Raw genomic sequence first — 56,093 nt, 5'->3', positions numbered from 1 at the left:
CCGTTGGCGTGGCGCCCGACGGACGCCGATCCCCCGGCATTCAACATCCCCACATCCCACCTCCTGGCCACGGTCACGTACAGGTCAACCGGCGTCGGAAGAACAGGAGCGCACAGACCGCACCGACACGGTCTGCCGCCGCACCGCCGAACCGGCCCGTGACCAGGAGAGTGCCATGACCGGCGTTTCCACCCTCGACAGCCCCCCACAGCCCGTGGCCCCCACCCGCTACACCGTCTCCCTCGCCCGTGACGAGGCCGACGTGCGGGCGGCCCAGCGGCTGCGGCACGACGTCTTCGCGGGAGAGATGGGAGCCCTCCTGTCCACCCCGCAGCCGGGTCTCGACATCGACCCCTTCGACGCGTACTGCGACCACCTGCTGGTCCGTGACACGGTGAGCGGCCAGGTCGTCGGCACCTACCGGCTGCTGCCGCCGGAGCGGGCCGCCATCGCCGGACGGCTGTACTCGGAGGGCGAGTTCGACCTCGGCCCGCTGGCGGCAATCCGCTCCGGACTGGTCGAGGTGGGCCGTTCCTGCGTGCACCCCGACCACCGCGACGGCGCGGTCATCGGCCTCATCTGGGCCGGGATAGCGCGGTACATGGTCGACGGCGGCCACGAGTGGCTCGCGGGCTGCTGCTCGATTCCGCTGGCCGACGGCGGCGCGCTCGCGGCCGGGACCTGGGACCGCGTCCGGGCGAAACACCTGGCGCCCGAGGAGTTCCGCGTACGTCCGCTGCTGCCCTGGAACGCGGAGGGCGTCGCCCGGCCCACGCGCACGGAGCTGCCCCCACTGCTGCGCGGCTACCTCCGCCTCGGCGCCTGGGTGTGCGGCCAGCCGGCCCACGACTCCGACTTCGGTGTCGCCGACCTGTACGTGCTGCTGTCGATGCGTCGGGTCAACCCGCGCTATCTGCGGCACTTCCTCTCGCTCGTTCCGGCCTGATGAGCACCCCTCGCACCGGAGCGCCGCGCCTGTCCGTCATGCGTCGCCCCCGCTTCGGCGGGGAGGCGCTTCCCGGTCCGCGCGAGGCGGTACTCGCGGACCCCGCGGCACCGCCTCCCGTCACGGCTCGCCCCGCACCGCCGACCAGCGCGTGGCTGCCCACCGCGCCCTGCTCTCCGCTCAGCTGCGTCGATTCCACGGCGTCCTGGGCCGCCGTGCCGCGCGCCGTGGCGCGGCTCGTCGCGGTCCTGGCACTGGTCCTCGTCGGCGTGGCGCTGACCCCGCTCGTGGGACGGCTGCGGGCGACGGCGCGTGACCGGTGGATCCGTCGCTGGTGCCGGTCCGTGGTCCGTGCCACCGGCGTGCGGGTGGGGTTCACCGGGGCCGCCGCGCCCACCGGGGGACTGCTGATCGTCGCCAACCACATCTCGTGGCTGGACATCCCCCTGCTCGCCACCGTCCGCCCGGCGCGCATGCTCGCCAAGACCGAGGTCCGCGGCTGGCCCGTGGCAGGCGCACTGGCCGCCCGCGGCGGCACCCTGTTCATCGAACGCGACCGGCTTCGCGCCCTGCCCGGCACGGTGGAGCGGATCGCGGACGCCCTGCGCGGCGGAGCGGCCGTCGTCGCCTTTCCCGAGGGCAGCACCTGGTGCGGCCGGGCCCAGGGACACTTCCGGCGGGCCGTCTTCCAGGCGGCGCTCGACGCCCACGTGCCCGTCCAGCCGGTGCGCATCCACTACCGCCTCGCCGACGGCACGGCGAGCACCGCGCCCGCGTTCGTCGGGAGCGACTCGCTGCTCGCCTCCGTATGGCGGGTCGTCTCGGCCGGCGCGCTCGTCGCGGAGGTGGAGGTGCTGCCCGTGCTCGCACCCGGCGATCACATCGACCGGCGCGGTCTCGCCCATGCCGCACAGGGCGGGCGGCACGCGCCGGGCGACCCGCACGTCATGTCCGCCTAGGCCTGTCTTTCGGGTGACGCCGGTCCAAGCCCACGGCACGCCCCACGTGCCGCTGCCAGGCCCCGCGGCCCAGGCGTGATCCGAAAGACAGGCCCTAAGGGGCGGGAGCGAGCGCGCGGGCGAGATACGGAGCCGTCGTGCTGCCCTGCGCCCGCGCCACCTCGCAGGGAGGCCCCGCCGCGACGATCCGCCCGCCCGCGTCGCCCCCGCCCGGGCCCAGGTCGATCACCCAGTCGGCGCCCGCGACGACCGTCATGTCGTGCTCGACGACCACGACGGTGTGGCCCGCGTCGACCAGACCGTGCAGCTGGCGCATCAGCACCTCGACGTCGGCCGGGTGCAGCCCTGCCGTCGGCTCGTCGAGCAGATAGAAGGTGTGACCGCGGCGCACCCTCTGCAACTCACTGGCCAGCTTGATGCGTTGGGCCTCGCCACCGGACAACTCCGTGGCCGGCTGACCGAGTCGCAGATAGCCGAGGCCCACGTCGAGGAGGGTGCTGAGGCTGCGCGCGACGGCCGGGGTGTCCGTCCGGGCGAAGAAGCGCGCCGCCCCCTCCACCGTGAGGTCCAGAACCTGCGCGATGTTGCGTCCCCGGTACGTCACTTCGAGTGTCTCGGGGTTGTAGCGCGCCCCTGCGCAGTCGGGGCACGGCGCGTAGGTGCTGGGCAGGAACAGCAGCTCCACGCTGACGAATCCCTCGCCCTGACAGGTCTCGCAGCGACCGCCGGCGACGTTGAAGGAGAACCGCCCGACGCCGTAGCCCCGCCGCCGTGCCTCGTCCGTCGCGGCGAAGACCCTGCGCACGACGTCGAAGAGCCCGGTGTATGTCGCCAGGTTCGAGCGCGGGGTACGGCCGATGGGCTTCTGGTCGACGGAGACCAGCCGTCCGACACCCGCCAGGTCCTCCGTCACCTCGCCGATCAGCGTGGACTTGCCGGAGCCGGAGACCCCGGTCACCGCGGTGAACACACCGAGGGGGAACTCGGCGGTGACCCCGCGCAGGTTGTGCCGGGTGGCCGGCCCGATCTTCAACTTGCCGTGCGGCGACCGGACTTCGCGTACCGGAGCGGGGGAGCGGTCGAAGAGGAAGCGCGCCGTGGCCGACTCCTCGACCGCGGCGAGCTCCGCCACCGGACCGCTGTGCAGCACCCGCCCGCCGTGCTCCCCGGCGAGCGGCCCGACGTCGACGAGCCAGTCGGCGCCGCGCACGACATCGAGATGGTGCTCCACGACGAACACCGAGTTCCCCGCCGACTTCAACCGCTCCAGGACCGTGAGCAGGGCCTCGGTGTCCGCCGGGTGCAGTCCGGCGGACGGCTCGTCCAGGACGTACACGACACCGAAGAGACCGGAGCGCAACTGCGTTGCCAGACGCAGTCGTTGGAGTTCGCCCGCGGAGAGGGTGGGAGTCGCCCGGTCCAGGCCGAGATAGCCGAGGCCGAGCTCGACGACGGGCGCGATACGGGATCTGAGATCCTTTGTGAGGATCCTGGCGGCCTCGGTGGTTCCGTGCGGCATTCGGGCCAGCTCCGCCAGGGGCAACGCGGCCAGCTCGGCGATGTTCCGTCCCGCGAACGTCACCGCCAGCGCCTCGGGCCGCAGCCGGCTGCCGCCGCACACCGGACACGGAGCGCTGGTGAGGAATCGCTCGGCCTTGGCCCTGAGCGTCGCGCTCTTCGTGTCGGAGAAGGTCTTCATGACATAGCGCTGTGCGCTCATGTACGTACCCTGGTAAGGGCGTTGGATCCGCTCGGCGTCCCGCACCGGATGGACGGTGACCACCGGCTGCTCGTCCGTGAAGAGGATCCACGCCCGCTCCTCGGCGGGCAGCTCGCGCCAGGGCCGGTCCACGTCGTACCCGAGCGTGTCGAGGATGTCCCGCAGGTTCTTGCCCTGCCAGGCGCCCGGCCACGCGGCGATCGCCCCCTCACGGATCGACAGTGACGGATCCGGGACCAGCGACTCCTCGGTCGTGCGGTGCACTTGACCGAGCCCATGACACTCGGGGCAGGCTCCGGCCGCCGTATTGGGCGAGAACGCGTCGGAGTCCAGCCGCTCGGCGCCCTCCGGATAGTCGCCCGCCCGCGAGAACAGCATGCGCAGCGAGTTGGAGAGATTGGTGACCGTACCCACGGACGAGCGCGAGGTGGGTGCCGAGCGGCGCTGCTGAAGCGAGACCGCGGGCGGCAGCCCGGTGATCTCCCCGACCTTCGGAGCCCCTACCTGGTGGATCAGCCGCCGCGCGTACGGGGCGACCGACTCGAAGTAGCGCCGCTGGGCCTCCGCGTAGATGGTCCCGAAGGCCAGCGACGACTTTCCGGAGCCCGAGACACCGGTGAAGACCGCGAGGACGTCACGCGGGATGTCGACGTCCACACCCTGGAGGTTGTGCTCACGGGCGCCCCGGACGCGGACGTACGAGTCGTGGGGGCTGGGCATCGGCGGGACTCCTGTGGGGGCCGGGGGCCTGGACATCGGTGGGCTCGGGGCAAACCCCACGATTCTAGGTCGTGGTCAGTCCCGCGACCCGGGCGAGTCCCCGGAAGGAGTCCAGGAGGGCGTCCCGGTCGTACGTACTGGTCGTGACCAGCACCTCCTGGGCGCCGGTCTCCTTGATCAGTGTCTCCAGCTCATGGGCGACCTGATCCTCGGTGCCCACGATGTGGCCGGTCAGGCCGGCCTCGTAGAAGCCGCGCTCCTTGGCGGTCATGGTGAGAGCCTCGACGCGCTCGGCGGGCGGCAGCGGCGGGAACGTGCCGTGCGTGCGGGAGTACGCCATCGACCAGGCCTCCGGGAGTAGCAGACGGCGGGCCTCCTGCGGGCTTGCGGCGACCGCGACGGTGCCGGAGACCACGACGTACGGCTCCCGAGCCCAGACGGACGGGCGGAACGTCGCGCGGTAGTGGTCGATGCCGCGCCGCATCTTCTCCCGGTTCCTGAGGTCCCCGATGACCATCGGCAGGCCCGCTCGTGCCGCGATCGTGGCGCCCTCGCCCAGGGCGAGCACGAAGGGCGGCACGGTCAGACCTTCCGTGGGGCGCGCGTGCACGCCGGTCGGGGAGGTGCCGCGGAACCAGCCGAGGAGTTCGTCGAGCTGGGCGGCGAAGTCCTCGGCGTCGTCCTTGTCCCGCCCGAGCGCACTGCGCACACCGTCCGTGAACCCGACGGAACGGCCCAGGCCCATGTCGATCCGCCCCGGGAACAGGGACTCCAGCACCCCGAACTGCTCGGCCACGACGAGGGGTTGGTGGTTCGGCAGCATGACACCGCCGGTGCCGACCCGGATCGTCCGCGTGGCGGCGGCGACCGCGGCGGCCAGCACGGTGGGCGCGGACCCGGCGACGCCGGGCACCCCGTGGTGCTCCGAGACCCAGATCCGGTGGTAGCCGAGCTTCTCCAGATCCTGGGCCAGCCGCACGGTGTCGCGCAGGGCCTCGGTCATCCGGTGCCCCTCGCGGGTGCGCGAGCGGTCGAGTACGGAGAACCGCGTCGCTTCCGCCCGGGAACCCTGCGCCTGGTGGGGGTCGCGACTCTGCTGGTTCGACATGGCTGCTCCGGAACAACTGGCTGGTCTCTGACGTCTCAGGCGTCAACGTCTGAATCCCTCCGCGGCTTCCATGATCCGAGCGGGGTTCCGGGACGGGCAAGCCGGTGCTGTCGAAGGAGATGGCTCCCGGCGTCGTAGCCGTTCGGTGTGCAGGGCGCAGCTGTGCGTGACACGGCGCGCTCTCCCCGCCGGCCGCAGAACAGGGTCGCCGGCCCGCTTCCGCCCGCTACGATCCCGTCGCAGGCTCGCGGCCACGAGGGACTGAGCCCCCGAATCCGTGGTGCAGTCCGCTGCACCAAGGGACTGCCCGTTCGGCGGTCAGCCGGTGTGACCGGCCTCTCCCCCGGGGCAGCCGCCCCGGGGCCTCGGGTTCCGCGGGCGTACGCCGCTGAGGTCGCGCCCCGCTGTGTCCGGGCACACGATGCCAGGAGGACCGCCGCACACTTCTCTGGAGCCCTCATGGTCTGGATCCCGCAGATCGCCGACCTCGTCGACCGACTCGGCGCAGCCGACCTCGCCGCAGGCCTGCGCGACCCGATCGCGGCCACCGTCCCTGTCGCACTCGACGACCCGGAAGCGGGCCGTATCAGTGGCGTGGTCGTGCTCGACGCCTGGCTCGCCGAGCAGGAGAAATGGCGCGCGGAGCAGCGGGTGGACATCGAGCCGGTCGCCATCACGGTCACCGAGAATCGGGCCGTGGGCGAATGGGTGGCGCACCTGAACGGTTCGGACGGCAAGCGCGTCGCCCTTCCCGTCGGCGTCGCCGTGGAACCGGCATCCGCGCTGCCCGTACGGATCTACCACTCCCGGTGGCCGCTGCTCGGCCATCACGTCGTGCGCTCCCCGCTGCTGCCGTACGACCCGGACGCGCATGCGGCGGACGTGGTGGGCGCCTACAAGGCGGCCCTCGGCGAGGGCGACGTGGCCGGCGTCGTCGCCGCCTTCGCGGCCGACGGCTATTTCCGTGAGCCGTCCGGCGACTCCTACCGACACGTCGGCACCTCGGTGCTGTCCGACTTCTACAAGGGCTTCTTCTCCGCGGGTGGCGGCATCCCGCTCAAGCTGTGCACGGTCACGGACGACGGCACCCGGAGCGCGTTCGAGTACATCTGCGACCGCTGGGGCGACGCCGACCTGCCGCCGCAGGCGGGGCTGGCCGTCTACACGCGGAGCGGCGACGGCCTGATCACGGCCGTGCACGTGTACGACGACGTGGAAGGCCCCGTGGAGTAGGGCTTCGCGCCGCCCGTGGCGGGCAAGGATCAACTCGTCGGAGTGCCCGACCCCACCGCCAGCGAGAGCAGGAGAGAGCATGCAGTACGTGAAGCTCGGTTCGACGGGCCTGGATGTCTCCCGGATCTGCCTGGGCTGCATGAGTTTCGGCCTTCCCGACCGAGGCGTCCACGAGTGGACCCTCGACGAAGAGGCGTCGCGGCCGTTGATCCGCCAGGCGCTGGAGGCCGGGATCAACTTTTTCGACACGGCGAACGTGTACTCCGACGGCACCAGCGAGGAGATCGTGGGCCGGGTGCTCGCCGGCCATGCGCGCCGCGACGAGATCGTCATCGCCACCAAGCTGAACGGCGCGATGCACGACGGCCCCAACGGGCGTGGCCTGTCCCGCAAGGCGGTCATGACGGAGATCGACAACAGCCTGCGCCGACTGGGCACCGACTACGTCGACCTCTACCAGATCCACCGCTTCGACCCCGCGACTCCCGTCGAGGAGACGATGGAGGCCCTGCACGATGTGGTGAAGGCGGGCAAGGTCCGTTACATCGGGGCGAGTTCGATGTACGCCTGGCAGTTCTCCAAGGCGCAGTACACGGCCCGGCTGAACGGCTGGACACGGTTCGTCTCGATGCAGAACCACTACAACCTCCTCTACCGCGAGGAGGAGCGCGAGATGCTGCCGCTCTGCGCGGACCAGGGTGTCGGTGTACTGCCCTGGAGCCCGCTCGCCCGCGGCCGCCTCACCCGTGACTGGGACACGGTCACGGCGCGCAGCGCGACGGACGAGTTCGGCAAGAACCTCTACCAGGAGGGCGACCGCGAGATCGTCGACGCCGTCGCCCGCATCGCCGCCCAGCGCCAGGTGACCCGCGCGCAGGTCGCCCTCGCGTGGCTGCTGCACCAGAGCACCGTGAGCGCGCCCATCGTCGGCGCCACCAAGCCGCACCACGTCGAGGACGCGGTCGCCTCCCTCGAACTGGAGCTGACGGACAAGGAGATCGAGGAGCTGGAGCAGCCGTACACGCCTCGGGCGATCAGCGGTCACTGATCCGCCGGAGGCCCCGTCGGCCATTTCGGCGGCCCGCGTGACTTCCTCATTGGTGACGTGGTGGCGGTGGTCAACTCCCACGACGAAACCGTGTCGCCGGACAACGGCCTCAACGGCTGGAACATGAGCTGGGAGGAATGGCGGGCGGGCAGCGCGCTCGGCTGATCGGACGAGAGCGCTCCCAATGTGGTGAGTTCGGTAGCGGTTCGCGGGGGCGACGGGATTCCTAATTTCATTCGTGTGCCCCTGGTTGACGTTCTGTCAATATCAGGGCTCGCGGACCGAAAAGGAAAAGGGCGAGATCGCTTGTTCCGGCTCCGTGCCCTGTGCAAAGGTGTGGCTTGTCGGCGTGCAGACAAACGTTCAACTTCCTACTGTGCGCATACGGTGCGCCCGTTCGTACCTTGCTTCAAAAGAGCTGCCAGAGGTGGTCGTTCGCGGTGCAACCCCCCATGGGTAGTCCCTCCGCTTCGCCGGGCGGGCTACATACCCATTGGTATGGACTAATTCCTGTGTTGCCTTTGGGAGGAAAGCGGACGTGAATGACGCAGACCTGTCTCATTCCCCGACCCCCGCTCACTTGTTCGAGGTCTCGGATGAGCGGCTCGCGGCAGACCTGAAGAGGAGCCCGCGGAACACGCCCGCGCACTATCCCGTCGGAGAACTCCTGGACCGTCACTGGGAAGCGGTCTTCTCTTACGCGCGCCTGTGCACCCACGGTGTGGGTCCCGCCGGAATGCTCACCACGGCCTCATTCACCCGACTGTTCGGGGAATCGCTGCGGCAGAGCGGGCCGACGTCGGCCTGGCGGCCGCACCTGCTGGTCACCGTCCGCCGGATAGCCGCAGAGTGGCTCATGGACCAGCGGCGCGAGCTGCTCCACCCCGGACTGCTCGCCGACTCGGACCGCGAGGACCGGGCCGCGGCGCGACTTCTTCCGCCGGAGGGCAGACGCCTGCTGTCCCGGGCGTTCCAGCGGCTCCCCGAATCCGCCCGCTGCCTGCTGTGGCACACGGAGGCGGAGGCTGAACAACTGGAGGTGCCCGCCGCCCTGTTGGGTCTCGCCGTCGAGGACGCCGCGGCAGAACTGGGACGGGCCCGCGAACGCCTGCGCGAGGGCTGCCTGGACATCCATCGTGAACTGGCCCCCGAGCAGGAGTGCCGCCGCTACCACCGCATGCTGGATGTGTCACTGCGGCGGGGCGGTGCCGACCTCGACCCCGATCTGCGGGGTCATATGGCCAGATGCGCACACTGCCGCCGTACCGCCGACCAGTTGAACCAGTTCAACGGCCAACTCGCCCTCCCGCTGGCCGAAGCCGTGCTCGGCTGGAATGCCCGCGCCTATCTCGAGTCCCGCCCGGGACGCGCCACCGCCATCGTGGAGGTGACGCAATCGTCCGAGTCCACCGGGGGCGCGACAGCCCAACCGGCCGACCCGCACGGAGAGTTCCCCCTTCCCGCGAATCCCCCTCGCCCTCCAAGAGCCCACAGCGCGCCACGCGGTCAGTCGCCCGAATTCCGCCCGCCGACACACAGGGCGAAGTCGCACAAGGCCCCCCGGCGCGCCCCGCACCGCCGCAATGTCACCCTCGGCGTGCTGATCGTGAGCACGCTCATCCTGGTCCCGCTGGTCCTGTGGGCGGCCGGTTCGAACTCCGACGGGGAGGGCGGCACGGCCGACGGCACCGGCTCCTCGCAAGCGCCGAGTTCCGGCTCGGGAACGGTCCCCGGCGCGAATCCGTCCTGGATCGGGTCCGGCGGCCCGTCGAACAGCACCGTGCGGGGCAGGCTGCGCAACGCCGCGACCGGGCTGTGCATCGGCATCGTCGGCAAGAAGCCGGCGAAGGGCGCGGAGACCGAACTCACCTCGTGCACCTCGAAGTCGGCCCAGCAGTGGTCGTACGAAGCGGACGGGCTGCTGCGCGACGTGGCCGACCCCGACCTCTGCCTCGACTCCCACCTGGGCTACTCGGTCCAACTGGCTCCCTGCTCGGGCGAGTCGCAGCCGGGCACCAAGAACGTGCGCTACGACTTCACCCTCCAGGGCGCACTGGTGCCGCGCTGGAACCAGGACCTGGCTCTCGCACCCGCCGCCGCCCAGCACGGGGCGGCACTCGTCCTCAAACCGCGCAAGGACGAGACGGTCCAGCGCTGGACCCTCGACACCTCCTCGCCCTCGCTCCAGATGGAGGTGGTCAATTGGGACTCCACCCGTGCATCGACGGCCCCCGCGACTCCGGCCCCTCCAAAGGCTTCCAGGGCACTGTCGTCGCCCACCACCCACAAGCCTTCGGCGACGCCGCAGGCACCGGGGCCGACTCCGTCGTCCACTTCTCCCACGTACGACTACTGCTACTACCCGTATTACTACTGCCCGGGATACGGGCAGTACGGCTCCGGCTATGGCTACGGGGATGGGTACGGCGGTTACGGCCCCGGATACGGGGGAGGGCAAGGCGGCCGCCGGTGAGTCGTCAGGACCGGGCGGTGCCCGACGGCGAAGGAGCCGCGCCCAGGAATTCCGCCCAGCCGCCGAGGGGCGTCTGTCCGGGGGTGAGTGTGCGCAGCTTCCGCAGGACCGCCGGGTCCTGGGCCTCCAGCCACTCCACGAGCTGCCGGAAAGAGACCATGCGTACGTCGTCGTAGGCGGCGATCCGTTCGACGGCCTCCTCGACGGCGTCCATGTAGATACCGCCGTTCCACCGCTCGAAGTGGTTGCCGACGAAGAAGGGCGCGCGATTGCTCTCATAGGCGCGGCGGAAACCGGCGAGATAGGTGTCGCGGGCCTGGGCGCGCCAGGTGTCGAACTGGGCGCGGTCGCCGAGCGGGTTCGCGTTCGACTGGTTGGCCATCATGTTGTAGTCCATCGACAGGACCTGGAAGGAGTGGCCGGAGAAGGGAATCGACTGGAGCGGGAAATCCCAGATGCGGCCGCCCTGCACCTTTCCGGGCCACATCTGGAGGCCGCCGGGAGAGCTGGCGTCGTATTTCCAGCCGAGCTCGGCGGCAGTGGGCAGCAGGGCGGCCTGGCCCTCCAGGCACGGGGTGCGGCCGCCGATCAGCTCCTTGCGGTAGTCGAACGGGAGCGGATCGAGGTCGGTGAAGCCGGTGTTGGTCTTCCACTCGGTGACGAAGCGCATCGCCTGGTCGATCTCGCTGCGCCACTCGGCGGCCGACCAGCGGCGGACCCCGTTCGCGCCGCAGAAGTGGCCGTTGAAGTGGGTGCCTATCTCGTGACCCTCCAGCCAGGCCGCGCGCACCTGCTGAAGGGTGGCGTGGATGTGCCGGTCGGCGAGGTAGCCGATCGCGGACGCGCCGACGGGGTGCTGCGGCGGGCTGTAGAGGTGCTTCTTCGACTCGGGCAAGGTGTAAATGCCGCTCAGGAAGAACGTCATCGAGGCGCCGTGGTCGGCGGCCACCTTGCGGAAGCGGGAGAACAGCTGGTTGCTCAGTTCACCCGCGCCGTCCCAGGAGAAGACCACGAACTGCGGCGGGCGCTCGCCCGGCTTCAGCCGCTCCGCCTTCGGCTGCCTGGGCTGGGCTCCGGTGTCGGCGGTGGATCCGTCGCCGATCAGCTTGGTGGGCCGGGCCTGCGCCGTGGGCTTCCCGTCCGCACTGTCGCCCCCAACGGACCAGCCCTGGGCGGAGCAGGCGGAGAGCGCGCCCAGGGCGCCCGCCGACGCGGTCGCCGTCAGCAGCCGCCTGCGTGAGATGCCGCTCATGATCGTTCCCCAGTTCTTCGGTTCCTCGGCACGGCTGCGGCCGGGCGGCCGGAGCTCGCGTCCCCGTCGACGCGCCGCCCGAGGGGGCACGTCGACCGGTTGGATGGGCGGGAGTTCCGGAAAAGATCGCGGGAATCGGGACGTGTTGCTGTTCCGTGACAAACCGCAGCCGACCTGCGCGGCCGTCGCCGCGCAGGCGCAAAAGAGCCCCGCCGACCTGCGGGACAGGTGGCGGGGCGGGGGTGCGGGGAGCGCGATGAGGTCAGGTGCCGGTGCCCGCACGGACGACCGTCAAGGACACCGACGAGGCGTTGCCGGACACCGGCACCTTGCCCTGGGTCCACTTCACCTTGAGCGAGTCCTTCTCGTCGGGCGGTGTCACGAGGAGCGAGGCGGGCGTCGCCGTACGGGCCCCGCTGATCTCCGGGTTGGAGAACGTGAGCCCTGCCCACGCGCTCTGCCCGGGCGCCAGCGTGACCGTGGTCGGCGTGCCCGAGGAGCGCTGCGGATCGGGCCCCAGCTGCTTGCCGGACGCGTCGATGAAAGCCGCGCCCGGGTAGCCGCGCAGGGTGCAGGTGCGTCCGGAGCTGTTGGTCAGGACGACCGGGAAGTTCTCCTGCCCCGCGCCCGGGTCGTTGTTGCCGACCGACGCGCGCAGTTCGGAGGTGTGGCAGCGGGTGCCGGTCGAGCCGCTCCCGGACGACGCGGAAGCCGAACCCGAGGTCGTGGCGGATCCGGTCGTGGCGGGACTGCCGGTCGTGTCGGCCGTGGGGCTCGCACCCGCGTCCGTGGTCCGCTCACCGGAGGCCGGCTCCGCGGTGCCGGGCAGCTTCTGCGGCGTACTGTGCGGGGTGTCGGTACCGCAGGCGGTGAGCAGGCCGAGCAGCGCGACGCCCGCGAGCAGCGCCGCCCGCCGGGCGAAAGTCGAAGTGCGGGATGCGGGAACCGCGTCGAGCCGGTCCGTGTCCGCCGCGCCGCGCCGGAAGGTCGCCATGTCACCACTCCTTGAGAATCACCGCACGTGTCCTGACACGTGCGCACGGCGCGTTGTGCCCCGTCATCACTCTCCGATGCACCGGGACGGAGAAAAGTTCACGCAATCGGCGGGCGAGTTCCGTCAGGCTCCCACTCGCACCGAACCGAGAACGCGGTCGGTCGCGTCACTGCCGCCGTCCTGGCGGATCTGTACGTACACCTGAGGCTGCCCCGCGCCGCCCGCCGGAGTGAGCCCCGCCTCCGTGAGGGTGCCGTCGCTGCCCGGGCAGCCGTTCCAGGTGCGTATCAGACCGTGCCAGTGCGCGCCGTCGTAGCTGCGGCTGCCGTCGTAATGGCATCCGGTGTGCGCGATCGCGCGGACCGAGGCCGTGATGTCGCCTTGCTCGCTCAGGCCGATGAAGGCTCCGTTGACGCGCGAGCCGAGGTCCTGCCACTTCGCGAGGTCGTCCGCTATCGCCAGACCGGGTTCCTTCGTCTCCTTCAGGCCCAGGGTGTGCGGATTCCATCCGGAGTCGCGGAGCTGGTGGCCCCACGCGGCGGGTACTTCGGCGGCGACCCGGCCGGTGCTGTCCTCGACCCGGACGGTCTTCGCGGCGGGCCCGCGCGTCACGATCGCGGCGGTGATGCCCACCGCGCCTGCCACGACGGCGGCGGCCAGCACCGTGATCAACGCGCGCCGTCGGTGCCGGCGGGGTCGAGGGGGCCGAGGGGCCGCGCCGGGTTCGACCAGTCGCTCCAACTCCGCGGCGAAACCGGCCGCCGTGGGCCAGCGCCGCTCCCGGTCGGGTTCCATGGCACGCAGCAACGCCCGCTGGACGTCGGGGGACAGGTCCGTACGGAGCCGGTCGGGCCGTACGACCTTGCCGGGCGGGCCGGGGACCGAGCCGGTGACCAGGTGGTAGCCGAGGGCGCCCAGGCTGTACACGTCGGCCCGCGCGTCGATCCCGGACCCGGGCTCGGCCTGCTCGGGAGGCGTGTAGCCCGCGGAACCCGCCGCCATGGTGAGCCCGGACGCCTGGGCCAGGCTCTTGGCCAGGCCGAGGTCCGCGAGGAGCACCCGGTCGCCTCCGCCGGGCGAGGTGCGCAGCAGCACGTTGGACGGCTTGATGTCCCGGTGCACGATGCCGGCCTCGTGCAGCGCGGCAGCTCCCCGGGCCGCGAGGGCCGTCAGCCGAAGGGCCTCGGCCACGGGCAGCGGTCCGGCCTCGACCCGGTCGGCGAGGGTGCCCCCGTCTGCGTACTCCATGACGAAGTACGGTCTGCCGTCCGGCAGTTCACCGATGTCGTACACCTGGACGACCCGGTTGGAGTCGGCGCGGCGCAGCAGCCGTGCCTCGGAGAGGAAGCGCTCCCGGATGTCCAGGTGGTCGACCCAGTTCTCCGACAGCACTTTCACCGCGACGGCCGCCTCGAGCACGTCGTCGTGGGCGAGCCAGACCACGCCGAAGCCGCCGGCGCCCAGGCGCCGGTCCAGACGGTAGCGGCCGATCCGCTCCAGGGGCTCCCTCAGCATGGACAACCCGTCGAAGAGCCCGTGAGCCGGTGGTTTCGACTACGGCCGAGGTGGCGTGGCGTCGCCGCATCGCTGGTGATGCCCGATGAAGGCTGAGAGGCCCCATAGGAAACGTCCTCGTGCGGCTGACGTCGAGACATGGGTGCGGAGTGGCTGTGCCCCGTTGGTCGCGTCCGTGGCGGCGTACGCCTCCTGTGTTCACCAGCGGGCATGTGCTCTCCAGGGCGGTGCGGATGCCACGAGCGCCACGCTGTGGCTGTCCGTAGACGGGCTGCTTCTCCTGGCAACGGTCGGGTTGTTGAAGCGTACCCGCCACGTCAGCGGCCGAGCACGCTGGTCGGCGTGGATGGCGTTCTTCCTCGGACACGGTGAAACGGAGCGAAACTGCGCACCGCGCGATCCGAGCCCGCGAAATGCGGGCCGCCCCGGCCTCACGCATGCCCACAGCGTGCCGCGACCCGTTCGGTCGGGGCCGGTCACCGCGCGGTCCAGGCCGGGCTCGGCGACTCCGGAGACAGAGGCAGGCGCAGGGAGGAGGAGCGTCACTGGGAGACGATCCACAAGGACACCGCACCGGGCGCCACTGAATCTCGTCGACTATGACCGGACCCGTTCCGATTCAGCGATGGGGGAACTGCTCGCCGGGCGAGTCGCAGGTCGGGACGGTCCAGGCCGAGGGACCGACCAGCCCCGCTCACGACTGCTCTCGGTCCGGGCGCCTTACTCGCGATGCACTACGACCTTGAGGGCGCCGGTGTCGGTGCCGTGGGCGAAGACCTCGTAGGCATCTCCCATCCGGTCGAGGCTGAAGGTGTGGGTGACGAGCTGGGAGATGGGCAGGCGCCCCGATGTCACCAGGTCGAGCAGCCAAGGCGTGGAGGAGGCGTCGACCTGACCCGTGCTGATCGTGACGTTCTTGCGCCAGAGAGCCTCAAGATGCAGCGTGGCCGGTTTGCCGTGCATGCCGATGTTGGCGATGTGCCCTCCTGAGCGCACCGCGCGTGTGCACAGGACGAAGCTGTCCGGATCGCCGGCGGCCTCGATGACCACGTCGGCTCCGGGGCCCTCGGACAAGTCGGCGATCAGCCGTCCGGGCAGTTCGGCGGCATCGGCACCCAGGCGGACGGCGGCTTCCAGCCGAGAAGGGGACAGATCCACCGCGATGATCCTGCGAGGCGAGTAGATCCGCGCGGTGACGACCGCGGCGAGCCCCACGGGACCCGCACCCACCACGACGACGGTGTCTCCTGGGCCCACGTGTCCGTTGCGCACCCCGACCTCGTAGGCGGTGGGGACAACCTCCGCGAGCAGTACCGCGTCATCGAGGGCCAGGCCCGCGGGCCGCCGGTAGGTGGAGTGATCGGCGAAGGGCACACGTACGAACTCGGCTTGTGCGCCGTTGATCAGATTCCCGAGGATCCATCCACCGCCCTCGCTGCACTGTCCGCACCTACCGGCCCGGCAGAACTGACAGTGGCCGCAGGCCGAGACGGACGACACGATCACCTGATCCCCGGGGCGCACGGCCTGGACCCCGCGGCCGACTTCCATCACCTCGCCGACGGCCTCATGGCCCAGAACCGTCCCGGGCTTTACCTCGGGGAGGTCTCCACGCAGGATGTGCAGGTCACTGCCGCAGACGGTGGTCGCGTCGACACGCACGAGCGCGTCGGTCGCCTCCTCGATCGCAGGATCCCGGACCGTGTCCCAGGAGGTCTGTTCGGGGCCGTGGTAGACGAGTGCTCGCATGGTACTTACTCCCTCGCTACCCCTCTCCACCGTCGCCCTCAAGGGAGTTGAGGGCAACCGGGACTGCCCTGCCGTCGACGGCATCGCCGTTCTTCCCGGTCCGGCTCCATGTATCAGTCCGGCTCCATGTAGGGGCGGCGGAAGACCGGGGCCTGGCCGGTGCCGTACGGGCGTACGGCCGCCAGGGCCTGGACGACCGCGGCCTCCAGGGGGCCGCTGGTGTCGACGGTGACGGCCTCTGCCCATGGCGGCTCCGCGGCTGCCATGGCGGTGGCCACGTCGACGTGGGCGTCGGATGCGCCGGGACCGCGGGTGTTCAGGCGGGCTGCCGATACGTCGTCCGGCACCTGGCAGTGCAGGGCCACCAGGTCGGCGCTTGTGCGCTCGGCCGTGCGCTGGGCGGCTTCGCGTTGCCCGGCATGGGACCAGGTGGCGTCCAGGACTACGGACTCGCCGGCGGACAGCAGGGCGGATGCGCGCTCGAGAAGGGCCGCGTAGGTCTTGGCGGTCCACTCCGGCGTGTACAGCCCTTCTCCGTAGCCGGCGGCTGCGGACTCCTCCGCCGGGATGCCCGCCAGCTCCTTGCGGAGGCGGTCGCTGCTGAGCAGCGTGACGCCCAGGCGATCGGCGAGCGCACCCGAGAGTGTGGACTTCCCGCTGCCGGGCAGTCCGCCGACGAGCGTGAGGCCGACGGCGGAGGTGCGCAGGTGGCGCAGCGCCGTCATCACCAGCCGGCGTGCGGCCACCTGCGCGCCGGGCGCGCCCTGACGTGCCTGGATCAGAGAGACCTTGGCGCGTACGAAGGCACGGTAGGCGACATAGTGGTGCCACAAGGAAGGCGGTGCGGGGTCTCCGGAGTATTCGCTGTACTGGGCGAGGAAGAACGCCGCGGCCTCCGGCGCACCGAGCTGTTCCAGGTCCATGGCCAGGAAGGCGGCGTCGTCGAGGCCGTCGACGTAGCGTAGGTGGTCGTCGAACTCCAGGCAGTCCAGGACGCGTGGGCCGTCGTCGAGGCAGAAGATGTCCTCGGTGAGCAGGTCGCCGTGACCGTCCACGACCCTCCCCTGCTCGATGCGCGTATCGAAGAGCTGCTCGCGGCCGGCGAGATAGCGGTGTACGAGCAGCTCGACCTCCTCCACGCCGTCGGGCACCGGGCTGTCGCCGGCCAGCGCGCGGACGTGTGTGAAGCTGGCTTCCCAGCGCGACGACAGGGCGTTGCGAGTACCCTGTTCGGCCACCTCTGGGCTGCGCGGCGCGTCCGCATGACGCATGGCGAGCAGCCGGGCCACGGCGCGCAGGACATCGTCGACGGTGGCCCCTCCTCGTACGAGTTGGGAGAGACGGCGCTCTGTCGGCATGCGCCGCATCACCACGACGGGCTCCGGCACGTCCGTATCCGGGCTGCGGATTTCCCCCACGCCCAGATAGACATCGGGGGCGAAGCGACGGTTGAGCGCGACCTCCCGCTCGCACGCGGCCCGTCGAGCCGCAACGGTGGTGTAGTCCAGGAATCCCATATCGAGCGGCTTCTTGACCTTGTAGGCGCGGTCGCCCACGAAGAGAACGACCGCGGTGTGGGTCTCGCGCACCTCCGCGCGGGGGAGCGGCGGAGCGTCGAGGCCGGTGCTGGTGCGGAGCACGGACGCGTCGGCCTGACGCACCGCCTCCACCGGCTCCCTGCTGTGGTTCGGCTCAGTCATGAGGAACGACGGCGACGGGGCAGCGCGCGTGGTGGACGGCGGCTTGGGCTACCGGGCCCAGGCGTGGTGCCAAGGGCGGATGGTGTTTGCGTCGGCCGACCACCAGCAGCCCGGCGCTCTCGGCATCCCGCACGGCGGCTTTGGCGGGGCTTTCGAGCCGGACCACGTCGACCACCTGCACACCGGGGAACTTCTCACGCCACGGGCGGAGCACCTGGTTCAGCTCCTTCTGAGCGTCCTGTGCGATTTCCTCGGTCACATCGTGGTCGATGCCCCAGGGAACGTATGCGTGGACCGGCAGGCTCCGGCCGTGGACAGCCCGAAGGGGCACGTTCCGCGCCGCGGCGGTGACGAAACCGAATTCGAGCAGGTCCTCGCACGGGCCGTGCAGTTTCAGCGCCACGATTACGGCGCCCGCCGTACCCGGAGTGGGCTGCAGCCCTTCTTTATGAGTTTCGGCGCGTACCAGGACGACCGGGTGCTCGGCCCGTGCCACCACGGGCATGCTGATGTCGCCCAGGAAGTAGCTCTCGACGGGCCCCAGCCCTCGCGAACCGAGCACGACCATCTCGGACTCCGAGGCCGCTTGCAGCAGCGCGTCCAGGGCGTCGTCCGCGACCAGGTTGCCGACGATGGAAAGTCCCGGGTGACGTGCCTGGAGCTCTGCCCGCGCATTGTGGACGATCCGCTTGGCCCAGTAGTTCTGATCCACCTCCGAGGGAACGTGGGTAGGTTCCGGCGCCAGCAGGGGCCACGCGTGCAGCAGGCGCAGCGTGAGCTTGCGCCGCTCGGCTTCCTCGGCGGCCCAATGGGCGGCGGCAAGGCTCTCGGGTGAGCCGTCGAGGCCCACGGTGATGGCTGGCTCCATGGCGACTGCCTCCGTCTCGTACGAAGCTGGAACGACGGTGAACGAGTCCTCTCGTCCAGACTGCGCCGGTATGCCGAGGGCGGCCTCTTCTCATTCGAGGAGTACCCCAAAGTCTCCCGCGACGCATGCGGACCCCTGCGTGGCAGGGCTCGGCAACGTGTGGAGTCCGGCACGAAGAGGAGGCGAGAGCAGTGGCGATTCCCCTGGTGGTCGGTATCGACGGGTCCGAGGCGAGCCTGGAGGCGGTGGACTGGGCCGCCGAGGAGGCGGTCCGACATGGCGTGCCGCTCCACCTCGTGCACGCGGTGGTGCCGGACCACGAGGCGTCCGACCTGATCGCCGCTGCCTCGGAGCGGGCCAGGAAGAGCGCTCCCACGGTGCGGTTGTCGAGTGAGGTGCTGCGTGAGGACGCGGCGTCCGAGCTGGTCAGCAAGGGGCGCAATGCTTTCGCGCTGGTACTCGGGTCCAGAGGGCTCGGGGATCTCGCCGGGCTGCTGTTGGGTTCGGTCGGTCTGGCCGTGGCGGCGCGCGCCGATTGCCCGTTCGTCGTGGTGCGCGGCGGGTCGGAGTACCGGAACGCTCGGTTCGGGAACGTCGTCGTCGGCGTCGAGGACGGGGAAGGAAACGGCACGGCAGTGCAGTTCGCCTTTCGAGAGGCGCATGTGCGGCGCTGTCGGCTGGTGGCGGTGCACGCCTGGAATGTCCCGTTCGGTGCTCCCTCCGAGCCTCCGCCCCCGTCCGAGTACGCCATGGAGGCCCTCCGGCGCTCGCCGACGCAGGTGCTCGACGGCGCGCTGCGAGGCCCCACGGAGCGGTACCCGAACGTTTCGGTGAGCCGACAGGTGATCGAGGGGCCGATTCGGCAGGCACTTCTGGAAGCCGCGGCAGGCGCCGACCTGCTCGTGGTCGGAGCCCGCCGACGACGCGGGCACGTACGTCTCCAGCTGGGCCTCGTCAACCACGCGGTGTTGCATCACGCGCCGTGTCCGGCCGCGGTCGTTCCGCAGATATGACTGTCACCGATGGGGAGGGCGGAGCCCATGGGGGCCAAGTGGTCGCATCAATGGGACGTTCGGCCCTTTACCGGGATCGGTCGGCCGCTTGATCGTGGTAGGGGAACCGACCAGCGCTAGCTGGAGGCCAGGTCATGAGTGCACAAGGCTCGCAGAACCCTTCCAGTGCCCGCCCGCCGCACTGGGAGCTCCCGTCCAAGGGCGCGAACCCGCTCAGGCGTACGTCCGACAGGATCGAGTGCTGGTTTTTCCGTTTCCTGATGCTGGTACTCGCCCTCGGACTGCCGGTGGCCTCGCTGAGCGCAGGGCTGACGGTCTACGAGTCCTTGATGCGCACCGTGCAGGCGCAGTCGGCGGAGCGGCACGAGGTCACCGTCCGGCTGACTTCGGACGCCGAAGGAGCAGGCAAGGGTGCGGACGGCGCCATGCAATCGGCGCACGTTCGATGGACCGACAGGGACGGCAGAGAAAGGACCGGAACGGCACTCGTGAAGTCGGGCGCGGGCAAGGGCGCGACCGCGCGGATCTGGGTGGACAGGCAGGGAACCATCACCGATCCACCGATGAGCGCGAACAACGCGACGGCTACCGGCTGGATGGTGGGCGGCATGACGTCGATCGCGGTGGCCGGCGGGGTCTTCGCGGTGAGGGTGGGCATGCGCCAGGTGCTGGACCGCAGAAGGTACGCGCAGTGGGACGCCGAGTGGGACCTGGTGGAGCCCCGTTGGTCGGCGCGCTTCCGCCGGTGACAGGCCGTGGGCCGCTCCGGCGCAGAGGAGGTGAGGGTGATGTCCGATGCGACGACCACCGACCTGTACGAGGTGACGATGGCGATGTCGTATCTGCGAGAGGGGATGACCGGCCCGGCGACGTTCAGCCTCTTCGTCCGCAACCTGCCGTCCGACCGGGGCTTTCTGGTGGCCGCAGGATTGGAGTCGGCCCTGGATTTCCTCTCCGGTCTTCGTGTCGGCTCCGAGGACATCGATGCCTTCGCTGCGGCGCTGCACCGGCCGTCCTGCGATCTGGAGCCGCTGCTGGGTCTCGAGTTCACCGGCCAGGTGCGGGCGGTGCCGGAAGGGCGGATCGTGCTCGCGGGAGAGCCCCTGCTGGAGGTGACCGCTCCGCTTCCGCAGGCGCAGTTGGCCGAGACGTATGTGCTCAATCAGCTCAGCCATCAGACGGCGATCGCTTCCAAGGCCGCGCGATGCGTGCTCGCCGCCGCCGGACATCCGATCGTGGACTTCTCCCTGCGGCGCACCCACGGCCCGCAGGCCGGCTACCAGGCCGCCCGGCTGAGCGCGATGGTGGGCTTCGCCGGGACCAGCAACGTGGCCGCGGCCACCGCCGAAGGCGTGCCCGCGGTCGGCACCATGGCCCACTCGTTCGTGGAGGCATTCGCGACGGAAGACGAGGCCTTCCGCGCCTTCGCCCGGGCCCACCCCGGCCCGGTGACGCTGCTGGTGGACACCTACGACACCGGGACCGGCGTCCACATCGCGGCGCGCGTACTGCGGGACCTCGACCGCGGGCCCGGCTCGGCGATCCGGCTGGACAGCGGCGACCTCGGAGCCCTGGCGGTACGGGCGCGAGCCATCCTCGACGCCGCCGGCCTGCCGGACGTACGGATCGTCGCCAGCGGTGGTCTCGACGAGTACTCCGTGGACGAACTGATCCGCTCCGGCGCGCCGATCGACACCTACGCCGTCGGCACCCGCGTGGGCGTCTCGGCGGATGCCCCGTATCTGGATTCCGCCTACAAGTTGGTGGAGTACGACGGTCGCCCGGTGATGAAACTCTCCTCGGCGAAAGTGACGGCACCTGGGCGGAAACAGGTGTTCCGTCGTGCTGGATACGCCGACGTGATCGGCCTTGTCGACGAGCAACCGACGGACGATGCCCAGCCGTTGCTGGAGACCGTGATGCGGGAAGGACGGCGTACGGGCAAGCGCCCCGCTCTGGACGCGTGCCGGGAGAGATGCGCCGCTGATCTGGCGCAGCTGCCACCGGTGGCCCGGCGGATCCGAGCTCCCGTCGCGCCGCGGGTGACGGTCTCTGAGCGGCTGAGCACGCTCGCCGACCAGGTCCGTCGCCGAATCGAGGAGGGGGCACCGGCCTTTGGCGCGCGGTCCCGGAGCCTGGAACGAAGCACATCCGGATCGCATCGTTCCGTATCAAGGTGAGGAGGAAAGCGATGTCGCACACCGTGGAGTGGAAGGTCCGTCTCCACCTCTTCGAGGACGAGGGAACGACGAAGGCGCGGGTGGTGCTGGGCACCGGAGCCACGGCGCTCATCGGACGTGGGGTCGCGCACTGCAACCCGGCGGACATGTACGTTCCGGAGCTCGGTGACGAACTGGCGGCCGGCCGGGCGATGCGCGACCTCGCCCAGCAACTGGTGAATGCCGCCGAGCGCGACATCGAAGGCCTGGGCGCGCCCGGGACCGGGTCGTGCACCCGGCAGGTCGCCGGGTGGCCCATGTGAGCAGCAGCTCCGCCCCCTGCACCGGCCCCGGTTATGGACGCGACGTCTCACGCTCCGGTGGTGGGACTCCGGGCGTCGTAGGGAATCAGGCTCTTGAAATCGACGGATCCGCCGAGGGTGACCTGTCCCTCGCGCACCTCGACCGTCACATCCGAGGGAAGCAGACCCATGGTCTGCTCCAGCACATCCCGGGTGATCTCGTCGCGGATGGCGTCGTCACGGCGCAGGAAGATCCGCAGCAGGTCGCTGCGGCTGACGATGCCCTGCAGCCTGTCCGTCTCGTCCACGACGGGCAGCCGCTTGACGCTGTGGACCTCCATGAGGCGAGCCGCCTCGACGACACTCCACTCCGGACGCGCACACCGCCGGGGCCGACATCAGTTCCTCTGCCCTCGTCCCTTCGGCCTTGGCCCGCTCCCACGCCTCCAGATCCGGAATCGCTGTCAGACCGGACGGGTCGGCCTGGTCCGCGGACTTGCGCAGCAGGTCGGCCTCGGACACGACACCCATCGGGCGGTCCAGTTCATCCACCACGGGTACCGCGGTGACATCCTTCTCGGAGAGCAGTTTGACGATTTCCTTGAACGGCAGATCCCGTCGCGCCCGCACAACCACTTTGGTCATGAGTTCTGCGACCGTTCGGTGGCGCATGTCGCGTCTCCCTTCCGCGGCACGTTTCATGCCGCGTCGCATGCGGCGGCATCCCGTGCGTGGCACGTTGGGTACAGCATCATTTTGAGGAGGCGGTGGCGATCATGCGAGCTCAACTCGGCGATCACATCGTCATTGAGAGCCCGGCGACCGGCGCCACCAGGCGCGACGGCGAGATCGTCGGACTTCACCATGCGGACGGCACACCTCCCTACGACGTGCGCTGGTCGGATACTGACGACGTGACGCTGGTGTTCCCCGGGCGCGACGCCCATGTCCGTCACGTTGAGCACGGGCCTGGGAGCGATGGGACCCACGCACCTTCCCAGCCGGGCCTGGGTGAGGCAGGTGCCGCGTCCGACAGGACTGCGCCGCTTGGGCCACCCAACCCTGGCGACATCGGTCGGCGCGTGGCCGCCGAGCGCGAGCGGCAGGGGATGAGCCGGACGGAAGCAGCCCGACGCGCCAGAATGGCGCCGGGCACCCGCGTCAAGCTCACCAGCATGGCGAGCCCCGCCGTCGAACGACCGGAGGTCGCCCAGGCCGATCCGGACATCGACGGGCGCCCTGCCCGTGTGCATGTCGCCGGAACCGTCACCGAAGCCGTGGACCTGCTCGCGGAGCAACTGGGGCGGCTGGCGCAAGTTCGTCTCCCTCACCCGCGAGTCACCCGATGAGGCCTCCTTCGAGCCGGAGACGATGGACTACGGCTTCCATCTGTTCACCGACATCGGCACCGGCGAGAACAGCGTGCTGTACCGGGCCGGCCCGACCGGTTACCGCCTCGCCCAGGTGCACCCCCGCCCCCATCTGGTCGGCCCCGTGGCCGTGCCGCCGGCCGTCAGCGACCTCCCCGCCCCCCGGATGAGCGTGGCCGAGGCGGAGTGGCGGCTCTGCACCTGACCGGATTCCCGTTCATGTTCTTCGCCGACGACACCACCGGTCGGGGCGACACCCTGTACCGCCGCTACGACGGCCACTACGTCCCGACCGGTCTCACCGAGTGGCGGCCCCGCCGATCACCGCCTCGTGAGGAGACTCGACATGACTCAGCACCACTCTCCTGAACCTGATGACGTGCCCGGGCCGGACGACCGGCTTGGTCGGCTGGAAGCACAGGTGGCCACCCTGGCCGAGGCCGTCCGGGCACTCGCCCGAGGCCTGGAGGACATCCCGTCACAGGAGACTCTGCCGACGGAGGAAGCAGCCCGTGGAGCGCGACTGGCCCACGAAATCCTGCTCTCCCAGGGTCTGTAGGCGCATCGTGGTACACGAAACAAGGAGGTGGCCGCCATGGCTGAGACCAGGGAAGGACGTAGGCCGATCGTGGTCGGTGTCGACCCCGATCCCCACGAACGCATGGCGCTCGCCTGGGCCGCCGACGAGGCGGCCCGGCGCCGCCTGCCCTTGCTGCTGGTCCACGCGCAGGGCGTGCCGACCCCCGGGTACCGGCCGACGGGCGGGCGGCCGTCCTGGGAGGAGTGGAACGACACGCTGCACGTGGCGGGGGACAGCGCGCTGAAGGAGGCGGTCGCTTTCGTCGAGTCCCGGCATTCGAAGGTGCGGGTCTCCGGGGTGCTGGTGGAGGGTGACCCGGTGTGGGCGCTGCGTGAGCAGGCTCAGGACGCCACCGTGGTCGTGCTCGGCTCGCGCCATCTGAGTGCTGTCCAGGAACGGTTCACCTCCGCCGCCGTCGCCTTGCCGCTCATCGCCCACGCCCCCTGTCCGGTGGTGGTCGTGCCGGAGCCGGAGCACATCACCCAGCAGCCGGCGTACTTCGTGGTCGGTGTGGATGGCAGCCCGCATTCCGCGGCCGCCGTCGACTTCGCCTTCGAGGAGGCCGCCCTGCGCGGCGCCCTCCTGCGTGCCCTGTACGTGTGGCACCCCCCGCGGCACGGAGTCGTGGACGAAGACGCGGCCCTGCAGGAGTCCCGTCGGCTGCTGTCGGAGACGGTCGCCGGGCGTACCGCAGCCCATCCGGGGGTGGAACTTCACCACGAGGTGGTATGCGGACACCCGGTCCGGGTCCTGGCCGACGCGTCCGAACACGCCCTCGGTCTGATCGTGGGCACACGCGGGCACGGCGGCTTCACCGGTATGCTCCTGGGCTCCGTCAGCCAGGGCGTACTGCACCACGCCCGATGCCCTGTCATCACCGTCCCGCACACGCCCGAGTAGCCGTCGTTTCACCCGGAAGGCGGCTCCTCGTTCTGGAGCGCGGGACGGCGGCCGATCCCGTACGCGCCGAATGCGTCGGCCCGCAGGGCGCCCGGCCGGTGCGGCCCGGGCGCGGCACCGGCCCGAGTGCGTAGGAGTTGATGCCGCCAGCTCCCGCCCCGCCGGCCTCGCCCGACAACGGATCAGCGTGCTGTTAGCGATGCTCCGCGACGGCACCTTCTACGCACCCCGAACCCCACGCCCCACTTGACGAAAGACATAGAGGCACCCCCCCGCGACATGGCAGCCCGCTCACACGGGCAGCCGCCCCGTGCACCAGCGGCGTGGACGACACCGGTGATCGCCGGGTAGTGCCGTGCGTAGGCCAAGTCGCGGTCGAGGCTTCACAAGCAGGCCACGAACCGCTCGGTGTGCGCGGTCACCGGCTCAGTCAAATCCCCGCCCCGGGCGGGTGGGTGGAGCGAATGCGACACTGAGGGGGGAGGCGGGGGCACCGCTGCTGTGGACGTTGCCGTGAGGGACATCGAACACCACGCCGCCGCCGACGAGGCTCGCCACGCCACGCCGGGCCGTCCCTGGACACTTCGGGAGGAGCCGCGCCATGACGCGCTGGGACGCTATCTCGGCGCCGTCGCCGCCGCGACGGCCGGCAGGGCCGCCGAGCAGCCTCCCGCCCCGGAAAAACCCGAGCCGTCCGTTTCCCCGGTCGGCCGACCCCCGGCCCGCGAACCGGGCGGGCTGTGCGTGCGCGACGTCATGCGGGTACCCGCCGTCTCCGTCCCCGGCGACATGCCGTTCCTGGACGTTGCGCACACGCTCTCCCGCGAGCAGGTGAACGCGGTACCGGTGGTCGACGCCGAGGACCACGTGATGGGCGTGGTCTCGGAGTCCGATCTGCTCGCCAAGGCCGCCGTGATGGCGGAACCCCATTGGCACGGTCCGATCGGCAGACTCCGGCAGCACAGCCTCTACGAGAAGAGCCGCGGTGACACGGCGGCCACCCTCATGACCTTCCCGCCGGTCACCGTACGCCCGGCGCAGCCGGTCGCGGACGCCGCCTGGACGGCGGCGCACGCGCGACTGAAGCGGCTCCCCGTCACGGATTACCAAGGCCGGCTGGTTGGTGTGGTGAGCCGGGCCGAGCTGCTGCAGGCCCTGATTCGCAACGACGCGGACATCCGTGCGGAGGCCGAGTCGCTGCTCCAGCGGCGGCTGCCGGCTCCCGCCGCTGCCGAGGTGACGGTCGAGAACGGCGTGGTCACCGTGACGGGGAAACTGGACCGGGCGCTCGTCCCGCCACTCCTCGAATCGCTCCGGGACATCGCGGACGTGGTTGATGTCGTCGACCGCATCGATGCCCCCTGATCCCTTCGGCTCCTCTCAGGAGGCGTGTGGGACGAGGAAGTGGGCATAGCCGGACAGAGGGGGACGTCCCACGCCGCCCGCCGCCGCACCGTGACTTGAGTCGCGGCGTGGCGGGTCGGCCGACGGGACTGGTGCTTCCGCGCCTTGCCCCGGCCGGCGGGACGGATGCTTCCCCGGGAGTACGGGGACGGGCTTCACCCACGTGGACCATCTATGAAGAGGCTCGTGGATACGTTGCTGACGCCGCCCGTATCTCGCCGAGAACCCTCTTCGCGGGCGGGATGCGATAGCCCGGGAGCGGGTCGATTCGGAGCTCTGCGGCGCTGTCTTCGGCATATGCTCCGAGAGCGAGGCCAACTCGGTTGGCTCGAGCGGGCGCCGCTGCCCAGGCGTTTCGCGGAACAAGGCCGTGGGGCGATGGCGAGCCCGGCGCCGACGGGGAGACATGCATGGAGTGGTTGGTCTCGCTGGCAGGTGTCGGCCTGGTCATGGCCGCCCTGCGGGACTTGTTCCACACGCTCTGGCACCCCACCCGCCACGGCGGTCTGAGTCGCCTCGTCATGTCTGCGCTGTGGAGACTGGCCCGGCATCTTCGTGTGCGCGGGCGTGTGGTCGGACTCGTCGGGCCGCTCGCCATGGTCACGGTGGTCGGCATGTGGGCCGTCACGATCATCCTGGGCTGGGCCATCGTCTACTGGCCCCACATGCCAGGGGCGTTCACCTTCGCGCCTGGTTCCAAGGCGGCGCAGCAGCCGGCGCTGCTCGACTCCGTCTACCTGTCACTTGTCATGGTCGCCACCCTCGGGCTGGGGGACATCACGCCCGCCGCAGGCTGGCTTCGTCTGGTCTCGCCGCTGGAGGCCCTGGTCGGCTTCGCCCTGCTGACAGCCTCGGTCGCCTGGGTGCTGCAGATTTACCCGGCGCTGAGTCGCAGGAGGGTCCTGGCGATCCGGTTGGCGCTCCTCCAACGCTCGGACCCGTCCGTCCACCAGCTCGACTGCCCGGTGGGCGCCACACTGCTGGAGAATCTGGCCACCGAGGTGGCACGTGTCCGGATCGACTTCACACAGTACGCCGAGGCCTACTACTTCCATGACGGTGAGGACCACTCGTCCTTGGCGGCCACGATCGGCTACGCGGCTGACCTCGCGCATCGTGGACGGGCGGCCCGGCGGTCGGATGCGCGTCTGACCGGCGAACTGCTCGCCGGTGCGCTGGAAGACCTTGCCACCATCCTTGACCAGCGCTTTCTCCACACCGGCGGAACACCGACGGAAGTCTTCGCCGCCTACGCCGCCGACCACGGCCGAAGCCTCACGCAGTACTGACCACGCCACCCCGGTGGACGCATGTCATTCCGTCGGTCACTGGTGGTGGGCCCGCGCAGTGCGTCGGGCCAGGCGTCGCCCAGCGTCCGTGCGGTCGTCGAAGCGCATGCGCCACCTCCTCGTGCGCGCACCTGCATCAGGGCGGCGGCAATCCGCCCTCACCTCAATTGGAACGCGCTTCCGCCCAGTTCGGCAGGGGCAATCGCCCCGAGTGGGGGACTGCCGGGCCCTGCCGCACGACTGGGACGGTGGGAGACTCCTTGCCGGTATTCGTCCTGCGGCGGCTCCCGCTCCTCGGCCACGACCAAGGGGGGCACCACGTCGCGAAGCGTTTGCCTTCCTCACCGCTCACGTGCGGCATCGTCGAAGACGGCGAAGTATCCCGGCCCCCTGCGGAAGCCGGAACCGCGGCAGACGGCTCCACACGCACGCGTCGGACGAAGGTCGATCCCGGGACCCGCGGCGGGCATCCCGGTGAAGGTGTGGACGGACCGCAAGGGCGTTCTGGTCTTCAAGTCCTCCACCGCGACGGAGGTGAGGCCGCAGGCGGCTCTGGGTGGCGTGCTGGTCGGGCTGAGTGCCGCAGCCGCAGTGCTGCTCGGCGGAGGGGTGGGACGCGGGTGTCTGGAACGTCAGCGCATGGCGGAGTCGGACGCGGAGTGGCTGCGGGTCGGCCCTCAGTGGCGGAAGCGGATGATCGGCTGACAGGGCAGGGCCGACAGGGTCCCGTACGGGGTCGGTCGGCCCATGCATGTCCCCGTTCCGCGCGTGACGATGGAAGTGGACAACAGCGGAGAGGAGGGCACATGAGCGGCAAGATCGAGCGGCTGCCTGGCTGGCAGGCGCTACCGGACATGTTCGGCTGGGTCGAGTCCGGGCTCCCCGGGGTGCACATGGTTCCGGGGTTGCACGGCATCCGGATCGAAGAGCACCTGGCGGTCGGGGCGTACGTGCTGCGGGCCGAGCTCCCGGGCATCGACCCCACCAAGGATGTCGAGATCACCGTGACGGAGGGCGTTCTGACCCTGCGGGCCGAGCGCAGTGAGGAGACGACGGAGAAGGACCGCAGCGAATTCCGCTACGGCACGTTCGCCCGTTCCGTCCGGCTGCCGGCCGGCGCCAAGGGCGACGAGGCGACTGCGGAGTACAAGGACGGTGTCCTGACCGTCACCGTCCCGGTGCCGGAGGCGAAGGCGGGCACCAGGACCATTCCGGTGCGGCACGTCTGAGCGCGAGTTCGCGCGGAACCGCACACCTCCGTGCGTGGCGCCGCGCTCGGGTGTGTCCGTTCCGCCGCAGATGGATACGTTCAGACAAATCGGCGCGACCGGTAAGAATCCGCTCCCGCTGACGGTGAACAAACCGGCGGCCAGCGGGACTTGGCCACTGGGGTGAGCGACGTCCTGGCGCGGGTAATTGATGTCCTGGCAGGGGCGGGCGAGGATGGGTGGCCGCTGCGGGGGCTGCCGTCGGCACCTCCACTCGTCGGCAGCCGGCTTCGGAGCCTGGCCTCGAACGCTTCTGGCGGGCCCGGCTGTCGGGCTGCGTTGATCCAATGGTCAGCAGATGCGCGGGAGTTGTTCTCCCAGCGGCATGTCCACCACGCGTCGGGCGCCGACCAGCGTGCGCAGCGTGACCCGGCCGCTCGGACCGTCTGCCAGGACCTCACCGATGCGGACCGCGCTCCGGCCCTCGGGGAGCGAACGCATCGCTGCGAGCGCCTCGTCCGCCGCCGACGGTGAGACGAAGGCGACCAGACAGCCCTCGTTGGCGACGATCAGCGGATCGAGACCGAGCAGGTCGCAGGCGGAGGCGACCGGCTCCGGCACCGGGACGGCGCTCTCATCGATCTCGATGGCCACGGACGAGTCGCGGGCGATCTCGTTGAGGGACGCGGCGAGTCCGCCGCGGGTCGGGTCGCGCAGGGTGTGGATGTGTTCGCCGAGCGGTGCCATGGCATGGACGAGGCGGTGCAGGGGCCGGCTGTCCGAGGCGATGTCGCTTTCGAAGCCGAGCCCTTCGCGGGTGGACAGCACGGTGGTGCCGTGCAGCCCGATCGGGCCGGAGAGCAGGACGGCGTCCCCGGGACGGGCGAGAGCGGCGGACGGGCGCAGTGCGCCGTGCCGCCGGCCGATGCCGGTCGTGTTGATGAACACCTTGTCCGCCGCACCGCGGCCCACGACCTTGGTGTCGCCGGTGACGACCGGGACTTCGGCGGCACGGGCGGCCTTGCCCAACGACTGGAGGACCTGGCGGAGTTCGGACAGCGGGAGCCCTTCCTCGACGATCAGGGCGACGGTCAGGGCGAGGGGCCGGGCGCCACGCATCGCGAGATCGTTGACCGTGCCGTGCACCGCCAGGGAGCCGATGTCGCCGCCGGGGAAGAAGAGCGGGCTCACGACGAAGCTGTCGGTGCTCACCACCAGGTCGAGGTGGCCGGGCAGCAGGGCGGCGTCCTCCAGCGGGCCGTCCTGGCCGTCCAGGGCGGGCAGCACGAGCGCGTCCAGGAGCTCGGCAGTCAGCCGGCCTCCGGCGCCATGGCCGAGCAGGACGAGTTCGTCCTCGTGGCGGGGAGCGGGACATTCGATGCTCACGGGGTTCATGACGATGACACTTCCTTCGTGCGACCGGCGGCGTGGAAGGCGGCACAGGTCCCCTCGGTGGAGACCATCGGTGCGCCGAGCGGATGGCGGGGGGTGCAGCGGGTGCCGTAGGCCGTGCAGTCGGTGGGCAGGCGGGCCCCGGTGAGGATGGCCCCGGCGATGCACTCGGGGTCTTCGGCCGGGCGCAGCCCGGCGACCTCGAAGCGGCGGGCCGCGTCGAACTGCCCGTATGCGTCGGCGAGTTCGAGGCCACTGTCGGGCAGTGCGCCGATACCGCGCCACGCCCGGTCGGTGACGCGGAAGGCCGTGCGGACCGCAGCCTGCGCCTCGGTGTTGCCGAAGCGGCGCACCGCACGTACGTACTGGTTCTCCACCTCGAAGCGCCCGTGTTCCAGTTGGTCCACCGCCATGAGGATGCCCTCCAGCAGATCGAGCGGCTCGAAGCCGGTGACCACGATCGGCACCCGGTAGCGGGCGGCGATCGGCTCGTACTCGCGCCAGCCCATCACCGCGCAGACATGCCCGGCGGCGAGGAAGGCCTGCACCTCGCAGTCGGGGTCGTCGAGCAGCGCGGTCATCGCGGGCGGTACGAGGACGTGGCTGACCAGCATCGAGAAGTTGGTGAGGCCGAGGCGGGCGGCGTGCAGTACGGCCATGGCGTTGGCGGGCGCTGTGGTCTCGAACCCGACCGCGAGGAAGACTACTTCACGGTCCGGCCGGTCCTGGGCGATGCGGACCGCGTCCATCGGCGTGTAGACGACCCGTACGTCCGCGCCGCGCGCCCGCAGCGACAGCAAGTCGGTCGCGGAGCCCGGTACCCGCAGCATGTCACCGAAGCTGGTGAAGATCACTCCGGGGCGGACGGCGATGGCCATCGCCCGGTCCAGGGTCTCCAGCGGGGTGACGCACACCGGGCAGCCGGGGCCGTGGATCATGCGGATGCCGGCCGGGAGCAGCTCGTCGATGCCCTGGCGGACCAGGGTGTGGGTCTGTCCGCCGCACACCTCCATGATCCGCCAGGGCTTGGTCGCGGTGCGGCGCAACTCGTCGAGCAGCTGCCGGGCGAGGGCGGGGTCGCGGTATTCGTCGAGGTACTTCACCGCGGGCCACTCCGCGCCGAGCCGCCGGAGAGGTCGAACTCGACGTCGACCACGCCCTCGATGGCGCGCACCAGGCGGGCGGCCACCGGCACCAGCGAGGTGTCCCTGGTCCTGCCCGTGAGGGTCACGACGCCCTCGGCGACCTGGACCTGGATCGGCTCGACGGGCGCGGGGAAGAGGTGCGCGACCACTTCACGGCGGACCTCCTCGGCGATCTCCTCGTCCGAGCGCAGGAAGACCTTCAGCAGGTCCGCCCGGCTGACGACGCCCTCGAGCATGCCCTCGTCGTTGACGACCGGCAGTCGCTTGACCTGACGCTGAGCCATGATGCGCGCGGCCTGCGCAAGGGTGGCGTTCGCGTGGACGGTGACGGCCGGCGTGGTCATCAACTCGGCTGCCGTCACCGCTCCCGCCTTGGCGAGGTCGGACAGATGGTGTAGCTGGGCCTGCCGGTCCGGGTCGCTGTCGCGGTACTCCTCCTTCGGCAGGAGATCGGCCTCGGAGACGACTCCGATCACCCGGCCTTCGCCCTCCAGAACGGGAAGGGCGCTGACCTTCCACTGCTCCATCAGTTTGACGATGTCCTTGAACGGGGCGTCGCGGCCGACGGCGACGACTGTATGTGTCATCACGTCGCTCACGATGCTCGGGCTGCCGTCCACGGTGTCCTCCTCAGGATTTCAGGTGCGTTCGACGGTGAGGTCGAGGAAGTGGGTGGCGCAGGAGATGCACGGGTCGTGGTTGCGGATGGCCCGCTCACACAGATGCGTCAACTCCTCGTCATTCGCGTCATGTTCGGAGATCGCCGACTGCGCGACACGGGCCAGGTCGTCCTCGATGGCGCCCTGGTTCTGCGCGGTGGGCGGCACGAGGCGGACATCGGTGAGCGTGCCCTCGGCGTCCAGCCGGTAGCGGTGGTAGAGCAGGCCCCGCGGCGCCTCCGTCGCGCCGTGACCGGTCCCCGCGACCGGCGGCACCTCGACGTACGGGCGGCGCGGCGGCTCGTACGCGTCGATGATCCGCAGCGCTTCGTCGATCGCGTACACCACCTCGACGGCCCGCACCAGGATCGAGCGGTACGGGTTGCGGCACACCGCACCTTCCCCGGGAGCGCCGAGCCCGGCCGCACGGGCCGCATCCAGGGCCGTACGCGACAGCCGGCGCCCGCTGATCGCGAACCGGGCGAGGGAACCCGTGAGATGACGGCGTGCGTCCAGCCGGGAGTACAGGGCGGTGGAGTGCGGCACGTGCTCCTCGCGGACGTGGTCGAGGAAGGCGTGCAGGGGGAACGCGGCAAGGGTGCCGTCGGTACGCAGCGCGTTCGGGGTGCCGTGCTCGATGGCGTACGTCTGCGGGGAGGCCAGCGCCAGGAAGTCGGCGTCGACGGCGGCGTCCGGGAAGTCGAAGCCCGCGACCCACCGCACCGTCTCCCACGCGTCGTCGGCCGCACGGCGCAACTGCTCCGCCAACGGGCGGAGTTCAACGTGTGAGGGCGTCCGGTGGAAGCCGCCGAGGCGCACGTTGACCGGGTGGATGGCGCGGCCTCCGAGGAATTCGAGGATCGCGTTGCCCGCCTTCTTGAGCCTGAGTCCCCGCTCCACGGCGGCGCGCTCGGTGCGGGCGAGCTCGATCGCGCTGTCGCAGCCGAGAAAGTCCGGCGCGTGCAGGAGGTAGATGTGCAGGGCGTGGCTCTCGATCCACTCGCCGCAGTACAGCAGTCGGCGCAGGTCCCGGATCGGCTGGTCGACGCCGACCCCGCAGGCGTCCTCGATCGCCTGGCAGGCGCTCATCTGGTACGCCACCGGGCAGATCCCGCAGACCCGGGCCGTGATGTCGGGCGGCTCGGTGTACGCGCGGCCGCGCAGGAACGCCTCGAAGAAGCGGGGCGGCTCATAGATCTGCAGTCGCGTCTCCTCGACCCTGCCCCGGTCGACACGCAGATGCAGGGCGCCCTCGCCCTCGACGCGGGCGAGCGAGCCGACGCGCAGGACACGGGATCCCCCGTGGGTCATGACTCGGGCTCCTTCGCGAAGGCCGCGGCGTTGAACGTGCGCAGGAAGCGTTCGGTGGCCGGGTCGTCGAGGCCGTCCCGGTGCAGCAGAGGGATGAGTGCGGGCAGATTCGCGGAGCCCGAAGGCCCGAAGCAGCCGTAGCAACCGCGCCCGTACGCCGGGCAGATCGCGCCGCATCCCGCGTGCGTGACGGGGCCGAGGCAGGGCGTGCCGTGGGCGACGGTGACGCAGACCGTGCCGCGGCGCTTGCACGCGAAGCACACGCTGTGGTTCGGAACGTCCGGCTTGCGGCCGGCCAGGAAGGCGGTGATGACCTCCAGGAGCTGACCGCGGTCGATCGGGCAGCCGCGCAGCTCGAAGTCCACGTCCACATGGGCCGATACGGGGGTGGAGGTGGCGAGGGTGTCGATGTAGTCGGGGCGGGCGTAGACGGTGCGGCGGAACTCCTCGACGTCCGCGAAGTTACGCAGCGCCTGGATGCCCCCGGCGGTGGCGCACGCGCCGATGGTCACCAGGAAGCGGGACTGCGCCCGGATCTCCCGGATACGCGCCGCGTCGGCGGACGTGGTGACCGACCCCTCGACGAGGGCGAGATCGTACGGGCCGGGCCGCACAGCGCTGGAGGCCTCCAGGAAGTGGGCGATCTCCACCCGCCCGGCGAGCGCGAGGAGTTCGTCCTCGCAGTCGAGGAGCGTGAGCTGGCAGCCGTCGCAGGACGCCAGTTTGAACACCGCGAGCGTGGGTGCGGTCACCGTGAGCTTGGGTGCGGTCATGTCACAACTCCCGTACGGACAGCAGGGATGCGGCCCGGTCCCAGCTGATCACCGGGCCGTCGCGGCACAGCAGGACACCACCCAGCTGGCAATGACCGCAGTGTCCGGTGGCGCAGCGCATGTTGCGCTCGAGCGAGACCCGGATCCGGTGCGCGGGAAGCCCGCGGTGCAGCAGGTCGCGCGCGGTGGCGCGGATCATCACCTCGGGGCCGCAGACGTAGGCCGTGGTGTTCCGGGGCTCGAACCGAGCGCCGTTGAGCAGGGTGGTGACGATGCCGACGTGGCCGCGCCAGGCGGGGGAGGGGCGGTCGACGGCGACGGCGCAGTGCAGCGGACCGTGAGCCGTCGTCCAGGCATTGACCTGGCGGGCGTAGGGGAGGTCGTCGGGGCTGCGCGCGCCGACCAGGAGGTTGAGCCGCCCGTACGCGTGCGGGGCGGCCAGTGCGGAGAGCACCAGCGGTCGCAGTGGGGCGAGACCTATCCCGCCCGCGATGACGAGCAGGTCGTGCCCGACTGCCCGGTCGAGCTCCCAGCCGGTGCCGAAGGCGCCGCGCAGTCCGACCTGGGCACCCGGCCGGAGCGCGCACAGCGCCGCCGACACCGCCCCGACAGAGCGCACGGTGTGGACCAGCTCGTGATGGTCGATGCGGGACACCGAGACGGGGATCTCCCCGACCCCGAAGGCGTACACCATGGCGAACTGCCCGGGCGTGAAGGGCGCGAGCGCCGCCGGGCCCGCCGGTGCGAGCGTGAGGCTGACCGTGTCGGCCGTCTCTTCGCGCACCCGGGTCACCTGGTACGGCAGGGGGACATCTGTCATGGTTGGCCGCCACTGCCGTGCGGGCCGTACAGATCGAGCAGACGGATGCGGGACGCGTGCAGCCGGTGGGCGACCACCCGGCCGACCCAGACAGCGATCGCGCGGCCGAACTCGGGGTCCTGCGCACACAGCGCCCGTACGGCGTCCGCGTCGAACTCGTAGGCCCGCACCGGACTCATGGCCTCGGCGCCCAACTGCCACAGGTAGGGCGGGAAGTGCCAGGACCAGCCGACCAGTTCGCCGTGTCCCAGTGATTCGATGACCGCGGCGCGCCGGCCAGGCACGTGCAGGTCGAGGGTGACCGTCCCGGTCCGGATGATCCAGAACCGGTCCGCGCGCCGGCCTTCCTCGAACAGGCGGGTGCCCGCCTCGAAGGAGACCTCGCGGGCGATCCGCATCAGTCGTTCGCGGTGTTCGGCCGGGAGAGCGGCGGCCAGGATGGTGGCGGATGTCATCGCTCCGGCTCCCTTCCTTGGTGTTGTCGCAGACGGGCGGCGAGCTCGTCGTGGAGCGCCGTCGCCTCCTCGGTGATGTCGATGCCGACCGGGCACCAGGTGATGCAGCGACCGCAGCCGACGCATCCGGTGCTGTCGAACTGCTCGTGCCAGGTGGAGAGCTTGTGGGTGAGCCACTGCCGGTAACGGCTGCGTGGCGAGGAGCGGACCGGGCCGCCGTGCAGGTGGGAGAAGTCGAGGTCGAAGCAGGAGTCCCAGCGCTGCCAGCGCTCGGCGTGGTCACCGGTGAGGTCGGTGACCTCCTCGGTGGTGGTGCAGAAGCAGGTGGGGCACACCATGGTGCAGTTGCCGCAGGTCAGACAGCGGGCGGCGACGTCGTCCCAACGCTCGGCGTCCAGGCTCTCGCCCATCAGCGTGCGCAGGTTCACGGGCGGCATGGCCCGGCCCATCCGGTCCCGGGCGGCGTTCACCGCGTCACGGGCCGCGGTTTTCGTCCCGGGGTCGGCCGCATGGTGGGGGACACGGGAGAGGAGCTCGTCCCCGGCCGCACTGCCGACACGGACCAGGAAGCGGTGACCGGTCTCGTCCACGAGCTCGGTCAGCGCGAGGTCGAAACCCGCGTCGGCGCCCGGACCGCTGCCCATGGAGACGCAGAAGCACGTGGCGCCCGGTTCGGTGCACTCGGCCACGATGAGGAACGCCCCTGCCCGCCGTTCCTGATAGCCGCTGTCCTGGTAGCGGCCCCCGGTCAGCACCCTGTCCTGGATCGCGATGGCGCGCAGGTCGCAGGGGCGCACGCCCAGAAAGGCGTACGACGGCGACACGGCCTGCTCCTCGGTGACCGACAGGTACCCGTCCGGCGTACGGTCGGCGCTCCACAGCTTCTCCCGTTCCGGGTGAAGGAACGCCTTCCAGGACTGTGAGCCCGTGGTGTGCGCGAAGGCCGCGCCGTCCGCGCGGGGTACGAGCCGGTAGCGGCCCGCCTCGACCTGGGTGCCCCAGCCGAAGGGCAGCTGATCGGCCGAGGCGAGCTCCGCCAGGACTACGGCGCCGTCCCGTACGGTCGGGCCGACGACCGTGCGTCCCTGCGCGCCCAGTGTCTTGACCAGGGCGTCGAGCCCGGTCCTGTCCAGGACGGCGCTCGTGCTGCTGTCTGTCATCGTTCCCCTCCGGAAGGCCGTGGGGTTGCTGATCTCAGCGTGTGCGGGAGTGGCGCGGCGCGCCACGGGCCGCCCGGGCCTGATGGGGGGTCGTTCGGCCCAAGTCGCAGGTGGTGCTCGTTCGGACACTGGCACGTGCCCGCTCGACAGGGCCCGCCCAGCCCCGTCCCGGGGCGCTTCGGCCCATGGCGCCGTGTCCGCGTCCCCGCAGGCTGGAAACCACACACCGGGTCGCGGCGGCGCAAGGCGTGATTGCCCTCTGCCTCCGGGAACGGTCCTGGCCACGGCCGTCGAGCCGGCCCGGGACCTGGACCGGCTGCCCGGCCGGGCCCGGCACAGCAGGACGGGAAGGGCTCCACCCGCTTCTCGCGGATCCTGATTGCGCGGTGCGCGACCACCGGCCGCTTCTCCGCGTCTTTTCGGGTCCTTCCCGTCACCATCAGCAGACCACGCGGACCGCGCAGCCGCCAGGGCCGATCGGCCCCATCCCGGAGGAGACCGACTCCATGAACTACGGCCGAACCACGTCCGTCGGCCCAGGGGCTCGTACGCCCCCGGGCAAGGGCCGTTCCAGACCTGTGTTCGGACCGGTCGGCTCATGTGGCCCGACCGCTGCCGGAGTTGGCTGGGAGTGAGGAGAACGACTCCGATCCGAGGGGAGTGAGGACAGTGGGTACGAGTCTGACACCGGAGTTCTGGGAGCGGTTCGCCGTGCTGCTGGTCGCGGCCATGGGCGTGACCTTCGTGCTCACCGCGGCGTTCGACGCGCTCGCCGTGCGGCTGCTGAGCCGTCGCGTGCGCAGGCCGCCGACGCGGGTACCGCACCGGCCGGAGTCCACGGACCACCGGATCTCCGTCCGCAGTTGAAGGTCCTCGCTGTTCTCTGCTGAGCTCGACAGCCGTTGGCAGGGCCCGGTCGTGAGAGGTGTGACAAGCGCAAGTCCCGGGCGGGGAGCGCCAAGGGCACCGCGCCGCAGTCCGATGGCATCCGCGCGGCCGGCTGCCAGGGAGACCGGGCGCCGGCCGCGCGGTGTCGACGTCGTCTGCTTCCCGCCGAGCGGCGGCTGGTGATCGCCACCGAGCGCGCCGGGCCCCGTATGGCGGCCCTGCACAGCCTCGTCGGACTCGACGTCACGACGGCGCGCAACCTGCCGGCCGCCTCCGGCCGACCGGTGTCGTTCACTGCGTTCGTCGTGGCATCCATGGCTCGGGCGGCGGCGCTGCACCCGGACGCGCAGACCCACCGGAACTGGCGCGGCTGCCTGGCCGTCATCACCACGTCGACGTGACGACGCTGGTCGAGGTCCCGACGGGGCAGAGGCCCTTCGCCCTGCCGCACGTCCTGCGGGACGCCGACGTACGCGACGTCGCGTACCTCACGGCACAGTTGCGAGCCGTCAAGGCCGACCACACGGCGACCGGCCCTGGGCATATGTTCGACCGCTTCGGGAACACCCTGACCCGGGTACCCGGCCTGGCGCCGGCGATGTACGCGCTGCCGGCCCGGTCCGTACGGAACTTGCGGTCACCGTCGACGACAACGTGGTCGACGGTGCAGCCGCCGCCCGTTCAATGGCCGACCTCCGCCGCCTCGTCGAGACCGCCGAGGCGCTGCTGGGCGACTCCCCTCCCGGGTGAAGAGCATGGCCTCACGGCCCCGAGCGATGATGCGGGCTGCTCGGTGACGGGCACCGCGACAACGGGCATCGTTGCGTGCCGCAGGCACTCGCGGCCGACTGTGCCGATCGCCGGCAGCCCCCCTGTTTGTGCGTTGTGCGCCCAAGAGCGAGAAGGAGGGCGCCCCGCGCGGTCCGCACGAGCACCCGCGCGGGTGGTCCCTCCAGCAGGACGGCGCGTACGGCACCGTCGATCCGCGGGCCGTACACCTCGCGCAACGTCTCGGAGAGCAGCCGCGCGGCGTCCTCGCGCTGCTCGGCGACCGTCGGACGCGCCGAGGCGGGAGCGTAGGGGGCGAATCCTGGACCGGCCGGTTCCCAGGCGTGCACAGCGACGACCTCCGCATGCAGGGCATGGGCCTGGTGGCCCAGCGCAGGGCGGCCATGGACGCCGCGGATCCGTCGACGCCCACCACGATGCCCTTGCCGGCGGCAAGTTGGGTCATGACAGCCTCCCCGGAGGTTCGTTTCAGTACAGCGATGCGGGCCGGCTCAGCGGTACGGCGGTGATGACACCGGCGTCGAGCAGTAACCCGAGGGACAGCCAGGGGTTGAACCAGAGTGCCTTGAGCACCATGCCGACGCAGGCCGCAGTGAGGGCCGCGACCGCGCCGAGGGCGTGATCAAGTCCCGGTGTGCGGCCCTGACTCGGTTCGCGTTCCGCAGGGCGAGGCGGACGGCCGGGATCGCGGAGTCATGGCCAACGCTCCCTCCGAAGCCTTGAGTTCAGCGTCCTCCGGAGGGTCTCGGGGCCACATGGTATGGGCGGGCACGTGGTCGGGCCGAGTGGCCGTCACCGATCCTCCGTCCGGACCGGTAGGGGCTCTCCCAACTCGCCCTCCACCGCGTCCGCCATGGCTCGCAGCACCTCGAGCGTGCGCTCGGCCTCGGCCTCGTCGACCTCGGCGATGGCGAAGCCGACGTGGACGATGACGTACATACCGACGCCCGCCGTCGGCGTGTACTCCAGGCACACCTCGCGGCGTACGCCGCCGAAGTCGACCGTGCCCATCAGTACGCCGGCGCTGTCGCTGACGTCGAGGATCCGGCCGGGGATGCCCAGGCACATTGCGCTCACCTCTCCTTCGCGAGCAGGGCGGATGCCACCGCCGCTTGCCCGTAGCTGATGCCGCCGTCGTTGACGGGGACCGTGTTGCCGGTCAGGACCCGCAACCCCTGGGCGCGCAACAGGCGGCCCACATCGGCCAGCAGGCGCCGGTTCTGGAAGCAGCCGCCGCCCAGGCACACGGTGTGCGGGGCGCCGGCGGCGACGGCACGCTCGACCAGCGCCGCGGTGACCTCGGCGATCGTGGTGTGGAACGCGGCGGCGAGGCGGGTGACAGGGGCGCCGTCGGCGAGTCCTTCGAGGAGGGCGGTGAGCGTGGGGGAGGGGTCGTACACCCACAGGCCGTCCGCCCGCGTCAGCCGCCAGGGCAGCGCGTCGGCGCGCAGCGTGCCCGCGGCGCTCTCCAGGGCGATGGCCGCCTGCCCCTCGTACGAGACCGTGTCCCCCAGGCCGAGCAGACTCGCGGTGGCGTCGAACAGCCGTCCCGCGCTGGAAGCCGGCGGGCAGTTGACGCCGCGCTCCACCAGAGCACGCACCGTGCGCGTCTCGCGCCCGTCGAGGCGGGCGGTGAACGGTCGCGTGAGCCAGGGCGCGGGCCGGAGGACGCCCAGCGGCTCCAATCCGTGGAGGTAGCCGAGCGCCATCCGGGCGGGGTGCCGGACCGCGGCCTCCCCGCCGGGCAGCGGCGCGTGCGCGAATCGTCCCACGCGGCGGTAGCCGGTCAGGTCGGCGACCAGGATCTCGCCGCCCCAGAGGGTGCCGTCGTCGCCGAGACCGAGACCGTCGTAGGCCACGCCGACGAAGGGCCCGATGAGTCCGTGCTCGGCCGCTACCGCGGCCACGTGCGCGTGGTGGTGTTGCACGGGGATCCGGTGCTCGACGGGCTGGGCGTGTGCCCACTGCGTGGAGAGATAGCCCGGGTGCAGGTCGTGGGCGATGGCGCGGGGGACGATGTCGGTGAGATGGGTGAGATCCGCGTACGAGGCCTCGAAGGCGTCGTACGTCGCTGCGTCCGCCAGGTCTCCCGTGTGCGTCCCGATGTGGGCCCGGCCGTGTTCGGCCAGCGTGAAGGTGTGCTTGAGCTGGGCGCCGGCCCCGGCGAGGGGGAGGGCAGTGGGGACCGGCAGCGGAAGGGGCGCGGGGGCGTATCCGCGCGCCCGACGGAGTACGAGGGCGCTGCGGCGGAGGGTCTGGACGACGGAGTCGTCGTATCGGGCACGGATCGGCCGGTCGTGGGTCAGGAATCCGTCCGCGACCGCACCGAGCGACAGGCGCGCCTCGGCGTCGTCGACGGCGATGGGCTCGTCGGCGAGATTGCCGCTGGTGACGACGAGCGGTCGGTCCAGCTCGCGCAGGAGAAGGTGGTGCAGTCCGGTGGTGGGGAGGAAGAGGCCGACGCGGTGGGTGCCGGGGTGGACCTCCGGCAGGTGCGACCGTGCGGCGACCAGGACCACGGGCCGCTGCGAGGATGTCAGTACGTCCCGCTCCGTGGCGCCGATGCGCGCCAACTGCCGAGCCGTCGCGAGATCGCGCACCATGACGGCGAACGGCTTGGCGGGCCTGTGCTTGCGCCGCCGCAGCCCGGCCACCGCCACCGGATCGGTGGCGTCGCACACCAGCTGGTAGCCGCCGAGTCCCTTCACCGCGACGATGCCACCATCCGTGACGACCTCCACCGCGGCCCGCAGCGCCGCTTCTCCCGTCAGGTCGTCCCAGGCCAGACGAGGACCGCAGACGGGACACGCGAGCGGCTCAGCGTGAAAGCGCCGGTCGGCGGGGTCCGTGTACTCGGCCGCACACCCGGAGCACAGCGGGAAGCGTCGCATCGTGGTGCGTTCGCGGTCGTACGGCAGTTCCTCGATCACGGTGGCTCGCGGGCCGCAGTCGGTGCAGTTGATGAACGGGTAGCGGTAGCGCCGGTCCTCGGGGTCGGACAACTCCCGCAGACAGGCCTCGCAGATGGCCGCATCCGGCGGGATCTCGCGCGGTGCGGCGGACGAATCCGCCTGGCTCGACCGCACCATGAACCCGCCACCGACGAGTGCCTCGTCACCGGCCACGTCGGTCACATCGATGCGGCGGACGGCGGCCAGCGGCGGCGGACGGTCGCGGAGACTCGCGACCAGTTCACCCAGGGCCGCGTGGCGACCGGAGGCGGTCAGTTCCACGTGGCCGTTGACGTTGGACACCCAGCCGTCGAGGCCGAGCGCGGTCGCCGTCCGGTGGACGTACGGCCGGAAACCGACCCCCTGGACCCGGCCGAACACCTGGATGTGCCGCGTGATCCGCCCGCTCATGGCACGTCCTCCGGCCTGCCCGAGCGGTATCGCTCGATCTCTTCCACCACGCTGCGCGCCAGGGCGTTCACCTGCGCCGCCACCGGGGCCGACAGGCCGGTACCGAGGGTCCCGTCGGCGCCCTCGACGGCGTACACCACGAGCCGTCCCGGCAGCCGGCCCAGGACGCGGGACAGCTCGACGGCCTCACCGAGGCCCAGGCCGTGCGAGCTGGTCGTCCCCACCTGCACCGGACGGGTGCCGTCCAGGGCGAGGCGATGGACGCGACCGGGGTGCGGCGGATGGGCGTGCCCGGCGTCGAGGACGATAGCGAGATCGGCGTTCTCCCAGAGCCCGAGCAGCCGCCCCGGGTCGCCGTCGCAGGTCTCCAGGACCGTGCCGGGCGGGAACGGGTCTCCGCTGCTCGAACGGAGTGGAGAGCCTGGGGAAGAGCGGCCGATCGAATGCTCCTTGAGGCGCGCGATCACGGCCCAGCCCACGCCGTCGTCGTGACGGAACTCGTTTCCGACACCGATGACCACGATCCGGAGGGCGTCAGCCATCTCCCCGCTCCCTCACTTGGGGCTACGCGACACTTCGGGCTGCGCGATCATCCTGCGGCTCCGACGACGCCCAACGGCATGGGCCGAACGTCCCCGACGGGGGCCGAACCGCCTCTCCTCCCGTCCGGCATCCAGTGCGACCGTGAGGGTGAACCTTGTGCTGCACGTCGTGGCAGCCCGACGAAAGGCGGTGGGGAAGATGGAGCTCCCCCTGGTCGTGGGCGTCGACGGATCGGATTCCAGCCTCCTGGCGGTCGACTGGACGGTGGACGAGGCGGCCCGGCGCGGTCTGCCACTGCGCCTGGTGTACGGCTCCCGCTGGGAGCGCTACGAAGGTGCCACACCGGCGAGCGGCCTGGAGCGCCCGTCCGAGCGCGTGATGGCTGAGCACATCGTCGGCTCGGCGGCGGAACGCGCCCGACGGCGCAATCCGGACGTGAAGGTCTCCACCGACATCGTCCCCGAGGAAGCGGCGTCCGCCCTCCTGCGCGAGGGCAACAACGCCGCCGTCCTCGTGACGGGATCGCGTGGTCGCGGAGAGCTGAAGGGCTTGCTGCTCGGCTCGGTCGGCCTGGCCGTGGCCGCACGCGCGCACTGCCCCGTGATCGTGGTCCGTGGCGACAAGGCCGGCCTGGCCGGCACGCACGAGCGGATCCTGCTCGGCGCGGGAGACCCCGCCACGAGCGGTGAGGCCGTACGGTTCGCCTTCGACGAGGCCGAGGCCCGCGCGTGCACCCTGGATGTCGTACGCGCCTGGCGCCGTCCGGCGCACGAGAGCACCGACCACCCCGCGACGGCCGACGAACCAACGCGCCCCTATGAGGAGCGGGCGTCCGCCCTGCTCGACACGCTGCTCCACGATGCGATGGTCGACCACCCGGGTGTCCGGGTACGTCGCACGACGGTCGAAGGACCGGCCCGCGCGGTGCTCCTGAACCGCTCGGCCGCCGCCGACCTCGTGATCGTCGGAGCCCCGCGCAGGCAGGGCCACTTCGGCCTGCAGATCGGCCGGGTGGGGCACACGCTGCTGCACCACGCGGAGTGCCCGGTGGCGATCGTGCCGCAGCGAGTGTGATCGGCCGACGGCCGACGTGTGGGAGGAGCGCCCGTGACCGTCCACTTCCGCACGGCGCGGCCACCCGAACCGAGCTTCGAGACGGGTGATCACCGACCTGGCCGAGGGTGCACGCCGCCAAGCATGGGCCGGACGGTCCTCGGCGAGGACCTGTAGCCCCTGCCCGTGCGTCGGGCACAGCGCCACGCTTGTACCGAGGAGTGGACCGAGCGCCGGAGGTGCGCGTCATGCTTCTGCCCGTTGCCGTCGGAGTCGATGGATCGGCCGAGAGTCTGGCCGCTGCCGAGTGGGCGGCCCACGAGGCCGTGCGTCGTGATCGACCACTGCGTCTGGTGCACGCCTGGAACTGGCACCCCCGCCAGACGGACGGCGAGATCGCGAACGCCGCCCAGCGCCATCTGGCCCTACGTGCCCTTCGTCGGGCAGAGGAACGTGTCCGCGCCGCGTGCCCCGGCGTCCGTCCGTACGACGAGCAGGTCGAGGGCCCGGCGGCCACGGCCCTGTTGACGGCGGCCGAGCGGGCCGACCTGCTGGTACTGGGCTCGCGCGGACTGAGCGGCTTCACGGGATTCCTCGTGGGTTCGGTCGCCCTGGACGCGGTGGCGCGGGCCACGCGTCCCGTGGTCCTCGTACGAGCGGGTGAGCTAGCGGAGGGCGAACACCTCCCGGCAGCCGACGGGAGCGCGTCCACGAGCAGCGGCTACCGCGACGTTGTGTTCGGCATCGATCTCGGCGACGCGTGCGACGAGGTGATCAGGTTCGCCTTCGAGGCGGCCCGGCTGCGTCACGCACGGCTGAGGGCCGTGCACGCCTGGCAGGCGCCGTCCCCGCTCGGCCTCGGCCCCGGCGATGTCGGCCTGGTGGACGGCCCCCAGCGGGCGGACGAATGGCTGGGTTTCCTGTCCGGCGTACTCCAGGTGTGGCGCGACAAGTACCCCGACGTGGAGGTCCTGGAGTCGGTGGCGGAGGGCAAGGCCTCGGACGTGCGCATCCCCGACGCCGAGGAGCACGCACGGATGAGGGAGGTGACGCAGCGGGAGCTGACGGCGCTGCTCGACCCGTGGCGTGAGAAGTTCCCCGCCGTGTTCGTCCGAGAGACCCTCTACGAAGGGCGCCCGGCCCATGTCCTCGTACGGGCCGCACAGGGGGCGGGCCTGCTGGTGGTGGGCCATCGCAGGCGTCGTACCGCGGTTCGGCCCGCACACCGGCCCGGTCGCCCACGCGCTGATCCACCACGTGAACCGCCCGGTCGCGCTGGTCCCGCACGACTGACGGGCGTTCGCCCGGCGCCGGTGCCGGACGGGCCCCGGGCGCTACCGCGCACCGGCACTCAAGATCCGAGGAAGTGATCCGAGATGTACTGGAACACACATGACATGAGCGGCTGGGGCTGGTTCGCCATGTCCTTGAGCTCCATCGTCTTCTGGGCACTGCTGGTTGCCATCGCCGTCCTGCTCTTCCGCACCGTGAACCGCGGTCCCAGGGGCACGAACCCCCCTCGCTCCGAGGTCACCCCCGAACAGCTGCTCGCCGAGCGGTTCGCCCGCGGAGAGATCGACGAGGACGAGTACCGGCGCCGGATGGCCGTCCTGACAGCGGACAACTCCGGCCGGACCGAGCACTCGCCCCGACCTTGATCGTCCTGACCCTGATGGTGAGGAGGCGCAATCATGGTGCGACAGGGCCTGCCAACTGCACGATGTCGTCGGCAGCCACATCGTGCAGCCGGATGGCGAGGTCCTCCAGGGCACGGCTGGCGGCGAGTTCGTCGCCGATCTCGGGGATGGGCCGGTCGATCGGATTGCGCCGGGCCACGCCCCTGCCCGTGACGGTCGATGTGTCGCGGGTGGTCAGCACGGCACGCGCGTGCGTGTCGTCGCCTTCCTCCGAGATGTAGATCTGCACGGTCCACTGCTTGGCTTCCATCGTGATCACTTCCGTGCGCGGGTTCCTCACTACTTCCCAGCCTGCGCCGCTCACCGTGGCCGGTCCAGAGCCGAACGGCTTCCTCCGGCCGTGGCTCGGCCGTGCGGTCATCCGGCACGGGCCGCTCGGTCCGGGCGGGGCACATGCGGCCCATCCCCCGCACCAGTGGGAGAGGAGGACCATGAAGGAAGGAAGCTCTCCAGAAAGGGCGGCTTCGCTCATGACCGTCGTCGGCGTACGCCCCAGCCATGCGTCCTCCTATTTGGTCCGCGCGGCCGTCACCGCGCCCTCGGTGTACAACACGCAGCCCTGGGCCTTCGTCGCGGAGGAACAGGACAAGGGCATCGAGTTGCACGCGGACCTCACCCGCCGACTCCCGCTCACCGATCCGTACGGCCGGGAAGCGGTCATCAGCTGCGGCGCGGCCCTGTTCAACGTTCGCCTCGCCATGCGGCATCTGGGCTTCACCCCGGTTGTCCGGCCCTTCCCGCACCCGCAGGACTCGTCCTTCCTCGCCCAGGTGACCTGGGGGGCCTACGGTCGGCCCAGCCACGACGAGCAACGCATGTACGGTGCTCTGCGCAGGCGGCAAACCGTGTGCGGGCCGTTCCTGGCGCAGCCGCTGCCCTCCTCCCTGATCGACGAGTTGCGTGAGCAGGCCCGCCGTGAGGGCGCCACCCTGCACTGCCTCGACGACACCACGAGTCGACAGCATCTGGCCGAGCTGGTCCGGGCCGGCGAAGACGCCCGCCGGACCGATCCGGGGTATGCCGCCGAGCAGTCCCGGTGGACCTGGGGAATCGCACCGCCGCGGACCGACGGGGTTCCCGCCGACGCGGACGTCATGCGCCCGGACTGCACGTCGCTCGTCGGACGGGACTACTTGGGTCTCACCCGGATGTTCCCCGCGCCACCCCGTCGGTGGCCCGCGCGGACGGGACCGGTCGCCGTGATGAGCACGGACCGCGACGACCGACCGGACTGGCTACGGGCCGGTCAGGCCCTGGAGCGCGTCCTACTGTACGCGGCAGCCCACGGGGTCATGGCGGCCTTCCACACGCAGCCTCTCGAACTCCCGCCTCTCAAGGCACAGATCCGCCGGACGCTGACCATGGGAGAGTTCCCGCAGATGATTCTTCGCCTCGGGTACCCGCCATGCATCCGCCCTCTGCCCCGACGCCCTGTCGAAGAGGTGCTCACGACGAGAGATTCCCGACCCTCGTGAACCGTCTCGTCGGCGAGCGTGGACGGCCCTGACGCCCACTCGCGGGAGGGGCGTCGGGGCGCGTTCGCACCACGGACCGGTGGCCGTACGGCACTCGCCGTAGGCCGTCCAGCGGGAGCCGGAAGGACCGTTCGGCCTCGTAAGATCCACTGTAGCCAAGGGAGTTGACTGGGCCTCAGCACGCCTCACCGGCCGTGAGCCGGTGCCGCAGGGCCAGCGACGCGAGGGTGAGGAGCACGGTCGCGAAGACCGCGAGGACGACGCGGTCGCGCAGGATCGCGACCAGGCCGCCGTCCCTGGAGAGCAGCGTGGTCCACCCGCCCACGGCCCAGGCCTGCGCACCGCGTGCCCCGCGGTGCGCAGCCGGCCGGGGACGAGGGCCGGCGGTCACATGCATCCGCCGAGCATGCCGAGCTCAATGCCGATCGAGGGGCCGACGGCGTGCACCTGCAGCCCGTTGCCGCCCGCGCTGGTCCAGGGCTGCTCACGGCGCGAGGGAGAAGTAGTTCTCCTCCTCCTGCGTGAAGTGCAGCCGCAGCACGGTGTGCAGCCCGTAGAGACAGGCACGCAGATCGTCGAGCTGTTCGGGTGCCGGACCGCCGGCGGCGTCGGCGAGCGTGAGGTGCATGGCGATGCGCCGGGCCAGTCGTTCGATCTCGGCATGAGCCCGGCTCATGGTGGCGGTCGACTCGGGTCCACCGAGGGCGGGCGCGAGTGCGGGATAGAGCTGGTGCTCCTCGGCGTACTCGTGCGGCAACAGACGCTCGGTGAGCAGCCGGTGCGCCTCTCCCACCGAGGCCAGCGCTTTTGGCCCGGGGCTGTCCGAGAGGCGATCGGCGGCATCGCGTACGGCTTCGAGGACATCCTGAAGATCGTCGTGCTCGGCGGCGAACCGGTGGATGAGCGCCTCCGTGGCGGGTTCGAGCGGCAGTGCTGTCGCGTGGTCGACGCGCAGGGCACGCAGCGCGTTCAGGATCACCACGACGTCGATGCCCTCCTGGAGCAGGGCGCCGACGGCCGGAGGGAGCAGACCGAAGGCGGCCGCGACCATGGCCGCGAGCGACATCACCATGCCGCCGAGCGCGCTCTGCACGGCGATGCGCCGCGAGCGTACGGCGATGCCGACGGCGTCGGCCAGACGGTCCACCCGGTCGGTGGTCAGGACGATGTCGGCGGCCTCGGAGGAGGCCGTGGAGCCGCGCGCGCCCATGGCCACACCGACATCCGCGGCGGCGAGCGCCGGGGCGTCGTTCACGCCGTCGCCCACCATCACGGTGACCGCACGGGCCCGCTCGGCGCGCACGGCGGCGACCTTGTCCGCCGGGGCGAGCTCGGCGCGCACGTCGTCGAGACCGAGTACGGCAGCGACCTCGCGCGCGGGCTCGGGCCGGTCGCCGGTGAGCATCACGAGCCGCTCGATGCCCGCCGCACGCAGACGGCGCAGGGTCCGGGGCGCGTCGTGGCGCAGCGGATCGCGCAGGAGGACGGCACCGGCGGGGTGGCCGTCGACGGTGAGCCAGGCGACGGCCGCCCCGTCGAGGAGGGCGCGGTTGTCGGCCGCACGGGCCCACGTCGGGCTTTCGTCGTGGGTGTCGACGCGGCCGATGGTCGTCCTGCGTCCGCCGACGGTGCCGGTGGCGCCCCGGCCGGGCTCCTCCGACACGTCCTCGGGCACGGTCAGATCGAATCCGCGCTCGCGGGCCGCGTCGACGATGGCCCGTGCCAGGACGTGCGGGGAGTACTGGTCGAGCGAGGCGGCCGAGCGTAGTACCTCTGCCGGTGTCCAGCCCGGCGCCGCGAACACGTCGAGCACGCGCGGACGGCCGCCGGTGAGGGTGCCGGTCTTGTCGAGCAGAAGGGTCCGGGCCCGGCCGAGATTCTCCAGTGCGCCGCCGTCACGGATCACCACCCCGAGGCGGGATGCCCGCGACAGACCCGAGACGATGGCCACCGGTGCCGCGAGCAGCAGGGGGCACGGAGTGGCGACCACCAGGACCGCCACCGCTCGTACGGCGGAGCCGCTGATCAGCCAGGCGAGCCCCGCCGCTGCCACGGACAGGGCCAGGAACCAGGCGGCGTAGCGGTCGGCCAGCCGCACCACGGGAGCGGATTCCGCTCCGGCCTGCCGGGCCAGCCGCACGATCTCGGCGTACGTGCTCTCCTGTTCGGTCGCCGAGGCCCGCATCTCGAAGGCGCTACCCGCGTTGACCACACCGCTGCGCACCGTCTGACCCGCCGCGCGCTCCACGCTCCGGGATTCTCCGGTCAGCACCGATTCGTCGAGTACGGCCGTGCCGCCGACCACGCGCCCGTCGACGGGGACGACCTCGCCCGGACCGACGACGAGCAGATCCCCGACGACCACCTCGGCCAGCGACACCGTACGCACCTCGGTGCCGATGCGACGGCGGGCGGTGCGCGGCGCGTGTTCCAGCAACGCCCGCAGGTCGTGGGAGGCGCGCCGCTGGGCCGCGGCCTCGAGTGTGCGACCGGTGGCGAGCATCAGCGCGATCAGGGCACCTGCCAGGTACTCGCCCACTGCCAGGGTGCCGCCGAGCGCCAGGACCGCGATCAGGTCCACACCCGCGTGGCCGTGCCGTAGCGCGTCCAGCACCCAGCCGACCGCGGGCGCGACGGCCACGACGGTACCGAGTCCCCAGCACAGGTCGGCAAGGTCGGCAGCACCGAGGAGCCAGAAGACGCCTCCGGCCGTCAAGGCGGCGGCCGTGACGGTCAGGAGAACCGGTTCCAGCTTCGAAGGAAGGGACAGCACCGTGACCAGATGGCGCAGCGGTTCTCGCGGGATGAAGCGGTCCATGGCAGTCCTCACTGGAGCACCGACGGCACCTCAGTCGTACGGTACGTATGCGCTCGCGCTGTGTTCGAGGAGGGCCGCGGAGGCGCAGGAACGGAGCAGGAGCATGGGCAGGCGCCTCTCCAAGGCCTCGTCGGCGGCCCACCTCGCGGCCGTCATGCTTGCGGGGGATCTGTCGAATGCGACCACAACAGGTCCGGTCATGGCACACCTCGTGTGTCGGCGCGGCAGGCTGGGACAGGGTCCGACAGCCGCGGACGTGCTCCCCTTCTCTTACTTCCAGGGTGGTGGCCCGACGGCCTCCGGCGCGACGGCCGGATGGCGCGCTCGTGGGGGCCATCCGGCTCTGTTTGGGTGGTCCGAGGGACGCATCGGCAACCGCGCAATCAGGTAGCCGTCCGTTTCGATGACTTGCTGCCCATCGAAACGGTGGTGACTCCCATGGAGGTGGTCGGGTTGCAGGGAGTGCACCATCCACAACGTCACGGAGCCGGCGGGGGCCGCGGCCAGTGCCGCGTCCGTGGCCTGTCCGACCGCTGGATGGGTCAGTTCGGATCGTCCGAAGCGGCGGTTCCGTCGAGGTCCAGGAACAGGGATGGCATACGGCGAGGTGTAGTAGGTCCTTCTGGGCCGTATCCGAACCGGATGAGCATCTGAACGGGATCGAAGGGCGCTGTCGCGCTGCGTAGGTCGTTCCGTAGGTCGGGCCATTCAAGTGCCTGATGCAGGAGCGACGTACGCAACCGGTGCGCCGTCGCCACGAGCAGGACGTGCTGAAGTGCCTGTCCGGCGCGCAGCCAATCGGTGCGCCGGTCGTGGCCGGTGCTGAGTGACGCGAGCGTGGGCGTCCGTTCAAACGGCCGGGACGGCAGCTGCTCCACGGACCGTCGCGCGGTGAAGTCGCGCATGGGCAGCTGTTCGAAGGCGTCTTGAGGGCCGAGTGCGGAGGAAGGAATTCCCGTGTTCTCGAACTCGTCCCGGCTCGCCCACCGGCGGCTTTCCGCGCTGCGGTCCGCGTCGGCGCGATTGCGGTGCTCTGCGTCGGCAGTGACCCGCAACAGCCGTGCCGTCTCGTGTGGTTCGGGCACGATGAGCGTGGCACCTTCGGTATGGGCGGCCTCGGCGAGTTCGCGGAGGACGGAGCCGGGAAGCCGCTCGTCGGAGAAGGGGAATCGGCTGCTGTGCCTGCGCCAGATCGACTCGTACAGGTCTGCGCCATGGACTGCACGGGGGCCGGCGCGCTGAGTTATGTGCACCGAGGCGAGCAGACCGGGGTCGTGGGGAGCCGGGAGCAACCGGGTTACCGGCTTCCATCCGAAGTGGGTCACCGCGACCCGCAGGTTGAACAGGGCCGCACCGGCCGCGATGTGCAGGGCCCGGCCGTGCGGATCCTCGTGCGGCAGTCCCCGCTCGGCGATGGCGTGGATCTCCATGGTGGACGAGTCGGGTTCGAGACGGAAACGCCAGGGCTGCGTGTTGTGCATCGACGGCGCCGCGATGGCGGCCGAGATCAGCTTCTCCAACGTTGACGGGTCCAGATATGTCGCGGACATGAGGACCTCTTCCTGGACGGTGTGCGCTGTGGAGAGTGCGAATGCCCTCAGCGTGCGGACGTGAGTAGCGCTCAGCGAGGGGCCGTCCGGACCCAATGAGGGGCTGGGCGGCCATCTCGCTGCACAGACCCCTGCCGAGTGGTCCCTTTCGCTCCGGAGCTTGGCCTGGAGGTCCCCGCGGGAGTGCCTGGTCGGCCCCTTCCGGCGTGTCGGGCGACGGTGGGACGTTCCTGGCAGCACACAACCGAGGGTGCTGTCGGTACGGGGAAGGGGGTGTCCACCGATGGCGAGTACACGTCGTACGAAGGTGACGCGGGTGCGGTTATGGCGTTGGCGGCGCAATCCGCTTCGGCGTCACAGTGATTGCGTTGAGGCCTGGATCATACTTGCCACCTGGGCATTCGTCCTTCTGGTGGGCGCGCTCGCAGGCCAGGCGACGGCAGCGTCCGTGGAACACGACCTTGCCGGGCAGCGCGCCGAGTTGCGGCTGCTTGCTGCTGCTCTGACCGAGAGCGCTCCAAAGAGCGCCCGAGTGTCGCCGTCCGGTTTCAAGAGTGATGGCAACGTGTGGGCGCAGGTGCGTTGGACAGCCATGGACGGTACGACGCACACGGGCAGGACAAGGGCCGAGCCCGGCCGGCACCACGGTCACCGTGTGGACGGACCGCACAGGTGAGTTGGTTTCGAAGCCGGTCACCGAGTCGGAGGCGCGATTGCGGGGGGCTTTCACCGGCGGGCTCGTTGGGCTGAGCGGCGGGGTCGCGGTGCTGGCCTGTGGACGGCTCGCACGCGTCTGCGTGGACCGGTGTCGTATGCGGCTGTGGGACGCGGAATGGGAACGGATCGCACCCAAGTGGCGTAGGACGACCGGCTGACAGAAAACGAAGACGGGTACCGGGACGATCGCCGCGTGCGGCACGTCTGAGCACGAAGTCAGTGATCGAGCATGGCCTCGTCTCAATTCGATGCGGCGCAGCTCGTCGAGGAGTTGTCGGGCCGACGACGTATCGTCGGCTTGCGGTCGGCATGGTGCTTCAACGCGATTCAGCCCTTGCAGCGTGTTGAGTGTCGGAGTCCCCGGAAAGCTGCCACTTCACGTCCACCACGCCCTCGACAGCCCGAACCGGACGGGTGGCCACCGACCGGATCGAGGGGTCGTCGGACTGCCCGGTCAGGGTGACCACGCCGTCGGCGACCTGCACGCGTACCGGTTCCTCTGGACCGGGGAAGACGTACGCGACCACCTCGTGGCGGATCTCTTCGGCGATGTCCTCGTCCGATCGCAGGAAGACTTTCAAGAGATCCGCTCGGCTGACGATGCCTTTGAGTATGCCTTCGTTGTCGATGACCGGCAGCCGCTTGACCTGGCGTTGGGCCATGATGCGCGCGGCCTGGGCAAGGGTGGCGTCGCCGTGCACCGTGACGGCCGGGGAAGACATCGGTTCCGTGGCGGTCACCGCCCCCGCCTTGGCGAGGTCGGACAGGCGGCGCAATTGCGTGAAGCGGTCCGGGTCGCTGTTGCGGAACTCTTCCTTGGGCAGCAGGTCGGCCTCGGAGACGAGACCGATCACCCGGCCGTCGCCCTCCAATACGGGAACGGCATTGACCTTCCACTCACCTCGTCTATGCCGTCGTCCTCATCGCCCTGGCGTTGGCCTCGGCGGGCGACACCCTGGGCGTCGGCAAGCTCTGGGCCAAGCTGCCGTTCGTCCGGAACAACGGCTGGCTGCGCCGACCATGGACGGGAGGGCGGCACCGGGACAGGGTTCCGTCCTCCCGCGCCGGCCGCAGGTCCATAGGGCCGATCGGTCCCTTCCGGGGACCTGCGGCCCCTGCACCACGAGCCCCCACGACACGACGCTGGAATCGGATCGCCCGATTCAGAAGGTGGAGACCATGACCCGCACCGTCACCGTAGGCCTCGACGGCTCGCCCGAGAGCCGGGCCGCTGCCGAATGGGCGGCCCGTGAGGCGAAGCTCCGCGGACTGCCGTTGAAGGTGGTTCACGTCTGGGAGCCGGTACCGGAGCCGATGGCGCAGGCGCCGCTCCTCGGGGCCGAGACGCAGCAGCACTGGAGCGAGCGAAGCGAGATGGGGGCACCCCCGGCCGAAGGCTGGGGGAGGATCCCTCGCGAAGCGGCCGACGGAATCCGGATGCGCCACCCAGGGGTCGAAGTAGTCATGGAGCAACTCTCGGGGCGGCCCGCAGAGGTGCTGCCGGGCGCCGCGAAGGACGCCGAGCTGCTGGTTCTCGGTTCCCGTGGCCTGAGCGGAGTGGGCGGTTTCATGGTCGGCTCCGTCGGCCTGGCCGTCGTGGCACATGCCGAGCGCCCCGTCGTCCTCGTACGCGCCGGAGAACAGGCCGCCGACGAGCACAGGATGGACCCGGCCGGCGTCCCTTCGGCTTCGGCCCCCTTCCAGCCCCTCGTTCTGGGGCTCGACGCCGCGAACCCGGACGACGCCGTGATCGGCTTCGCCTTCGAGGCGGCTCTCCTGCGGGGTACCTCGCTACGTGTCGTCCACGACTGGAACGAGCCGCCCTATATCGCGTACGGCTTGCCCCCGGATCTCGAAATGAACGCCCGGATCGCCGCTAACGAGGCCGCCGCCGTGACCGAAGTGCTGCGTCCCTGGCGGCAGAAGTTCCCGGCCGTGGAGATCGTCGAGGACTCCCTGTCCGGAAAGGCGGCCGATCACCTTGTGGACGCCTCGCGCGAGGCGTCCCTCGTCGTCGTCGGCCGCCGCATCCGCCGCGCCCCGCTCGGCGTCCACATCGGGCCCGTCACCCATGCCGTAATGCACCTTGCCACCGCCCCTGTCGCCGTCGTCCCGCACGAATGATCACCCGAGGAGACACATCCCCATGAAGGCAGCAGTGGTACGAGCATTCGGCGAGCCCCTGGTCATTGAGGAGCGCACGGTCCCCGAGCCAGGCCCCGGCCAGGTCCGCATCCGGGTGGAGGCCTCCGGGCTGTGCCACACCGACATCCACGCCGCGCACGGCGACTGGCCGGTAAAGCCGAACCCGCCGTTCGTGCCCGGCCACGAAGGCGTCGGCCTCGTCGAGGCCCTGGGCGACGGGGTCACGCACCTTGAACTGGGGCAGCGCGTCGCGGTGCCCTGGCTGGGCCAGGCCTGCGGACGGTGCGAGCACTGTCTCTCCGGCTGGGAGACGTTGTGCGAGCAGCAGATCAACACCGGGTACGGCTGCGACGGCGGGTACGCCGAGAAGATGCTGGCGTGGGCCGACTTCGCCCAGCCGGTGCCCGACGGGATCTCCCCCCTCGATGCGGCCCCGCTCACCTGCGCCGGTGTCACGACGTACAAGGCGCTCAAGGTCGCCGACGTCCGGCCCACCCAGCTTGTCGCCATCTCGGGTGTGGGAGGGCTGGGCCATCTGGCGGTCCAGTACGCGAAGATCGTCGGGGCCGCCGTGGCCGCGATCGACGTCACCGACGAGAAACTCGAGCTGGCCGCGGAACTCGGCGCCGACTTCGTGATCGACGCCCGTAAGGACGACCCGGGCGAGGTGCTCAAGAGGTACGGCGGTGCCCATGCCGCCATCGCGCTCGCCGTCAACGAGGCCGCCTTCTCCGCGGCGTACTCCGGGTTGCGGCGCGGCGGAAAGCTTGTGATGGTCGCCCTGCCGGCCCACGGAACGATCCCCGTGCCGATCTTCGACACCGTGCTGAACGGCACGTCGGTGATCGGCTCCATCGTCGGTACGCGGCAGGACCTGGCCGAGGTGTTCCACCTGCACGCGGCGGGCCGGACCAGGGTCATTCGGGAATCCCGGCCCCTGGCCTCGGTCAACGAGTCGATCGACGAAGTGCTGCGCGGCGAGGTCAAGGCCCGGATCGTCTTCGACTTCGGTGAAGGAAGGTGAAGAGCGTGGAGCTGCCGCTGGTCGTGGGCGTCGACGGATCCGGGTCGAGCCTGCGCGCCGTGGACTGGGCGACGGACGAGGCCGACCTGCGTGGGGTACCGCTGCGACTGGTCTACGCCTCGCTGTGGGAGCGCTACGAAGGTGCGGCCCTCGCCGAGGGGCTGGGCAGGTCCTCGGAGCAGGTCATGGCCGACAACATCGTCGAAGCCGCCGCCAAGCGCGCCCACTGTCGCAACGTCGGCGTGAAGATCTCCACCGAGGTCCTGCCCGACGACGCCGTGAGCATGCTGCTGAGGGAGGGGCACAGTGCCGACGCGCTGGTCCTCGGATCCCGTGGGCGCAGTGGCATGGCCGAGATGCTGCTCGGCTCGGTGAGTCTCGCAGTCGCTGCCCGCGCCGCCTGTCCGGTGATCGTGCTCCGAGGCAGCCACGACAACCAGGCAAGGGCTGGGACGCACCGGAGAGTCGTCCTCGGAGTCGGCGAGGACTCGCACACCTCGGCGGCCGCGCGCTTCGCCTTCCAGGAGGCGGAGGTCCGCAGAGCCGCTCTGCACGCCGTACGAGCCTGGCGCTGTCCCGCGCACGAGACCACGGACCACCCGTTGCTCACGGGAGAACCCGCTCGTCTGCACGAGCAGCGTGCGGTGGAGATCCTGGAGTCGGCGCTGAGCGAGGCCGCGGCGGATCATCCGTCCGTGGATCTGCGCCGACGCACCGTGGAGGGAACTGCCCGCCGGGTGTTGCTGGACGCATCTGCCGACGCCGATCTGCTCGTCGTCGGCGCGCGCCGACGCGAGGGCCACTTCGGGCTTCAGCTCGGCCGGGTCGCGCACGCGGTCCTGCATCACTCCGCGTGCCCGGTCGCCGTCGTACCTCAACAGGTATGAGCGGCTCAGAGGCTCGCCGCGTGATCGGGGACGTAGGTCTGCAGATCGCGCGGCGGGCGCACGTAGCGGGTCGACGGCGGCCGTGGCGGCAGCTCCAGAACCGGCGGCGGCACCTCCTGGTACGGAACGGAGCCGAGCAGGTGGGCGATCATGTTCAGCCGGGCCCGGCGCTTGTCGTCGCTCTCGACGACGAACCACGGGGCCTCCGAGATGTCGGTGTGCATCAGCATCGCGTCCTTCGCCCGGGAGTACGCCTCCCAACGAGTGATCGATTCCAGGTCCATCGGGGAGAGCTTCCAGCGCCGCGTCGGATCCTTCAGACGGCGCCGGAACCGGTCCTGTTGCACGGCGTCGCTCACCGAGAACCAGTACTTGCGCAGCAGAATGCCCTCCTCCACGAGCATCCGCTCGAAGATCGGGCATTGACGCAGAAAGAGCTGATGCTCCTCCTTGGTACAGAAGCCCATCACATGCTCGACACCGGCCCGGTTGTACCAGCTGCGGTCGAACAGCACGATCTCCCCGGCCGCGGGCAGATGCTCGACGTACCGCTGGAGTACCACTGCGTGCGCTCGCGCTCGGTCGGCTTGGGCAGCGCCACCGTCCGGGCGATCCGCGGGTTGAGATGTTCCGTGACCCGTTTGATCGTGCCGCCCTTGCCCGCCGCGTCCCGTCCCTCGAAGACCACCACGAGCCGGGCGCCCTCGGCCCGTACCCATTCCTGAAGCTTCACCAGCTCGGTCTGCAGACGCAGCAGCTCCCGCTCGTACGCCGCAAGCGGCAATGTCGCCGCCTTCTTGCCGGCCATGCCGCCTCCTCCGCCCGATGACTTACGGAGTGACCATGCCCAAGGTCGAACACCAGGACAGCACCGTACTGACCGATGAGGAACTGCGCACCCTGGACGCCCACTGGCGGGC

Annotated in this window: 49 protein-coding genes and 5 pseudogenes; 27 read left to right on the top strand and 27 right to left on the bottom strand. The window is 70.9% G+C overall.

Annotation, left to right across the window (positions count from 1 at the left end; all coding sequences use genetic code 11):
• Positions 1-175 precede the first annotated feature (175 nt).
• Entirely contained in the window at positions 176-946 is a 771-nt protein-coding gene (locus ACIBK0_RS44690; protein WP_399093899.1) for a GNAT family N-acetyltransferase, read from the top strand.
• Positions 946-1,905, top strand: a complete 960-nt coding sequence (locus ACIBK0_RS44685; RefSeq protein ID WP_399093896.1) for a lysophospholipid acyltransferase family protein — start codon at positions 946-948, stop codon at positions 1,903-1,905. Before ACIBK0_RS44690 ends, ACIBK0_RS44685 begins: the two co-directional genes overlap by 1 nt.
• 94 nt (positions 1,906-1,999) lie before the next feature.
• Here ACIBK0_RS44685 and ACIBK0_RS44680 read toward each other — a convergent pair whose 3' ends face one another.
• Together ACIBK0_RS44680 and ACIBK0_RS44675 are read right to left on the bottom strand one after the other, a co-directional pair.
• Positions 2,000-4,345, bottom strand: a complete 2,346-nt coding sequence (locus tag ACIBK0_RS44680; protein ID WP_399093893.1) for an ATP-binding cassette domain-containing protein — start codon at positions 4,343-4,345, stop codon at positions 2,000-2,002.
• A gap of 64 nt (positions 4,346-4,409) precedes the next feature.
• On the bottom strand, positions 4,410-5,453 hold the full coding sequence (locus ACIBK0_RS44675; protein WP_399093890.1) for an LLM class flavin-dependent oxidoreductase: 1,044 nt from the start codon (positions 5,451-5,453) through the stop codon (positions 4,410-4,412).
• Between the two features lie 459 nt (positions 5,454-5,912).
• Between ACIBK0_RS44675 and ACIBK0_RS44670 the strand changes: the two genes are divergently transcribed.
• The 3 genes from ACIBK0_RS44670 (at position 5,913) to ACIBK0_RS44660 (ending at position 10,207) form a co-directional block, all read left to right on the top strand.
• Positions 5,913-6,686: a nuclear transport factor 2 family protein gene (locus tag ACIBK0_RS44670; RefSeq protein WP_399093887.1), complete on the top strand. Its 774-nt coding sequence runs from the start codon at positions 5,913-5,915 to the stop codon at positions 6,684-6,686.
• A gap of 79 nt (positions 6,687-6,765) precedes the next feature.
• Positions 6,766-7,734, top strand: coding sequence for an aldo/keto reductase (locus ACIBK0_RS44665; protein WP_399093884.1), 969 nt, complete (start codon positions 6,766-6,768; stop codon positions 7,732-7,734).
• A 538-nt stretch (positions 7,735-8,272) separates the two neighbouring features.
• The gene (locus tag ACIBK0_RS44660) at positions 8,273-10,207 is read left to right on the top strand and encodes a ricin-type beta-trefoil lectin domain protein (RefSeq protein ID WP_399093881.1); all 1,935 of its coding nucleotides are present in this window, start codon (positions 8,273-8,275) and stop codon (positions 10,205-10,207) included.
• 4 nt (positions 10,208-10,211) lie between these two features.
• Here the strand turns inward: ACIBK0_RS44660 and ACIBK0_RS44655 are convergent, their stop codons facing one another.
• The 3 genes from ACIBK0_RS44655 to ACIBK0_RS44645 all read right to left on the bottom strand — a co-directional run bounded on the left by ACIBK0_RS44655 (position 10,212) and on the right by ACIBK0_RS44645 (position 13,968).
• Positions 10,212-11,459: a hypothetical protein gene (locus ACIBK0_RS44655; protein ID WP_399093878.1), complete on the bottom strand. Its 1,248-nt coding sequence runs from the start codon at positions 11,457-11,459 to the stop codon at positions 10,212-10,214.
• Between the two features lie 262 nt (positions 11,460-11,721).
• Entirely contained in the window at positions 11,722-12,453 is a 732-nt protein-coding gene (locus ACIBK0_RS44650) for a DUF4232 domain-containing protein (RefSeq protein ID WP_399093875.1), read from the bottom strand.
• Between the two features lie 123 nt (positions 12,454-12,576).
• Positions 12,577-13,968 carry a serine/threonine-protein kinase gene (locus ACIBK0_RS44645; protein WP_399093872.1) on the bottom strand — a complete coding sequence of 464 codons (1,392 nt, stop codon included), beginning with the start codon at positions 13,966-13,968 and terminating at the stop codon, positions 12,577-12,579.
• 85 nt (positions 13,969-14,053) lie between these two features.
• Between ACIBK0_RS44645 and ACIBK0_RS44640 the strand changes: the two genes are divergently transcribed.
• On the top strand, positions 14,054-14,752 hold the full coding sequence (locus ACIBK0_RS44640) for a DUF2637 domain-containing protein (protein ID WP_399093869.1): 699 nt from the start codon (positions 14,054-14,056) through the stop codon (positions 14,750-14,752).
• Here the strand turns inward: ACIBK0_RS44640 and ACIBK0_RS44635 are convergent.
• From ACIBK0_RS44635 to ACIBK0_RS44625, 3 genes are all read right to left on the bottom strand, one after another.
• Positions 14,689-15,717, bottom strand: coding sequence for an alcohol dehydrogenase catalytic domain-containing protein (locus ACIBK0_RS44635; protein WP_399093866.1), 1,029 nt, complete (start codon positions 15,715-15,717; stop codon positions 14,689-14,691). The genes ACIBK0_RS44640 and ACIBK0_RS44635 overlap by 64 nt on opposite strands.
• Before the next feature lie 113 nt (positions 15,718-15,830).
• Positions 15,831-17,306, bottom strand: a complete 1,476-nt coding sequence (locus ACIBK0_RS44630) for an AAA family ATPase (protein WP_399093934.1) — start codon at positions 17,304-17,306, stop codon at positions 15,831-15,833.
• Positions 17,307-17,409: 103 nt separating this feature from the next.
• On the bottom strand, positions 17,410-18,285 hold the full coding sequence (locus tag ACIBK0_RS44625) for a universal stress protein (RefSeq protein WP_399093863.1): 876 nt from the start codon (positions 18,283-18,285) through the stop codon (positions 17,410-17,412).
• Positions 18,286-18,476: 191 nt separating this feature from the next.
• Between ACIBK0_RS44625 and ACIBK0_RS44620 the strand changes: the two genes are divergently transcribed.
• The 4 genes from ACIBK0_RS44620 to ACIBK0_RS44605 all read left to right on the top strand — a co-directional run bounded on the left by ACIBK0_RS44620 (position 18,477) and on the right by ACIBK0_RS44605 (position 21,780).
• On the top strand, positions 18,477-19,298 hold the full coding sequence (locus tag ACIBK0_RS44620) for a universal stress protein (RefSeq protein WP_399093860.1): 822 nt from the start codon (positions 18,477-18,479) through the stop codon (positions 19,296-19,298).
• 134 nt (positions 19,299-19,432) lie between these two features.
• Positions 19,433-20,047 carry a hypothetical protein gene (locus ACIBK0_RS44615; RefSeq protein ID WP_399093857.1) on the top strand — a complete coding sequence of 205 codons (615 nt, stop codon included), beginning with the start codon at positions 19,433-19,435 and terminating at the stop codon, positions 20,045-20,047.
• Positions 20,048-20,086: 39 nt separating this feature from the next.
• A complete protein-coding gene (locus ACIBK0_RS44610) occupies positions 20,087-21,478 on the top strand; it encodes a nicotinate phosphoribosyltransferase (RefSeq protein WP_399093854.1) in 1,392 nt (463 codons plus the stop codon).
• An 11-nt stretch (positions 21,479-21,489) separates the two neighbouring features.
• Entirely contained in the window at positions 21,490-21,780 is a 291-nt protein-coding gene (locus tag ACIBK0_RS44605; protein WP_399093851.1) for a DUF1876 domain-containing protein, read from the top strand.
• A gap of 80 nt (positions 21,781-21,860) precedes the next feature.
• On the opposite strand, the pseudogene ACIBK0_RS44600 reads toward ACIBK0_RS44605, so the two are convergent.
• Positions 21,861-22,431 (bottom strand): annotated as a pseudogene (locus tag ACIBK0_RS44600) (CBS domain-containing protein); the annotation flags it as partial.
• Between the two features lie 104 nt (positions 22,432-22,535).
• Here ACIBK0_RS44600 and ACIBK0_RS44595 point away from each other — a divergent pair.
• The 8 genes and pseudogenes from ACIBK0_RS44595 to ACIBK0_RS44560 all read left to right on the top strand — a co-directional run.
• A pseudogene (locus ACIBK0_RS44595) lies at positions 22,536-22,910 on the top strand (DUF1918 domain-containing protein); the annotation flags it as partial.
• Positions 22,911-23,130: 220 nt separating this feature from the next.
• The gene (locus ACIBK0_RS44590; protein WP_399093848.1) at positions 23,131-23,334 is read left to right on the top strand and encodes a hypothetical protein; all 204 of its coding nucleotides are present in this window, start codon (positions 23,131-23,133) and stop codon (positions 23,332-23,334) included.
• 141 nt (positions 23,335-23,475) lie between these two features.
• Complete coding sequence (locus ACIBK0_RS44585) at positions 23,476-23,688, top strand: hypothetical protein (protein ID WP_399093845.1); 213 nt, start codon at positions 23,476-23,478, stop codon at positions 23,686-23,688.
• 36 nt (positions 23,689-23,724) lie between these two features.
• Complete coding sequence (locus ACIBK0_RS44580; protein WP_399093842.1) at positions 23,725-24,609, top strand: universal stress protein; 885 nt, start codon at positions 23,725-23,727, stop codon at positions 24,607-24,609.
• Between the two features lie 513 nt (positions 24,610-25,122).
• The gene (locus tag ACIBK0_RS44575; RefSeq protein ID WP_399093839.1) at positions 25,123-25,974 is read left to right on the top strand and encodes a CBS domain-containing protein; all 852 of its coding nucleotides are present in this window, start codon (positions 25,123-25,125) and stop codon (positions 25,972-25,974) included.
• Between the two features lie 449 nt (positions 25,975-26,423).
• Positions 26,424-27,302 (top strand): potassium channel family protein, encoded by an 879-nt coding sequence (locus tag ACIBK0_RS44570; RefSeq protein ID WP_399093836.1) that lies wholly within the window; start codon positions 26,424-26,426, stop codon positions 27,300-27,302.
• Between the two features lie 474 nt (positions 27,303-27,776).
• The gene (locus ACIBK0_RS44565; protein ID WP_399093833.1) at positions 27,777-28,007 is read left to right on the top strand and encodes a hypothetical protein; all 231 of its coding nucleotides are present in this window, start codon (positions 27,777-27,779) and stop codon (positions 28,005-28,007) included.
• Positions 28,008-28,108: 101 nt separating this feature from the next.
• Complete coding sequence (locus ACIBK0_RS44560) at positions 28,109-28,531, top strand: Hsp20/alpha crystallin family protein (RefSeq protein ID WP_399093830.1); 423 nt, start codon at positions 28,109-28,111, stop codon at positions 28,529-28,531.
• Between the two features lie 330 nt (positions 28,532-28,861).
• On the opposite strand, the gene hypE is transcribed toward ACIBK0_RS44560, so the two are convergent.
• The 8 genes from hypE to ACIBK0_RS44520 are packed head-to-tail and all read right to left on the bottom strand — an operon-like array spanning position 28,862 to position 36,225.
• Positions 28,862-29,905: a hydrogenase expression/formation protein HypE gene (gene hypE / locus ACIBK0_RS44555; protein WP_399093827.1), complete on the bottom strand. Its 1,044-nt coding sequence runs from the start codon at positions 29,903-29,905 to the stop codon at positions 28,862-28,864.
• Positions 29,902-31,005 carry a hydrogenase formation protein HypD gene (gene hypD / locus ACIBK0_RS44550; protein WP_399093824.1) on the bottom strand — a complete coding sequence of 368 codons (1,104 nt, stop codon included), beginning with the start codon at positions 31,003-31,005 and terminating at the stop codon, positions 29,902-29,904. The genes hypE and hypD overlap by 4 nt, the downstream gene beginning before the upstream one ends.
• On the bottom strand, positions 31,002-31,667 hold the full coding sequence (locus tag ACIBK0_RS44545; RefSeq protein ID WP_399093821.1) for a CBS domain-containing protein: 666 nt from the start codon (positions 31,665-31,667) through the stop codon (positions 31,002-31,004). Before ACIBK0_RS44545 ends, hypD begins: the two co-directional genes overlap by 4 nt.
• Positions 31,668-31,685: 18 nt before the next feature.
• Positions 31,686-33,017: a Ni/Fe hydrogenase subunit alpha gene (locus ACIBK0_RS44540; protein ID WP_399093818.1), complete on the bottom strand. Its 1,332-nt coding sequence runs from the start codon at positions 33,015-33,017 to the stop codon at positions 31,686-31,688.
• A complete protein-coding gene (locus ACIBK0_RS44535) occupies positions 33,014-33,790 on the bottom strand; it encodes an oxidoreductase (RefSeq protein ID WP_399093815.1) in 777 nt (258 codons plus the stop codon). Before ACIBK0_RS44535 ends, ACIBK0_RS44540 begins: the two co-directional genes overlap by 4 nt.
• 1 nt (position 33,791) lies before the next feature.
• Positions 33,792-34,610 (bottom strand): FAD/NAD(P)-binding protein, encoded by an 819-nt coding sequence (locus ACIBK0_RS44530; RefSeq protein ID WP_399093812.1) that lies wholly within the window; start codon positions 34,608-34,610, stop codon positions 33,792-33,794.
• Positions 34,607-35,065: a Crp/Fnr family transcriptional regulator gene (locus ACIBK0_RS44525; protein WP_399093809.1), complete on the bottom strand. Its 459-nt coding sequence runs from the start codon at positions 35,063-35,065 to the stop codon at positions 34,607-34,609. Before ACIBK0_RS44525 ends, ACIBK0_RS44530 begins: the two co-directional genes overlap by 4 nt.
• On the bottom strand, positions 35,062-36,225 hold the full coding sequence (locus tag ACIBK0_RS44520) for a 4Fe-4S dicluster domain-containing protein (RefSeq protein WP_399093806.1): 1,164 nt from the start codon (positions 36,223-36,225) through the stop codon (positions 35,062-35,064). Before ACIBK0_RS44520 ends, ACIBK0_RS44525 begins: the two co-directional genes overlap by 4 nt.
• A 669-nt stretch (positions 36,226-36,894) precedes the next feature.
• Between ACIBK0_RS44520 and ACIBK0_RS44515 the strand changes: the two genes are divergently transcribed.
• Complete coding sequence (locus tag ACIBK0_RS44515; protein WP_399093803.1) at positions 36,895-37,092, top strand: hypothetical protein; 198 nt, start codon at positions 36,895-36,897, stop codon at positions 37,090-37,092.
• A 200-nt stretch (positions 37,093-37,292) separates the two neighbouring features.
• Positions 37,293-37,514 (top strand): hypothetical protein, encoded by a 222-nt coding sequence (locus ACIBK0_RS44510; RefSeq protein ID WP_399093800.1) that lies wholly within the window; start codon positions 37,293-37,295, stop codon positions 37,512-37,514.
• Between the two features lie 1,180 nt (positions 37,515-38,694).
• On the opposite strand, the gene ACIBK0_RS44505 is transcribed toward ACIBK0_RS44510, so the two are convergent.
• Genes ACIBK0_RS44505 through ACIBK0_RS44495 form a run of 3 tightly spaced genes read right to left on the bottom strand, consistent with a single transcriptional unit; the run spans position 38,695 to position 41,806 of the window.
• On the bottom strand, positions 38,695-38,970 hold the full coding sequence (locus ACIBK0_RS44505) for a HypC/HybG/HupF family hydrogenase formation chaperone (protein WP_399093932.1): 276 nt from the start codon (positions 38,968-38,970) through the stop codon (positions 38,695-38,697).
• A 5-nt stretch (positions 38,971-38,975) separates the two neighbouring features.
• A complete protein-coding gene (gene hypF / locus ACIBK0_RS44500) occupies positions 38,976-41,264 on the bottom strand; it encodes a carbamoyltransferase HypF (protein WP_399093797.1) in 2,289 nt (762 codons plus the stop codon).
• Positions 41,261-41,806, bottom strand: coding sequence for a hydrogenase maturation protease (locus ACIBK0_RS44495; RefSeq protein WP_399093794.1), 546 nt, complete (start codon positions 41,804-41,806; stop codon positions 41,261-41,263). The genes hypF and ACIBK0_RS44495 overlap by 4 nt, the downstream gene beginning before the upstream one ends.
• Positions 41,807-42,005: 199 nt before the next feature.
• Here ACIBK0_RS44495 and ACIBK0_RS44490 point away from each other — a divergent pair, with 199 nt between their 5' ends.
• From ACIBK0_RS44490 to ACIBK0_RS44480, 3 genes and pseudogenes are all read left to right on the top strand, one after another.
• The gene (locus ACIBK0_RS44490; RefSeq protein ID WP_399093929.1) at positions 42,006-42,881 is read left to right on the top strand and encodes a universal stress protein; all 876 of its coding nucleotides are present in this window, start codon (positions 42,006-42,008) and stop codon (positions 42,879-42,881) included.
• 227 nt (positions 42,882-43,108) lie between these two features.
• Positions 43,109-44,153: pseudogene (locus ACIBK0_RS44485) on the top strand (universal stress protein).
• Positions 44,154-44,236: 83 nt separating this feature from the next.
• The gene (locus ACIBK0_RS44480; RefSeq protein WP_399093791.1) at positions 44,237-44,518 is read left to right on the top strand and encodes an SHOCT domain-containing protein; all 282 of its coding nucleotides are present in this window, start codon (positions 44,237-44,239) and stop codon (positions 44,516-44,518) included.
• A 31-nt stretch (positions 44,519-44,549) separates the two neighbouring features.
• Here the strand turns inward: ACIBK0_RS44480 and ACIBK0_RS44475 are convergent, their stop codons facing one another.
• A complete protein-coding gene (locus ACIBK0_RS44475; RefSeq protein WP_399093926.1) occupies positions 44,550-44,807 on the bottom strand; it encodes a DUF1876 domain-containing protein in 258 nt (85 codons plus the stop codon).
• 181 nt (positions 44,808-44,988) lie between these two features.
• Here ACIBK0_RS44475 and ACIBK0_RS44470 point away from each other — a divergent pair, with 181 nt between their 5' ends.
• Entirely contained in the window at positions 44,989-46,032 is a 1,044-nt protein-coding gene (locus ACIBK0_RS44470) for an Acg family FMN-binding oxidoreductase (RefSeq protein WP_399093788.1), read from the top strand.
• A gap of 175 nt (positions 46,033-46,207) precedes the next feature.
• On the opposite strand, the gene ACIBK0_RS44465 is transcribed toward ACIBK0_RS44470, so the two are convergent.
• The 5 genes and pseudogenes from ACIBK0_RS44465 to ACIBK0_RS44445 all read right to left on the bottom strand — a co-directional run.
• Positions 46,208-46,429 carry a hypothetical protein gene (locus ACIBK0_RS44465; RefSeq protein WP_399093785.1) on the bottom strand — a complete coding sequence of 74 codons (222 nt, stop codon included), beginning with the start codon at positions 46,427-46,429 and terminating at the stop codon, positions 46,208-46,210.
• A gap of 87 nt (positions 46,430-46,516) precedes the next feature.
• Positions 46,517-48,850, bottom strand: a complete 2,334-nt coding sequence (locus tag ACIBK0_RS44460) for a heavy metal translocating P-type ATPase (RefSeq protein ID WP_399093782.1) — start codon at positions 48,848-48,850, stop codon at positions 46,517-46,519.
• Positions 48,851-48,880: 30 nt separating this feature from the next.
• Positions 48,881-49,006, bottom strand: coding sequence for a hypothetical protein (locus tag ACIBK0_RS44455; RefSeq protein ID WP_399093779.1), 126 nt, complete (start codon positions 49,004-49,006; stop codon positions 48,881-48,883).
• Between the two features lie 386 nt (positions 49,007-49,392).
• A complete protein-coding gene (locus tag ACIBK0_RS44450) occupies positions 49,393-50,400 on the bottom strand; it encodes an Acg family FMN-binding oxidoreductase (protein WP_399093776.1) in 1,008 nt (335 codons plus the stop codon).
• 1,034 nt (positions 50,401-51,434) lie between these two features.
• Positions 51,435-52,016, bottom strand: a pseudogene (locus tag ACIBK0_RS44445) (CBS domain-containing protein); the annotation flags it as partial.
• Positions 52,017-52,296: 280 nt separating this feature from the next.
• Between ACIBK0_RS44445 and ACIBK0_RS44440 the strand changes: the two are divergent.
• Genes ACIBK0_RS44440 through ACIBK0_RS44430 form a run of 3 tightly spaced genes read left to right on the top strand, consistent with a single transcriptional unit; the run spans position 52,297 to position 55,173 of the window.
• Complete coding sequence (locus ACIBK0_RS44440; RefSeq protein WP_399093773.1) at positions 52,297-53,241, top strand: universal stress protein; 945 nt, start codon at positions 52,297-52,299, stop codon at positions 53,239-53,241.
• Positions 53,242-53,263: 22 nt separating this feature from the next.
• Entirely contained in the window at positions 53,264-54,286 is a 1,023-nt protein-coding gene (adhP, locus tag ACIBK0_RS44435) for an alcohol dehydrogenase AdhP (protein ID WP_399093770.1), read from the top strand.
• 5 nt (positions 54,287-54,291) lie between these two features.
• Positions 54,292-55,173, top strand: a complete 882-nt coding sequence (locus ACIBK0_RS44430; protein ID WP_399093767.1) for a universal stress protein — start codon at positions 54,292-54,294, stop codon at positions 55,171-55,173.
• Between the two features lie 5 nt (positions 55,174-55,178).
• Here ACIBK0_RS44430 and ppk2 read toward each other — a convergent pair.
• Positions 55,179-55,981, bottom strand: a pseudogene (ppk2, locus tag ACIBK0_RS44425) (polyphosphate kinase 2).
• Between the last annotated feature and the right edge of the window lie 112 nt (positions 55,982-56,093).

The sequence above is a fragment of the Streptomyces sp. NPDC050564 genome, assembly GCF_044457265.1.
Lineage (GTDB): Bacteria > Actinomycetota > Actinomycetes > Streptomycetales > Streptomycetaceae > Streptomyces.
Note: the sequence above shows the minus strand (reverse complement) of the source record. Positions and strands in the feature narration are given on the sequence as shown.

Excerpts from the sequence above, each read along its gene's own strand:
- ACIBK0_RS44690 (WP_399093899.1), top strand. The coding sequence starts at position 176 with ATGACCGGCGTTTCCACCCTCGACAGCCCCCCACAGCCCGTGGCCCCC.
- ACIBK0_RS44685 (WP_399093896.1), top strand. The coding sequence starts at position 946 with ATGAGCACCCCTCGCACCGGAGCGCCGCGCCTGTCCGTCATGCGTCGC.
- ACIBK0_RS44680 (WP_399093893.1), bottom strand. The coding sequence starts at position 4,345 with ATGCCCAGCCCCCACGACTCGTACGTCCGCGTCCGGGGCGCCCGTGAG.
- ACIBK0_RS44675 (WP_399093890.1), bottom strand. The coding sequence starts at position 5,453 with ATGTCGAACCAGCAGAGTCGCGACCCCCACCAGGCGCAGGGTTCCCGG.
- ACIBK0_RS44670 (WP_399093887.1), top strand. The coding sequence starts at position 5,913 with ATGGTCTGGATCCCGCAGATCGCCGACCTCGTCGACCGACTCGGCGCA.
- ACIBK0_RS44665 (WP_399093884.1), top strand. The coding sequence starts at position 6,766 with ATGCAGTACGTGAAGCTCGGTTCGACGGGCCTGGATGTCTCCCGGATC.
- ACIBK0_RS44655 (WP_399093878.1), bottom strand. The coding sequence starts at position 11,459 with ATGAGCGGCATCTCACGCAGGCGGCTGCTGACGGCGACCGCGTCGGCG.
- ACIBK0_RS44650 (WP_399093875.1), bottom strand. The coding sequence starts at position 12,453 with ATGGCGACCTTCCGGCGCGGCGCGGCGGACACGGACCGGCTCGACGCG.
- ACIBK0_RS44645 (WP_399093872.1), bottom strand. The coding sequence starts at position 13,968 with ATGCTGAGGGAGCCCCTGGAGCGGATCGGCCGCTACCGTCTGGACCGG.
- ACIBK0_RS44640 (WP_399093869.1), top strand. The coding sequence starts at position 14,054 with ATGAAGGCTGAGAGGCCCCATAGGAAACGTCCTCGTGCGGCTGACGTC.
- ACIBK0_RS44635 (WP_399093866.1), bottom strand. The coding sequence starts at position 15,717 with ATGCGAGCACTCGTCTACCACGGCCCCGAACAGACCTCCTGGGACACG.
- ACIBK0_RS44625 (WP_399093863.1), bottom strand. The coding sequence starts at position 18,285 with ATGGAGCCAGCCATCACCGTGGGCCTCGACGGCTCACCCGAGAGCCTT.
- ACIBK0_RS44615 (WP_399093857.1), top strand. The coding sequence starts at position 19,433 with ATGAGTGCACAAGGCTCGCAGAACCCTTCCAGTGCCCGCCCGCCGCAC.
- ACIBK0_RS44610 (WP_399093854.1), top strand. The coding sequence starts at position 20,087 with ATGTCCGATGCGACGACCACCGACCTGTACGAGGTGACGATGGCGATG.
- ACIBK0_RS44605 (WP_399093851.1), top strand. The coding sequence starts at position 21,490 with ATGTCGCACACCGTGGAGTGGAAGGTCCGTCTCCACCTCTTCGAGGAC.
- ACIBK0_RS44590 (WP_399093848.1), top strand. The coding sequence starts at position 23,131 with ATGGACTACGGCTTCCATCTGTTCACCGACATCGGCACCGGCGAGAAC.
- ACIBK0_RS44585 (WP_399093845.1), top strand. The coding sequence starts at position 23,476 with ATGACTCAGCACCACTCTCCTGAACCTGATGACGTGCCCGGGCCGGAC.
- ACIBK0_RS44580 (WP_399093842.1), top strand. The coding sequence starts at position 23,725 with ATGGCTGAGACCAGGGAAGGACGTAGGCCGATCGTGGTCGGTGTCGAC.
- ACIBK0_RS44570 (WP_399093836.1), top strand. The coding sequence starts at position 26,424 with ATGGAGTGGTTGGTCTCGCTGGCAGGTGTCGGCCTGGTCATGGCCGCC.
- ACIBK0_RS44560 (WP_399093830.1), top strand. The coding sequence starts at position 28,109 with ATGAGCGGCAAGATCGAGCGGCTGCCTGGCTGGCAGGCGCTACCGGAC.
- hypE (WP_399093827.1), bottom strand. The coding sequence starts at position 29,905 with ATGAACCCCGTGAGCATCGAATGTCCCGCTCCCCGCCACGAGGACGAA.
- ACIBK0_RS44540 (WP_399093818.1), bottom strand. The coding sequence starts at position 33,017 with ATGACCCACGGGGGATCCCGTGTCCTGCGCGTCGGCTCGCTCGCCCGC.
- ACIBK0_RS44535 (WP_399093815.1), bottom strand. The coding sequence starts at position 33,790 with ATGACCGCACCCAAGCTCACGGTGACCGCACCCACGCTCGCGGTGTTC.
- ACIBK0_RS44530 (WP_399093812.1), bottom strand. The coding sequence starts at position 34,610 with ATGACAGATGTCCCCCTGCCGTACCAGGTGACCCGGGTGCGCGAAGAG.
- ACIBK0_RS44525 (WP_399093809.1), bottom strand. The coding sequence starts at position 35,065 with ATGACATCCGCCACCATCCTGGCCGCCGCTCTCCCGGCCGAACACCGC.
- ACIBK0_RS44520 (WP_399093806.1), bottom strand. The coding sequence starts at position 36,225 with ATGACAGACAGCAGCACGAGCGCCGTCCTGGACAGGACCGGGCTCGAC.
- ACIBK0_RS44505 (WP_399093932.1), bottom strand. The coding sequence starts at position 38,970 with ATGTGCCTGGGCATCCCCGGCCGGATCCTCGACGTCAGCGACAGCGCC.
- hypF (WP_399093797.1), bottom strand. The coding sequence starts at position 41,264 with ATGAGCGGGCGGATCACGCGGCACATCCAGGTGTTCGGCCGGGTCCAG.
- ACIBK0_RS44495 (WP_399093794.1), bottom strand. The coding sequence starts at position 41,806 with ATGGCTGACGCCCTCCGGATCGTGGTCATCGGTGTCGGAAACGAGTTC.
- ACIBK0_RS44490 (WP_399093929.1), top strand. The coding sequence starts at position 42,006 with ATGGAGCTCCCCCTGGTCGTGGGCGTCGACGGATCGGATTCCAGCCTC.
- ACIBK0_RS44480 (WP_399093791.1), top strand. The coding sequence starts at position 44,237 with ATGTACTGGAACACACATGACATGAGCGGCTGGGGCTGGTTCGCCATG.
- ACIBK0_RS44475 (WP_399093926.1), bottom strand. The coding sequence starts at position 44,807 with ATGGAAGCCAAGCAGTGGACCGTGCAGATCTACATCTCGGAGGAAGGC.
- ACIBK0_RS44470 (WP_399093788.1), top strand. The coding sequence starts at position 44,989 with ATGAAGGAAGGAAGCTCTCCAGAAAGGGCGGCTTCGCTCATGACCGTC.
- ACIBK0_RS44465 (WP_399093785.1), bottom strand. The coding sequence starts at position 46,429 with ATGCATGTGACCGCCGGCCCTCGTCCCCGGCCGGCTGCGCACCGCGGG.
- ACIBK0_RS44460 (WP_399093782.1), bottom strand. The coding sequence starts at position 48,850 with ATGGACCGCTTCATCCCGCGAGAACCGCTGCGCCATCTGGTCACGGTG.
- ACIBK0_RS44455 (WP_399093779.1), bottom strand. The coding sequence starts at position 49,006 with ATGACGGCCGCGAGGTGGGCCGCCGACGAGGCCTTGGAGAGGCGCCTG.
- ACIBK0_RS44450 (WP_399093776.1), bottom strand. The coding sequence starts at position 50,400 with ATGTCCGCGACATATCTGGACCCGTCAACGTTGGAGAAGCTGATCTCG.
- ACIBK0_RS44440 (WP_399093773.1), top strand. The coding sequence starts at position 52,297 with ATGACCCGCACCGTCACCGTAGGCCTCGACGGCTCGCCCGAGAGCCGG.
- adhP (WP_399093770.1), top strand. The coding sequence starts at position 53,264 with ATGAAGGCAGCAGTGGTACGAGCATTCGGCGAGCCCCTGGTCATTGAG.